At 67.0% G+C, this 56958-nt stretch carries 51 protein-coding genes and 2 pseudogenes (1 of these 53 only partly in view); 47 read left to right on the plus strand and 6 right to left on the minus strand.

Features of this window, described 5'->3' with window-relative positions:
* From P2T65_RS07770 to prs, 28 genes and pseudogenes are all read left to right on the plus strand, one after another.
* Nucleotides 1-128, plus strand: a pseudogene (locus tag P2T65_RS07770) (IS5/IS1182 family transposase); the annotation flags it as partial.
* A gap of 152 nt (nucleotides 129-280) precedes the next feature.
* Nucleotides 281-976: a hypothetical protein gene (locus P2T65_RS07775; RefSeq protein WP_063186271.1), complete on the plus strand. Its 696-nt coding sequence runs from the start codon at nucleotides 281-283 to the stop codon at nucleotides 974-976.
* Nucleotides 977-1351: 375 nt separating this feature from the next.
* Entirely contained in the window at nucleotides 1352-1468 is a 117-nt protein-coding gene (locus P2T65_RS07780; RefSeq protein WP_245282561.1) for a DUF1236 domain-containing protein, read from the plus strand.
* A 355-nt stretch (nucleotides 1469-1823) separates the two neighbouring features.
* A complete protein-coding gene (locus P2T65_RS07785; protein WP_055458354.1) occupies nucleotides 1824-2189 on the plus strand; it encodes an NADH-quinone oxidoreductase subunit A in 366 nt (121 codons plus the stop codon).
* Nucleotides 2180-2764 carry an NADH-quinone oxidoreductase subunit B gene (locus P2T65_RS07790; RefSeq protein ID WP_055458353.1) on the plus strand — a complete coding sequence of 195 codons (585 nt, stop codon included), beginning with the start codon at nucleotides 2180-2182 and terminating at the stop codon, nucleotides 2762-2764. The genes P2T65_RS07785 and P2T65_RS07790 overlap by 10 nt, the downstream gene beginning before the upstream one ends.
* A 12-nt stretch (nucleotides 2765-2776) precedes the next feature.
* Complete coding sequence (locus tag P2T65_RS07795) at nucleotides 2777-3382, plus strand: NADH-quinone oxidoreductase subunit C (RefSeq protein WP_055458352.1); 606 nt, start codon at nucleotides 2777-2779, stop codon at nucleotides 3380-3382.
* Nucleotides 3383-3397: 15 nt separating this feature from the next.
* Complete coding sequence (locus P2T65_RS07800; protein ID WP_063186273.1) at nucleotides 3398-4588, plus strand: NADH-quinone oxidoreductase subunit D; 1191 nt, start codon at nucleotides 3398-3400, stop codon at nucleotides 4586-4588.
* A complete protein-coding gene (locus P2T65_RS07805) occupies nucleotides 4588-5520 on the plus strand; it encodes a hypothetical protein (RefSeq protein ID WP_245280480.1) in 933 nt (310 codons plus the stop codon). The genes P2T65_RS07800 and P2T65_RS07805 overlap by 1 nt, the downstream gene beginning before the upstream one ends.
* Nucleotides 5520-6650: an NADH-quinone oxidoreductase subunit NuoE gene (nuoE, locus tag P2T65_RS07810; protein ID WP_276199537.1), complete on the plus strand. Its 1131-nt coding sequence runs from the start codon at nucleotides 5520-5522 to the stop codon at nucleotides 6648-6650. The genes P2T65_RS07805 and nuoE overlap by 1 nt, the downstream gene beginning before the upstream one ends.
* A gap of 6 nt (nucleotides 6651-6656) precedes the next feature.
* On the plus strand, nucleotides 6657-7958 hold the full coding sequence (gene nuoF / locus P2T65_RS07815; RefSeq protein WP_276199538.1) for an NADH-quinone oxidoreductase subunit NuoF: 1302 nt from the start codon (nucleotides 6657-6659) through the stop codon (nucleotides 7956-7958).
* 50 nt (nucleotides 7959-8008) lie between these two features.
* Nucleotides 8009-10087 carry an NADH-quinone oxidoreductase subunit NuoG gene (gene nuoG / locus P2T65_RS07820; protein WP_276199539.1) on the plus strand — a complete coding sequence of 693 codons (2079 nt, stop codon included), beginning with the start codon at nucleotides 8009-8011 and terminating at the stop codon, nucleotides 10085-10087.
* A 12-nt stretch (nucleotides 10088-10099) separates the two neighbouring features.
* A complete protein-coding gene (gene nuoH / locus P2T65_RS07825; protein ID WP_055458346.1) occupies nucleotides 10100-11143 on the plus strand; it encodes an NADH-quinone oxidoreductase subunit NuoH in 1044 nt (347 codons plus the stop codon).
* A 31-nt stretch (nucleotides 11144-11174) separates the two neighbouring features.
* The gene (gene nuoI / locus P2T65_RS07830) at nucleotides 11175-11663 is read left to right on the plus strand and encodes an NADH-quinone oxidoreductase subunit NuoI (protein ID WP_055458345.1); all 489 of its coding nucleotides are present in this window, start codon (nucleotides 11175-11177) and stop codon (nucleotides 11661-11663) included.
* A gap of 93 nt (nucleotides 11664-11756) precedes the next feature.
* Nucleotides 11757-12371 (plus strand): NADH-quinone oxidoreductase subunit J, encoded by a 615-nt coding sequence (locus P2T65_RS07835; RefSeq protein WP_055458344.1) that lies wholly within the window; start codon nucleotides 11757-11759, stop codon nucleotides 12369-12371.
* Nucleotides 12372-12391: 20 nt separating this feature from the next.
* The gene (nuoK, locus tag P2T65_RS07840) at nucleotides 12392-12700 is read left to right on the plus strand and encodes an NADH-quinone oxidoreductase subunit NuoK (protein WP_055458343.1); all 309 of its coding nucleotides are present in this window, start codon (nucleotides 12392-12394) and stop codon (nucleotides 12698-12700) included.
* Nucleotides 12701-12710: 10 nt separating this feature from the next.
* Complete coding sequence (gene nuoL, locus P2T65_RS07845; protein ID WP_055458342.1) at nucleotides 12711-14669, plus strand: NADH-quinone oxidoreductase subunit L; 1959 nt, start codon at nucleotides 12711-12713, stop codon at nucleotides 14667-14669.
* Complete coding sequence (locus P2T65_RS07850; RefSeq protein ID WP_276199540.1) at nucleotides 14669-16180, plus strand: NADH-quinone oxidoreductase subunit M; 1512 nt, start codon at nucleotides 14669-14671, stop codon at nucleotides 16178-16180. Before nuoL ends, P2T65_RS07850 begins: the two co-directional genes overlap by 1 nt.
* A gap of 10 nt (nucleotides 16181-16190) precedes the next feature.
* The gene (gene nuoN, locus P2T65_RS07855; protein ID WP_276199541.1) at nucleotides 16191-17636 is read left to right on the plus strand and encodes an NADH-quinone oxidoreductase subunit NuoN; all 1446 of its coding nucleotides are present in this window, start codon (nucleotides 16191-16193) and stop codon (nucleotides 17634-17636) included.
* A gap of 19 nt (nucleotides 17637-17655) precedes the next feature.
* Nucleotides 17656-18453, plus strand: a complete 798-nt coding sequence (locus P2T65_RS07860; RefSeq protein ID WP_245282562.1) for a biotin--[acetyl-CoA-carboxylase] ligase — start codon at nucleotides 17656-17658, stop codon at nucleotides 18451-18453.
* A gap of 17 nt (nucleotides 18454-18470) precedes the next feature.
* Complete coding sequence (locus tag P2T65_RS07865; RefSeq protein WP_063186284.1) at nucleotides 18471-20144, plus strand: ribonuclease J; 1674 nt, start codon at nucleotides 18471-18473, stop codon at nucleotides 20142-20144.
* A 30-nt stretch (nucleotides 20145-20174) separates the two neighbouring features.
* Nucleotides 20175-20579 carry a methylmalonyl-CoA epimerase gene (gene mce, locus P2T65_RS07870; RefSeq protein WP_063186286.1) on the plus strand — a complete coding sequence of 135 codons (405 nt, stop codon included), beginning with the start codon at nucleotides 20175-20177 and terminating at the stop codon, nucleotides 20577-20579.
* Between the two features lie 94 nt (nucleotides 20580-20673).
* Nucleotides 20674-20904: a DUF1467 family protein gene (locus tag P2T65_RS07875; RefSeq protein ID WP_276199542.1), complete on the plus strand. Its 231-nt coding sequence runs from the start codon at nucleotides 20674-20676 to the stop codon at nucleotides 20902-20904.
* A gap of 429 nt (nucleotides 20905-21333) precedes the next feature.
* Nucleotides 21334-22656 (plus strand): proline--tRNA ligase, encoded by a 1323-nt coding sequence (gene proS, locus P2T65_RS07880; protein WP_063186288.1) that lies wholly within the window; start codon nucleotides 21334-21336, stop codon nucleotides 22654-22656.
* 25 nt (nucleotides 22657-22681) lie between these two features.
* The gene (locus P2T65_RS07885) at nucleotides 22682-23962 is read left to right on the plus strand and encodes a lipoprotein-releasing ABC transporter permease subunit (protein ID WP_276199543.1); all 1281 of its coding nucleotides are present in this window, start codon (nucleotides 22682-22684) and stop codon (nucleotides 23960-23962) included.
* A gap of 6 nt (nucleotides 23963-23968) precedes the next feature.
* The gene (locus tag P2T65_RS07890) at nucleotides 23969-24661 is read left to right on the plus strand and encodes an ABC transporter ATP-binding protein (RefSeq protein ID WP_019403679.1); all 693 of its coding nucleotides are present in this window, start codon (nucleotides 23969-23971) and stop codon (nucleotides 24659-24661) included.
* Between the two features lie 112 nt (nucleotides 24662-24773).
* Nucleotides 24774-25193, plus strand: coding sequence for a DUF3775 domain-containing protein (locus P2T65_RS07895; protein WP_055458333.1), 420 nt, complete (start codon nucleotides 24774-24776; stop codon nucleotides 25191-25193).
* Between the two features lie 26 nt (nucleotides 25194-25219).
* Nucleotides 25220-25435 (plus strand): ChaB family protein, encoded by a 216-nt coding sequence (locus P2T65_RS07900; protein WP_276199544.1) that lies wholly within the window; start codon nucleotides 25220-25222, stop codon nucleotides 25433-25435.
* Nucleotides 25436-25445: 10 nt separating this feature from the next.
* Nucleotides 25446-26474, plus strand: a complete 1029-nt coding sequence (gene prs, locus P2T65_RS07905) for a ribose-phosphate diphosphokinase (protein WP_063186292.1) — start codon at nucleotides 25446-25448, stop codon at nucleotides 26472-26474.
* On the opposite strand, the gene P2T65_RS07910 is transcribed toward prs, so the two are convergent.
* Nucleotides 26410-27519 carry a hypothetical protein gene (locus tag P2T65_RS07910; RefSeq protein ID WP_276199545.1) on the minus strand — a complete coding sequence of 370 codons (1110 nt, stop codon included), beginning with the start codon at nucleotides 27517-27519 and terminating at the stop codon, nucleotides 26410-26412. The genes prs and P2T65_RS07910 overlap by 65 nt on opposite strands.
* 181 nt (nucleotides 27520-27700) lie before the next feature.
* On the opposite strand from P2T65_RS07910, the pseudogene P2T65_RS07915 reads away from it, so the two are divergent.
* Nucleotides 27701-29017 (plus strand): annotated as a pseudogene (locus tag P2T65_RS07915) (nicotinate phosphoribosyltransferase); the annotation flags it as partial.
* Nucleotides 29018-29086: 69 nt separating this feature from the next.
* Entirely contained in the window at nucleotides 29087-29275 is a 189-nt protein-coding gene (locus P2T65_RS07920; RefSeq protein WP_276199634.1) for a hypothetical protein, read from the plus strand.
* A gap of 69 nt (nucleotides 29276-29344) precedes the next feature.
* Here the strand turns inward: P2T65_RS07920 and P2T65_RS07925 are convergent, their stop codons facing one another.
* Nucleotides 29345-29791: a host attachment protein gene (locus P2T65_RS07925; protein ID WP_063186295.1), complete on the minus strand. Its 447-nt coding sequence runs from the start codon at nucleotides 29789-29791 to the stop codon at nucleotides 29345-29347.
* 253 nt (nucleotides 29792-30044) lie between these two features.
* Here P2T65_RS07925 and P2T65_RS07930 point away from each other — a divergent pair, with 253 nt between their 5' ends.
* The 16 genes from P2T65_RS07930 to lpxB all read left to right on the plus strand — a co-directional run bounded on the left by P2T65_RS07930 (nucleotide 30045) and on the right by lpxB (nucleotide 49810).
* Nucleotides 30045-30740, plus strand: a complete 696-nt coding sequence (locus P2T65_RS07930; RefSeq protein ID WP_055458328.1) for a CBS domain-containing protein — start codon at nucleotides 30045-30047, stop codon at nucleotides 30738-30740.
* Between the two features lie 523 nt (nucleotides 30741-31263).
* Nucleotides 31264-34734 carry a DNA polymerase III subunit alpha gene (gene dnaE, locus P2T65_RS07935; RefSeq protein WP_276199546.1) on the plus strand — a complete coding sequence of 1157 codons (3471 nt, stop codon included), beginning with the start codon at nucleotides 31264-31266 and terminating at the stop codon, nucleotides 34732-34734.
* 464 nt (nucleotides 34735-35198) lie between these two features.
* Entirely contained in the window at nucleotides 35199-36203 is a 1005-nt protein-coding gene (locus tag P2T65_RS07940; protein WP_055458326.1) for a 30S ribosomal protein S2, read from the plus strand.
* 107 nt (nucleotides 36204-36310) lie between these two features.
* On the plus strand, nucleotides 36311-37228 hold the full coding sequence (tsf, locus tag P2T65_RS07945) for a translation elongation factor Ts (RefSeq protein WP_055458325.1): 918 nt from the start codon (nucleotides 36311-36313) through the stop codon (nucleotides 37226-37228).
* A 181-nt stretch (nucleotides 37229-37409) separates the two neighbouring features.
* Nucleotides 37410-38123, plus strand: a complete 714-nt coding sequence (gene pyrH, locus P2T65_RS07950; protein WP_096335194.1) for a UMP kinase — start codon at nucleotides 37410-37412, stop codon at nucleotides 38121-38123.
* A 103-nt stretch (nucleotides 38124-38226) separates the two neighbouring features.
* Nucleotides 38227-38787, plus strand: a complete 561-nt coding sequence (gene frr / locus P2T65_RS07955) for a ribosome recycling factor (RefSeq protein WP_055458324.1) — start codon at nucleotides 38227-38229, stop codon at nucleotides 38785-38787.
* A 73-nt stretch (nucleotides 38788-38860) separates the two neighbouring features.
* Entirely contained in the window at nucleotides 38861-39622 is a 762-nt protein-coding gene (locus tag P2T65_RS07960) for an isoprenyl transferase (RefSeq protein ID WP_055458323.1), read from the plus strand.
* 5 nt (nucleotides 39623-39627) lie between these two features.
* Nucleotides 39628-40503: a phosphatidate cytidylyltransferase gene (locus tag P2T65_RS07965; protein ID WP_276199547.1), complete on the plus strand. Its 876-nt coding sequence runs from the start codon at nucleotides 39628-39630 to the stop codon at nucleotides 40501-40503.
* A 9-nt stretch (nucleotides 40504-40512) separates the two neighbouring features.
* A complete protein-coding gene (gene dxr / locus P2T65_RS07970; RefSeq protein WP_071923761.1) occupies nucleotides 40513-41673 on the plus strand; it encodes a 1-deoxy-D-xylulose-5-phosphate reductoisomerase in 1161 nt (386 codons plus the stop codon).
* 33 nt (nucleotides 41674-41706) lie between these two features.
* Complete coding sequence (gene rseP / locus P2T65_RS07975; RefSeq protein WP_276199548.1) at nucleotides 41707-42870, plus strand: RIP metalloprotease RseP; 1164 nt, start codon at nucleotides 41707-41709, stop codon at nucleotides 42868-42870.
* Between the two features lie 148 nt (nucleotides 42871-43018).
* Nucleotides 43019-45352, plus strand: coding sequence for an outer membrane protein assembly factor BamA (gene bamA / locus P2T65_RS07980; protein WP_276199549.1), 2334 nt, complete (start codon nucleotides 43019-43021; stop codon nucleotides 45350-45352).
* Nucleotides 45353-45413: 61 nt separating this feature from the next.
* Nucleotides 45414-46466: a UDP-3-O-(3-hydroxymyristoyl)glucosamine N-acyltransferase gene (gene lpxD / locus P2T65_RS07985; RefSeq protein WP_276199550.1), complete on the plus strand. Its 1053-nt coding sequence runs from the start codon at nucleotides 45414-45416 to the stop codon at nucleotides 46464-46466.
* A gap of 51 nt (nucleotides 46467-46517) precedes the next feature.
* A complete protein-coding gene (gene fabZ / locus P2T65_RS07990; RefSeq protein ID WP_055458317.1) occupies nucleotides 46518-46982 on the plus strand; it encodes a 3-hydroxyacyl-ACP dehydratase FabZ in 465 nt (154 codons plus the stop codon).
* 4 nt (nucleotides 46983-46986) lie between these two features.
* The gene (gene lpxA, locus P2T65_RS07995; RefSeq protein WP_055458316.1) at nucleotides 46987-47787 is read left to right on the plus strand and encodes an acyl-ACP--UDP-N-acetylglucosamine O-acyltransferase; all 801 of its coding nucleotides are present in this window, start codon (nucleotides 46987-46989) and stop codon (nucleotides 47785-47787) included.
* Nucleotides 47788-47789: 2 nt separating this feature from the next.
* A complete protein-coding gene (lpxI, locus tag P2T65_RS08000; protein WP_055458315.1) occupies nucleotides 47790-48647 on the plus strand; it encodes a UDP-2,3-diacylglucosamine diphosphatase LpxI in 858 nt (285 codons plus the stop codon).
* On the plus strand, nucleotides 48647-49810 hold the full coding sequence (gene lpxB / locus P2T65_RS08005; protein ID WP_071923765.1) for a lipid-A-disaccharide synthase: 1164 nt from the start codon (nucleotides 48647-48649) through the stop codon (nucleotides 49808-49810). Before lpxI ends, lpxB begins: the two co-directional genes overlap by 1 nt.
* A gap of 77 nt (nucleotides 49811-49887) precedes the next feature.
* Here lpxB and gltA read toward each other — a convergent pair whose 3' ends face one another.
* The gene (gene gltA / locus P2T65_RS08010) at nucleotides 49888-51180 is read right to left on the minus strand and encodes a citrate synthase (RefSeq protein WP_055458313.1); all 1293 of its coding nucleotides are present in this window, start codon (nucleotides 51178-51180) and stop codon (nucleotides 49888-49890) included.
* 260 nt (nucleotides 51181-51440) lie between these two features.
* On the minus strand, nucleotides 51441-52862 hold the full coding sequence (gltX, locus tag P2T65_RS08015) for a glutamate--tRNA ligase (protein ID WP_055458312.1): 1422 nt from the start codon (nucleotides 52860-52862) through the stop codon (nucleotides 51441-51443).
* A 202-nt stretch (nucleotides 52863-53064) separates the two neighbouring features.
* Between gltX and P2T65_RS08020 the strand changes: the two genes are divergently transcribed.
* A complete protein-coding gene (locus P2T65_RS08020; protein WP_276199551.1) occupies nucleotides 53065-55314 on the plus strand; it encodes a ComEC/Rec2 family competence protein in 2250 nt (749 codons plus the stop codon).
* On the opposite strand, the gene lexA is transcribed toward P2T65_RS08020, so the two are convergent.
* Both lexA and glp read right to left on the minus strand, forming a co-directional pair.
* On the minus strand, nucleotides 55292-55990 hold the full coding sequence (lexA, locus tag P2T65_RS08025; protein WP_019403650.1) for a transcriptional repressor LexA: 699 nt from the start codon (nucleotides 55988-55990) through the stop codon (nucleotides 55292-55294). The genes P2T65_RS08020 and lexA overlap by 23 nt on opposite strands.
* A 114-nt stretch (nucleotides 55991-56104) precedes the next feature.
* Nucleotides 56105-56958, minus strand: partial view of a gephyrin-like molybdotransferase Glp gene (gene glp, locus P2T65_RS08030; protein WP_276199552.1) — the 3' portion only. It continues 358 nt past the right edge of the window; 854 of the gene's 1212 nt are visible here — the last part of the coding sequence; its start codon lies off the right edge, out of view; the stop codon is at nucleotides 56105-56107.

Below are 56958 nucleotides of genomic sequence, written 5' to 3' on the forward strand. Positions count from 1 at the left end.
TCTTCAACAAGATCAAACACTTCCGCCGTATCGCCACCCGCTTCGACAAGACGGCGGAAAACTTCCTCGCCGCCGTGAAGCTCGCGTCCATCCGCATCTGGCTACGCGGTTATGAGTCTACGGCCTAACATGGGGCGTTGACATGAAGCATGCCAATTCGATGAAGCAGCGGCAGCTGCTGATCGCAGCGAGTATTGCGACCCTCATGGCTTTTGCTGTTCCGGCAAATGCGCAAGACTTGGGCGGTTTGGGAGGCGCTCTCGGTGGAGCGGTTGGTGGATTGGGTGACACCGTCAGTGGTGTTGGCGACGCGCTTGGCGGCTCCCTCGGCGGCGCCGTGAGTGGCGTCGGTGGTGCCGTCAGCGGTCTGGGCGATGCTCTGGGCGGCTCCTCGGGCGGCGCGTCCGGCGGCTCGCTCGGTGGGGCCGTCGGCGGTGTCGGCAATTCCGTCGGAGGCGCTCTTGGCGGGGTCGGCGGAGCTTTGGGCGGGGTGGAGGTCGGCCTCGGCGCCAACATCGGGAGCGTTGCTGGTGTCGGCGCTGGTGCGAGCCTCGATGACGACGGGCTCAATGCCGGTATCGGCATTGGCATTCTCGGGCTCGCCACGGCTGGCGTCGGCGCATCAGCGACGCCGGATGACGGGATCAATGCCGGCATCGGCGTTGGTATCGGCGGTACCAGCGGCATCAATGTCGGGCTCAATCTCGGCATCGGCGGCAACGGGGGCGGAGGCCCGGGCGGTCCGGGAGGTCCTGGTGGTCCTGGTGGTCCTGGCGGTCCTGGTGGTCCTGGCGGTCCGGGAGGTCCTGGTGGTCCCGGCGTCGGTGGTCCCGCCGGCAGTGTCCCGGCTGCCGTGTCCGGAATGAGCCAGCAGCAGGTCGCGGCGCTGAAGAAGCGCTGCTCCAGCATTCTCTCGTCCTATGCCGAGTTCGACGACGAACTCGTCAGCCTGTGCAAGATGCTTCAGCGCATCTGACGCTTGGTGAAAGGCATGCGCGGATCGCTTGTCCGCGCAACGGCCGGGGCCGGCTGCCGGGCCGGCCCCGGCGAACGACTTCTCCGCTGGGAGCCCCGGAGTTTCGACATCCGGCGCGCCCGTTCACCTTGTCCTTGCCGGTCTCGCTTCTGATACGGATTCGAGGCGCGTCCCGTGGCAGGCATCGTCTGCGAGCGCGGAACGGATACGCCTTACTAGCCGCCTCGGAGCAATGTCGCGCTCAGTGCCGAGCGCGGCGCGCCATCCGGGAATGCATCATCGGCGCGTTCTTCGAGACCATGCGGGACGTGAACTTCACGATCTGCTTCGGCCAATCGATTTGACAGACCGTCGAGTTGCATCCCGTGCCGCTACGTGGGGTGGAGATCGTTCCTGCAGTTCCACGAGCACTTGGATTTCATGCCAGCGGATGGTCGGATCGTCATCGTCGATCCCAAGTCCTATGAGATCGTCTCCATCGTGACCCTCTGACGCGGGGTGCCCTTCGGGCACGGCACCCGTCAGGTATGCCGGACGGGTGCCGTGCCGAAATGTCCCATGCGGATGTTTGGTCGAGCGAGGATGAGGCGGGTCGCGGGGTGGCGGTTGCGCGGGCCTTGCGCCGCGGTGCCGAAAGCCGGGAACATGGCAGCTATGCGGCACCGCAGCACTTGCGCCCGCGGATCGGCTGCGATAAGCCTCGCCCGCAAATGCGAAACGGTCCAAGGTAGCGGATTGCCGGCGTTTTCCGTCGCTTCGCCGCGCTCGGACCGGCTTCGTGCTGAGCGAGAAATCCGTCCAAGAGCCCGCCGTCTTCGGCGACGGGCCACGATACCGCGGGTGCCGGATGCAGAGCCTTCTTGCCGACTATCTGCCGCTCGTCATCTTCATCGGTGTGTCGCTGGTGATCGGGATGGCGCTGCTTGTCTCGCCCTTCATCGTGGCATATTCGCGGCCTGACGCCGAGAAGCTGTCGGCCTACGAATGCGGCTTCAACGCCTTCGACGATGCGCGCATGAAGTTCGACGTGCGCTTCTATCTCGTCGCCATCCTCTTCATCATTTTCGACCTCGAGGTCGCCTTTCTCTTCCCGTGGGCCGTGGCCTTCGGCGACCTCGGCTGGTTCGGCTTCTGGTCCATGATGCTGTTTCTCGGCGTCCTGACCGTCGGCTTTATCTACGAGTGGAGAAAGGGAGCCCTCGAATGGGATTGATCGGCGAAGCGAGCGGCCCGGCCGTCGCGCCGGCGGCCAGGGGCGTCATCGACCCGCGGACCGGCAAGCCCGTGGGCTCGGATGATTCCTTCTTCCTCGGCCTCAATGACGAACTGGCGGACAAGGGCTTCCTCGTCACCTCGACGGACGAGCTCATCCAGTGGGCCCGCACCGGCTCGCTGATGTGGATGACCTTCGGCCTTGCCTGCTGCGCCGTGGAGATGATGCAGCTGTCGATGCCGCGCTACGACGTCGAGCGCTTCGGCTTCGCTCCGCGCGCCAGCCCGCGCCAGTCGGACGTGATGATCGTCGCCGGGACGCTGACCAACAAGATGGCGCCAGCCCTGCGCAAGGTCTACGACCAGATGCCCGAGCCACGCTACGTCATCTCGATGGGCTCGTGCGCCAACGGTGGCGGCTACTACCATTATTCCTATTCGGTCGTGCGTGGCTGCGACCGGGTGGTGCCGGTCGACATCTATGTCCCGGGCTGCCCGCCGACCGCCGAGGCGCTGCTCTACGGCGTCCTTCTTCTGCAGAAGAAGATCCGCCGCACCGGCACCATCGAGCGCTGAGGAACGAGGCGAATGAGCGTCAATCTGACCGAGCTCGGAGAGCATATCCTCGCATCGCTGCCGGGTGCGGCGAAGGCGGCGGGCGTCGGCTTCGGCGAGCTCACGATCTATGCCGACGCGCACGAGATCGTGCGTGTCCTGACCTTCCTGCGCGACGACGCGCGCTGCCGCTTCGTTAACTTCACGGATCTGTGCGGCGTCGACTATCCGGTGCGCGAGAAGCGCTTCGACGTCGTCTATCACCTCCTGTCGCCGCAGCATAACACGCGCATCCGCGTGAAGGTGGAGACCGACGAGGTGACGCCCGTGCCCTCGGCCGTCGGCGTCTTCCCGGCTGCCAACTGGTTCGAGCGCGAGGCTTACGACCTCTACGGCATCCTGTTCTCCGGCCATCCGGACCTGCGCCGCATCCTCACCGACTACGGCTTCGAGGGCCATCCGCTGCGCAAGGACTTTCCGCTCACCGGCTTCGTCGAGGTGCGCTACGACGACGAGGAGAAGCGGGTGGTCTACGAGCCGGTGCGGCTCAACCAGGAATTCCGCAACTTCGACTTTCTCTCGCCGTGGGAGGGCACCGACTACGTGCTGCCCGGCGACGAGAAGGCCAAGGCCAACTGAGCGGGAGAGGGCGCCTTGGGCGAGCATCAGATCCGCAATTTCTCGATCAACTTCGGCCCGCAGCATCCGGCGGCGCACGGCGTGCTGCGCCTCGTGCTCGAGCTCGACGGCGAGGTGGTGGAGCGCGTCGACCCGCACATCGGCCTTCTGCACCGGGGCACGGAGAAGCTGATCGAGGCCAAGACCTACCTGCAGGCGGTGCCCTATTTCGACCGGCTCGACTATGTCGCGCCGATGAACCAGGAACACGCTTTTGCGCTTGCGGTCGAGCGGCTGCTGGGTATCACGGTGCCGAAGCGCGGCCAGCTCATCCGTGTGCTCTATTCGGAGATCGGGCGTCTCCTCTCGCACCTCCTCAATGTGACGACGCAGGCCATGGACGTCGGCGCGCTCACCCCGCCCCTCTGGGGCTTCGAGGAGCGCGAGAAGCTGATGATCTTCTATGAGCGGGCCTCGGGCGCGCGCATGCACGCGGCCTATGTGCGCCCCGGCGGCGTACACCAGGATCTGCCGAGCAAGCTCATCGACGACATCTGGGATTTCTGCGACCCCTTCCTCAACGTCTGCGACGACCTCGAGGGGCTCCTCACCGACAACCGCATCTTCAAGCAGCGCAACGTCGACATCGGCGTGGTCTCGCTCGAGGACTGCTGGGCCTGGGGCTTCTCCGGCGTCATGGTGCGCGGCTCGGGCGCGGCGTGGGACCTGCGCAAGGCGCAGCCCTACGAGTGCTACGAAGAGCTCGATTTCGACATCCCGGTCGGCAAGAACGGCGATTGCTACGACCGTTACTGCATCCGCATGGAGGAGATGCGGCAGTCCATCCGCATCATGAAGCAGTGCCTCGAGAAGCTGCGCTCGCCCGAAGGGCAGGGCCCGGTCTCGACGAGCGACCACAAGATCGTGCCGCCCAAGCGCGGCGAGATGAAGCGTTCGATGGAAGCGCTCATCCACCACTTCAAGCTCTATACGGAAGGCTACCACGTCCCCGCGGGTGAGGTTTACGCCGCCGTCGAGGCGCCCAAGGGCGAGTTCGGTGTCTACCTGGTGTCGGACGGCACCAACAAACCCTATCGCTGCAAGATCAAGGCGCCGGGCTTCGCCCATCTGCAGGCCATGGATTTCATGTGCCGCGGCCACATGCTGGCCGACGTCTCGGCCGTACTCGGCTCGCTCGACATCGTGTTCGGCGAGGTCGACCGCTGATGGCTTCGGCACCGGCCATAGAAGGGACGGGGCTCGTGGGCTGCGCATCCGGCTGGACGCCGTCGGAGCGGACGCGCCGTAAGGTGCTCGAGCCGCTGCGCCGGCGTGTCCTTGGGCCGCTCTTCACCCGTCTCGGCTACGACCTCCTGCCGGCCGTGCCGGAATGGGAACACCGGCCCCTGTCGCGCCGCGAGGTCGATCGGCTCGTGCGCGGAGCCGCCCACCATATCGCCGTCGATCTGGACGCGGCCGGCATCGCGGTGCCGGAGGACATGGAAGGCCTGGTGCGCGCCTTCTATGAAGACATCTGCCAGTGCCCGGTCCGCCAGAAGCACGGCGGCAACGGCTTCAACGGCGCGCTCGAGCTCTTCGTCATCGCGCGGGCGCTCGCTCCGGACGTCATCATCGAATCGGGTGTCTTCCGCGGCCTGACGACCTGGGTGCTGCGCAAGGCCTGCCCCGAGGCGCGGATCTTCTGCTTCGACGCGGTCTTCGCCAATCTGCAGCACCGCGATCCGGCGGCCACCTATCACGAGGCGGACTGGTCGGGCTACGATTTCGACGGGCTCGACCTGTCGCGCGCGCTCGCCTTCTTCGACGATCACATCGACCAAGCACGGCGCATCATCGAGGCCGGGGAGCGCGGGCTCAGCCAGCTCGTCTTCGATGACAACACCGCCGCACATCGTATCCACGCCCATGGCGGCCCGGCCTTTCCGACCGTCGACATGGTGCTCGCCGATGACCTGCCGACGGAGCCGGTACGCTGGCTGCGCAACGGGCGCGAATTCGTCTATGAGGCCGACGCCTCCGTCATCGAAGCCGTCCGCGAGCGGGTCGAGACGGTGCGCAATTTCGATGATCTCCATGGCGTGACCGGCTATTCGCCGGCGCGCCTGACCTATGTGAAGCTCAAGGACAGGCGGATCTGATGGCTGTTCGTCGTCTCGCCCCCAAGGAATTCCAGCCGGACAGCTTCGCCTTCACGGCGGAGAATGCGATCTGGGCAGGGCAGCAGATTGCGAAATATCCCGAAGGCCGACAGGCATCGGCGGTGATCGCGCTGTTGTGGAAGGCGCAGGAGCAGGCCGGCGGCTGGTTGCCCGAGCCGGCGATCCGCACCGTCGCCGACCTCCTCAAGATGCCCTACATCCGGGTGCTCGAGGTCGCGACCTTCTACACGATGTTCAACCTCGAGCCCGTCGGCCGCCATCTGGTGCAGCTGTGCGGAACGACGCCCTGCATGCTGCGCGGCGCCGAGCAGCTCAAGGACGTCTTGAAGCGCAGGGTCGGCGACGAGAAGCACGTCAGTGCCGACGGCAAGTTCTCGTGGATGGAGGTCGAGTGCCTCGGCGCCTGCTGCAACGCGCCGATGGTGCAGATCAACAATGACTATTACGAGGACCTGACACCCGAAAGCCTCGAGAAGCTGCTCGACGATCTCGCCGCCGGCAAGCCGGTTAAGCCCGGCCCGCAGAACGGCCGACGCGCCTCCGAGCCAGAGGGCGCCATCACCACCTTGAGCGATCCTTCGCTGTTCGACGGCTCGCAGATCGGCGCCTGGCGCCAGCGCTTCGAGGCCGAGGCAGCCGAGAAGGCGCGCGCAGAGGCGGAGGCTGCCGCCGCAGCGCCGGAGGCGGCGAAGACGCCCGAGCCCGCCAAGCCGAAGGAGACGCGAGCCGAGGAGAAGGCCGCCGACCGTCCCGAGGTGCGCGTCGCTGAAGGCAAGGCGCCGATCGCGCCGGCCGCCAAGGCGGATGCGGCCGAGGGCGTCGCGGACGAGCACAAGCCCGTCCTCCTCGCCAAGGCGCGTGGCGACGGCCCGGACGACCTCAAGCTCATCTACGGTGTCGGGCCGAAGCTCGCGACCATGCTGAACGAACTCGGCGTCTATCACTTCGATCAGATTGCCGCCTGGAACGAGATGAATCTCGCCTGGGTCGACCAGCATCTTGGCGCCTTCCGCGGGCGCGCGGTGCGCGACAAGTGGATCGAGCAGGCCAGGAAGCTCGCTACGGGCTGGCGCCCGGCGAGCGACGTCGGCGAGAAGCCGGAGGAGTGAACGGCCATGCTGTCTGACAAGGACCGCATTTTCACCAATCTCTACGGGCTTCACAGCCCTGGCCTCGAGGCCGCGAAGATGCGCGGCGCTTGGGACGGCACCAAGTTCCTGCTGCAGCAGGGGCGCGATTGGATCATCGAGGAGATGAAGAAGTCGGGCCTGCGCGGGCGTGGTGGCGCGGGCTTTCCCACCGGCCTCAAGTGGTCGTTCATGCCCAAGCAGTCCGACGGGCGCCCGCACTACCTCGTTGTCAATGCCGACGAGTCGGAGCCGGGCACCTGCAAGGACCGCGAGATCATGCGCCATGATCCGCACCTCCTGGTCGAGGGCTGCCTCATCGCCTCCTTCGCCATGGGGGCCCACGCGGCCTACATCTACATCCGCGGCGAGTACATCGCCGAACGCGAGGCGCTGCAGCGGGCGGTGGACGAGGCCTACGAGGCGCGCCTCATCGGCAAGGACAACGTCCACGGCTATCCCTTCGACCTCTACGTGCACCACGGCGCCGGCGCCTATATCTGCGGCGAGGAGACGGCGCTGCTCGAGAGCCTCGAGGGCAAGAAGGGCATGCCGCGGCTGAAGCCGCCGTTCCCGGCCAACATGGGTCTCTACGGTTGCCCGACGACGGTGAACAACGTCGAGTCGATCGCCGTCGCCGGCACCATCCTGCGCCGCGGCGCCTCCTGGTTCGCGAGCCTCGGCCGGCCGAACAACGTCGGCACGAAGCTCTTCTGCGTCTCCGGCCACGTCAACAAGCCGTGCAACGTGGAAGAGGAGATGGGCATCACCTTCCGTGAACTCATCGACCGGCATTGCGGCGGCATCCGCGGCGGCTGGGACAACCTTCTCGCCGTCATCCCCGGCGGCTCCTCGGTGCCCTGCGTGCCGGCCGAGCAGATCATCGACTGCCCGATGGACTTCGACTCCCTCAGGAATCTGAAGTCCGGCCTTGGCACGGCCGCCGTCATCGTCATGGACAGGTCCACCGACATCGTCCGGGCGATCGCGCGACTCAGCTACTTCTACAAGCACGAGAGCTGCGGCCAGTGCACGCCCTGCCGCGAGGGCACGGGCTGGATGTGGCGCGTGCTGACGCGCATGGCCGAGGGCCGGGCGCTGAAGCGCGAGATCGACATGCTCCTCGACGTGACCTACCAGGTCGAGGGCCACACGATCTGCGCGCTCGGCGATGCCGCGGCCTGGCCCGTGCAGGGCCTCATCCGCCATTTCCGCCACGAGATCGAGAAGCGCATCGACGATTATGCGGCCAACCCGCATTCGGATGCGGTTCTGCAGGCAGCTGAGTGATTGATCACGTCCGGGCGGCTCGCCGCCGGACGGGAAAGGACGAAGTAGCGATGGCCAAGCTCATCGTCGACGGCAATGAGATCGAGGTGCCTGCGGAGTTCACCATCCTGCAGGCCTGCGAGGAGGCGGGCGCCGAAGTGCCGCGCTTCTGCTTCCACGAGCGGCTGTCGATCGCCGGCAACTGCCGCATGTGCCTTGTCGAGGTGAAGGGCTCGCCGAAGCCCGTCGCCTCCTGCGCCATGTCGGTGCGCGACCTGCGGCCCGGCCCCAACGGCGAGCCGCCGGTCGTCAACACCCGCACGCCGCTCGTCAAGAAGGCGCGGGAGGGGGTGATGGAGTTTCTGCTCATCAACCACCCGCTGGACTGCCCGATCTGCGACCAGGGCGGGGAATGCGACCTGCAAGACCAGGCCATGGCCTACGGCGTCGATTCCTCGCGCTTCGCCGAGAACAAGCGCGCCGTGGAGGACAAGTACATCGGCCCGCTGGTCAAGACCTCGATGAACCGGTGCATTCACTGCACCCGCTGCATCCGATTCACCACCGAGGTCGCCGGCGTGCCGGATCTCGGTGCCATCGGCCGCGGCGAGGACATGGAGATCACGACCTATCTCGAACACGCCATGGGCTCGGAGCTGCAGGGCAACGTGATCGATTTGTGCCCGGTAGGCGCGCTGACCTCGAAGCCCTATGCCTTCAAGGCGCGGCCCTGGGAATTGTCGAAGACTGAATCCGTCGACGTGATGGATGCGGTCGGCTCGGCTATCCGTGTCGATGCCCGCGGGCGCGAGGTCATGCGTTTCCTGCCGCGCGTCAACGAGTTCATCAACGAGGAATGGATCTCGGACAAGACGCGCTTCGTCTGGGACGGCCTCAGGACCCAGCGCCTCGACCGCCCCTATGTGCGGGAGAACGGACGGCTGCGTCCGGCGAGCTGGAACGAGGCCTTCGCTCTCATCGCCGAAAAGGTCAATGCGGCGAAGAGCGAGCGCATCGGTGCCATCGTCGGCGACCTTGCCGCCGTCGAGGAAACTTACGCCCTCAAGCTCCTCATGGAGAAGCTCGGCGTCCCCAACATCGACTGCCGTCAGGATGGCGCGCAGCTCGACCCGGCGCTCGGGCGCGCGACCTATCTCTTCAATACCACCATCGCCGGCATCGAGGATGCCGATGCGGTGCTGCTCATCGGCACCAATCCGCGCAAGGAAGCGCCGGTGCTCAATGCCCGCATCCGCAAACGTTGGCGCCTGCTGCGTACACCCATCGGCGTGATCGGCGAGAATGTCGATCTCACCTACGACTATTCCTATCTCGGCACCGGCGCGCAGACGCTGGCCGATCTCGCGGCCGGCAACGGCGCATTTCTCGAGGTGCTGAGCAAGGCCGAGCGGCCGCTCATCATCGTGGGGCAGGGGGCCCTGGCGCGGGAGGACGGCATGGCCGTGCTCGCGGCGGCGGCGAAGCTCGCCAAGGCCGTCGGCGCCCTTGGCGAGGCGTGGAACGGCTTTTCGGTGCTGCACACCGCCGCGGCGCGGGCTGGCGCGCTCGACCTCGGCTTCGTGCCGAAGGCGGACGGTCTCGACGTTGCCGGCATGCTGGCTCCTGGCGCGCTCGACGTCCTCTTCCTTCTCGGTGCTGACGAGGTCGACGTGCCGGAAGGCGCCTTCGTCGTCTACCAGGGCACGCACGGTGACCGCGGTGCCCACCGGGCCGATGTCATCCTGCCGGGGGCGGCCTATACGGAGAAGACCGGCATCTATGTCAACACCGAGGGGCGCCCCCAGTTCGCCAACCGCGCTGTGTTCCCGCCGGGGGACGCCCGCGAGGATTGGGCGATCCTGCGCGCGCTGTCCGATGTGCTCGGCAAGCGCCTGCCGTTCGACTCGCTTGCGGCGCTGCGCGAGCAGCTTTTCGCCGCGCATCCGCATCTTGCCGCTATCGGCGAGATCGCGCCGGTGGACACGGCCGGCATCGAGACGCTCGCCGGCAAGGGCGGCGTGCTCGCCGATGCGCCGCTGATTTCGCCGATCGCCGACTTCTATCTCACCAACCCCATCGCGCGCGCTTCCGCCGTCATGGCCGAGTGCTCGGCTCTGGCCGGCGGGGCGCTGAAGCAGGCTGCAGAGTAAGGACCACGCCCGATGGAATGGCTGACCACGGTTGCGATCATTCTCGGCAAGAGCCTGCTCCTGCTGGTCGCGCTGCTCGTCTTCATCGCCTACATCCTCTATGCCGATCGCAAGGTCTGGGCGGCGGTGCAGCTGCGCCGCGGGCCCAACGTCGTGGGGCCGTGGGGGCTGCTGCAGTCCTTCGCCGACCTGCTGAAGTTCGTGCTCAAGGAGCCGGTGATCCCTGCAGGCGCCAACAAGGGGCTTTTCTTGCTGGCGCCGCTCGTCACCTGTGTGCTGGCGCTGGCCGCCTGGGCGGTCATCCCGGTGGCGGACGGATGGGCGATCGCCGACATCAACGTCGGCATCCTCTACATCTTCGCCATCTCCTCGCTCGGCGTCTACGGCATCCTGATGGGCGGCTGGGCGTCGAACTCGAAGTACCCTTTTCTCGGCGCGCTGCGTTCCGCCGCGCAGATGGTGTCCTACGAGGTCTCTATCGGCTTCGTCATCATCACCGTGCTGCTCTGCGTCGGCTCGCTCAATCTCACCGAGATCGTGCGCGCTCAGGAGGCGAGGGGGCTCGCGACGATGCTCGGCGTGCCGTGGCTGACAGTGCTCAACTGGTACTGGCTGCCGCTGTTCCCGATGTTCGTCATCTTCTTTATCTCGGCGCTCGCCGAGACGAACCGCCCGCCCTTCGACCTGCCCGAGGCAGAATCGGAACTGGTGGCCGGCTTCATGGTGGAATACGCCTCGACGCCGTACCTCCTGTTCATGCTCGGCGAGTACGTGGCCATCATGACCATGTGCTCGCTGACGACGATCCTCTTCCTCGGCGGCTGGACCGCGCCGGTGGCGTTGCCGCCGTTCACGTGGATCCCGGGCGTCGTATGGTTCGTGGTCAAGGTCTGCTTCGTCTTTTTCATGTTCGCCATGGTGAAGGCGATGGTGCCGCGCTATCGCTACGACCAGCTGATGCGGTTGGGCTGGAAGGTGTTCCTGCCCCTGTCGCTCGCTGCCGTCATCATCGTCGCGGCCGTGCTGCAGATCACGGGATGGGCGCCGGCCTCGTGAGGCCGGCAAGAGAAAGGGACGGAGCCGGATCATGAGGCTCGATCAGGCCGCAAAGTCGCTCTTCTTGAAGGAGTTCGTATCGGCGTTCTTCTTGTCGATGCGCTATTTCTTCAAGCCGAAGGCGACGCTCAACTATCCCTTCGAGAAGGGAGTCCTGAGCCCGCGCTTCCGCGGCGAGCACGCGTTACGCCGTTATCCCAACGGTGAGGAGCGCTGCATCGCCTGCAAGCTGTGCGAGGCCATCTGCCCGGCTCAGGCCATCACGATCGAGGCCGGGCCGCGCCGCAACGACGGCACGCGCCGCACGACGCGTTACGACATCGACATGGTGAAGTGCATCTACTGCGGATTCTGCCAGGAGGCCTGCCCGGTCGATGCCATCGTCGAGGGACCGAACTTCGAATTCGCGGTGGAGACCCGCGAGGAGCTCTACTACGACAAGGACAAGCTCCTCGACAACGGCGCCCGCTGGGAGCGGGAGATCGCCCGCAACATCGCGATGGACGCACCCTACAGGTGACGTCGCGGTGAGGTTGTTCGTGAGGGATTCGGTGTCTATAGACGCCATGCCCGGGGGCTTGGGGCCCGTGGGCGACAGGACGGGATACGGGGCATGACGGTCGCAGCGGCCTTCTTCTATCTCTTTTCGTGCGTGTGCGTGGCGTCGGCCTTCATGGTCATCGCCTCGCGCAACCCCGTGCATTCGGTGCTCTTCCTGATCCTGGCCTTCGTCAACGCGGCGGGCCTGTTCATCCTGATGGGCGCCGAGTTCCTGGCGATGATCCTCGTCGTCGTCTATGTCGGCGCGGTCGCGGTGCTCTTCCTCTTCGTCGTCATGATGCTCGACGTCGATTTCGCCGAGCTGCGCCAGGGCTTCCTGCAATATCTGCCGGTGGGCGCCCTCATCGGCGTGATCTTCCTCATCGAGCTCGTGCTCGTCGTCGGTTCGATGGCGATCGATCCCGAGCTCGTGAAGACGCCGGTCGCGGCCATCCCCCCCGTCAGCGAGATGACGAACACCGCGGCGCTCGGCCAGGTGCTCTACACGCGCTACCTCTACTTCTTCCAGGCGTCGGGCCTCGTGCTGCTCGTCGCCATGATCGGCGCCATCGTGCTCACGCTGCGCCACAAGCCGGGCGTCAAGCGCCAGGATGTTGCCCAGCAGGTGGCGCGCACGCGCGACACCGCCATCGAAGTGCGGAAGGTGCCCTTCCGCGAGGGCGTGTGAGTGAGGCCGGAGAGACAGACATGACCATCGGGCTCGCGCATTATCTCACCGTCGCCGCCGTGCTGTTCACGCTCGGCGTGCTCGGCATCTTCATCAACCGCAAGAACGTCATCGTCATTCTGATGTCGGTCGAGCTCATCCTGCTTGCGGTCAACATCAATCTCGTCGCCTTCTCGAGCTTCATGGGCGACATCGTCGGGCAGGTCTTCGCCCTGCTCGTGCTGACCGTGGCGGCCGCCGAGGCGGCCATCGGGCTTGCCATCCTCGTCGTCTACTTCCGCAACCGCGGCACCATCGCGGTTGAGGACATCAACATGATGAAGGGCTGAGGCCGCGATCATGTATCACGCGATCGTCTTCCTGCCGCTTGCCGGCTTCCTGATCGCTGGCCTTGCCGGCCGGTTCATCGGCGCGCGGGCAAGCGAGGTCGTCACGACCTCGGGCCTGTTCGTCTCCTGCCTCCTGTCGTGGATCGCCTTCTTCGACGTCGGCTTCGGCGAGGGGGCGACGCGCGTCGCGGTGGCGAGCTGGATGGTCTCCGGCGACCTCGTGGTCGACTGGGCCTTCCGCATCGATACGCTCACGGCCGTGATGCTGATCGTCGTGACGACGGTCTCCTCGCTCGTCCATCTCTATTCCATCGGCTACATGCACGAGGATCCGGCGAGGCCGCGCTTCTTCGCCTATCTCTCGCTGTTCACCTTCGCCATGCTGATGCTGGTGACGGCCGACAACCTCGTGCAGATGTTCTTCGGCTGGGAGGGCGTCGGCCTCGCGAGCTACCTGCTCATCGGCTTCTGGTACGAGAAGCCGTCGGCCAATGCCGCCGCGATCAAGGCCTTCGTCGTCAACCGCGTCGGCGACTTCGGCTTCCTGCTCGGCATCTTCCTCGTTTTCGTGCTGTTCGGCGCGGTCACCTTCGACGGCATCTTCCCCCGCGTGGCGGAATTCAACGAGGCGACCTTCCGCTTCCTCGGCTACGAGTGGCACGCGCTGACGCTGGCGAGCCTCCTGCTCTTCATGGGCGCCATGGGCAAGTCGGCGCAGTTCCTGCTGCACACCTGGCTGCCGGACGCCATGGAAGGCCCGACCCCGGTCTCCGCCCTCATCCATGCGGCGACGATGGTGACGGCCGGCGTGTTCATGGTCGCGCGCATGTCGCCGGTGTTCGAATATGCCCCGACGGCGCTGTCGGTCGTCACGGTGGTCGGCGGCATCACCGCCTTCTTCGCCGCGACCGTCGGCCTCGTGCAGAACGACATCAAGCGCGTCATCGCCTATTCGACCTGCTCGCAGCTCGGCTACATGTTCGTCGCTCTCGGCGTCGGCGCCTACGGGGCGGGCATCTTTCACCTCTTCACGCACGCCTTCTTCAAGGCGCTGCTGTTCCTCGGCGCCGGCTCGGTCATCCACGCGATGCACCACGAGCAGGACATGCGCCACATGGGCGGCCTTCGGAAGCACATTCCCTTCACGGCGGCCATGATGACGATCGGCACGCTGGCGCTGACGGGTTTCCCGTTCACGGCGGGCTACTTCTCGAAGGATGCCATCATCGAAGCGGCCTATGCCTCCCACACGCCGGGGGCCAACTTCGCCTTCCTCGCTACGGTCATCGCTGCGTTGTTCACGTCCTTCTATTCCTGGCGCCTGTACTTCATGACCTTCGAGGGCAAGGCGCGCTGGGCCGAACACGGCCATGACGACCATGGCCATGGCCACGGTGACCACACGCCGCACGAGAGCCCGCTTGTGATGCTCATCCCGCTCGCTGTCCTGGCGATCGGCGCGGTCGTTGCCGGCTTCGCCTTCAAGGAAGCCTTCATCGGCCACGACTACGACCACTTCTGGAAGGGCGCGCTCTTCACTGGTGCCGACAACCACATCCTGCACGAAATGCACGAGGTGCCGGGCTGGGTTGTCGCCTCGCCCTTCGTGATGATGATGCTCGGCTTCCTCATCGCGCTGTGGTTCTACATCATCAACCCGCGCATGCCGGCGATCGTCGCGGGGCAGCAGCCGCTCCTCTACCGGTTCCTGCTCAACAAGTGGTACTTCGACGAGATCTACGACGTCCTGTTCGTGCGTCCGGCGATGTGGCTCGGCCGCTTCCTCTGGAAGAAGGGTGACGGCTGGCTCATCGACGGTTTCGGGCCGGACGGCGTCTCCGCCCGTGTCGTCGACGTCACCAACCGCGTCGTGCGCCTGCAGACCGGCTACGTCTACCACTACGCCTTCGCGATGCTCGTCGGTGTCGCGGCTCTCGTCACCTGGTACCTCATCGGGGGCACGCACTGATGTTCGGCCTCGGTCTCCTTTCTGGTCTCCTCATCCTGCCGCTCGTCGGTGCCGCCTTCATCCTCATGGTGCGCGGCAGCGAGGAGGCGGTGCGCTCCAACGCCCGCTCCGCGGCGCTGGTGACGACGCTCGCGACCTTGGTCCTCTCGCTCGTCGCCTGGGGACGGTTCGACACGGCGAGCGCCGCCTTCCAGCTCACCGAGGACCATGCCTGGCTGACGGAGGCCATCCGCTTCCGCCTCGGCGTCGACGGCTTCTCGATGCCGTTCGTCCTGCTGACGACCTTCCTGATGCCCTTCTGCATCCTGGCGTCGTGGACCTCGATCGAGAAGCGGGTGAAGGAATACATGGTCGCCTTCCTCGTGCTCGAGACGACGATGATCGGCGTCTTCGTGGCGCAGGATCTTGTCCTGTTCTACCTGTTCTTCGAGGCCGGCCTTATCCCGATGTTCCTCATCATCGGCATCTGGGGTGGCAAGCGGCGCATCTACGCCAGCTTCAAGTTCTTCCTCTACACGCTGCTCGGCTCGGTGCTGATGCTCATCGCCATCATGGCGATGTATTGGGACGCCGGCACGACCGACATCGCGGCGCTGCTCAAGCACCCCTTCGCCCCGGCGATGCAGACGTGGCTGTGGCTCGCCTTCTTCGCCTCCTTCGCGGTGAAGATGCCCATGTGGCCGGTCCACACCTGGCTGCCGGACGCGCACGTCGAGGCGCCGACAGCAGGGTCCGTCATCCTCGCCGGCATCCTCCTCAAGATGGGCGGCTACGGTTTCATCCGCTTCTCCATCCCGATGTTTCCGGAGGCCTCGGCCGATTTCGCGCCGCTCGTCTTCGCCCTGTCCGTCATCGCGATCATCTACACCTCACTCGTCGCGCTGATGCAGGAGGACATCAAGAAGCTCATCGCCTATTCGTCGGTCGCCCACATGGGCTTCGTGACCATGGGCATCTTCACGATGACCACCCAGGGCATCCAGGGCGCCATGTTCCAGATGGTCAGCCATGGCCTCGTCTCGGGCGCGCTCTTCCTGTGCGTCGGCGTGATCTACGACCGCATGCATACACGCGAGATCGCGGCCTATGGCGGCCTCGTGCAGCGCATGCCGCGCTATGCGGTTGTGTTCATGGTCTTCACCATGGCCAATGTCGGCCTGCCGGGCACCTCGGGCTTCATCGGCGAGTTCCTGTCGCTCGCGGGCGCCTTCAAGGCCAATCCCTGGGTCGCAGTGCTCGCCACCTCGGGCGTCATCCTCTCGGCTGCCTATGCCCTGTGGCTCTACCGCCGCGTCGTCTTCGGCGTGATCGAGAAGGACAACCTGAAGACGATCACCGATCTCAACACCCGTGAGATGGTCGTTCTCGTGCCGCTGCTCGTGCTGGTCATCTGGTACGGCCTGCAGCCCGGCGCCATTCTCGATGTCTTCGCCGCTCCGACGGCGGAACTGCTCAAGTCCACCGAGGCCGCGCTGGCAACCGCCAAGTCCGTGGCCCTGACGCTTCACTGAGGTTCAGCCGATGGCCGCCGTCCCGATGTTCGCGCTCGCTCCGGCCCTGCCGGAGATCGTCCTGGCTGCCGCCGCGCTCCTTCTCGTGCTCATCGGCGCGCTGAGGGGCGAGCGTGCTGCCGGCCTGATCGAGGCGCTCACACTCGTCGCCATTCTCGCCGCCGGCTTCTTCGTGGTGACGCAGGGCGGCGAGCGGGTGGAGACCTTCGGCGGCTCCTTCGTCGTCGACGGCTTCGCGCGCTTCGCCAAGGTGCTGACGCTGGTCGGCTCGGCCGCGGCCTTGCTGATGTCGGGCGACTACCTGCGCCGGGCGGGCATCAACCGCTTCGAATATCCCATCCTCATCCTGCTGGCGACGACCGGCATGATGATGATGATCTCGGCCAACGACCTCATCGCACTCTATCTCGGCCTCGAGCTGCAGAGCCTCTCGCTCTACGTCGTCGCAGCCATCGACCGCGACAATGCCCGTTCGAGCGAGGCGGGCCTCAAGTATTTCGTGCTCGGCGCCCTGTCCTCGGGCATGCTGCTCTACGGCGCGTCGCTGATCTATGGCTTCACCGGCACGGTCTCCTTCACCGGCATCGCCCAGGCCCTGCAGGGCGAGGGGCACACCGGCGCGATCTTCGGCCTTGTCTTCATCGCTGCCGGCCTCGCCTTCAAGATCTCGGCCGTGCCCTTCCACATGTGGACGCCGGACGTCTACGAGGGCGCGCCGACGCCGGTCGCCGCCTTCTTCGCGGCGGCGCCCAAGATGGCGGCGATGGCGCTCCTGGTGCGCGTCTTCATTACGGCCTTCCCCGGCATCGTCGATCAGTGGCGGCAGATCATCGTCTTCGTCGCCATCGCCTCCATGGCGCTCGGCGCCTTCGCTGCCATCGGCCAGCGCAACATCAAGCGCCTCATGGCCTATTCGTCCATCGGCCACATGGGCTACGCGCTCGTCGGCCTTGCCGCCGGCACGGCGGAGGGCGTGCAGAGCGTGCTCGTCTACATGGCGATCTATCTCGTCATGACGCTCGGCACCTTCGCCTTCATCCTGTCCATGCGGCGGGAGGAGGGGCCCGTCGAGGGGATCTACGATCTCGCCGGCCTTGCCCGCACGCAGCCCTATGCTGCTTATGGCCTGACGATCCTGTTCTTCTCGCTCGCGGGCATTCCGCCGCTCGCCGGCTTCCTCGCCAAGTGGTATGTCTTCGCGGCCGCCGTCGAGGCGCAGCTCTATTCGCTTGCCGTCATCGGCGTGCTCGCCAGCGTCGTCGGCGCCTACTACTACATCCGCATCGTCAAGATTATGCACTTCGACGAGCCGGCGGGCGCGGCCTTCACCCCGATGGCGGCCGGCCAGAAGGTGATCTTCGCCCTCGCCAGCATCATTATCGTCGTCCTGATGCTGCCCGGCGCTCCGGGGCCGTTGAACAGCGTCGCGCTCGCCGCCGCTCGCTCGCTGTTCTGACGGGGCCGGCGACACGGACGTGGAACGCGGGAGCATCTCGCAGGAGGCGCGCGACGCCGGCTTCGATGCCGTGATGCTGGCGACGACCACCTCGACCAACGACGAGGCTCTTGAGCGGGCCTCGTCGCAAGGGGCGGACCGCCTCTGGGTCGTGGCGCGCGAGCAGACGAGCGGCCGCGGCCGCCATGGCCGGCAATGGGCCTCGCCGCCCGGAAATCTCTACGCCAGCCTTGTCCTGAGCGAACCGTGCGATCCGCCGAAGGCGCCGCAGCTCGGCTTCGTCGCGGGCCTCGCTTTGCACGATGCGGTCGCGGGCGTCACCGGGCTCGCGGCGCCACGGCTGGTGCTCAAATGGCCGAACGACCTGCTGATGGATGGCGGCAAGCTGTCCGGCCTCATTCTCGAGGGGCACAGGCTCGGGCCGGACAGGCATTTTGCCGTCATCATCGGCATGGGCCTCAACGTTGCCCACAAGCCGGCCGATACACCTTATCCGGCGCGCTGCCTCGCCGAGGCCGTCGGAACGGTGGACGTGAGCGACGTTTTCCGCGCATTGTCGGCGAGTTTCGCCTATAGGCTGAGGCAGTGGGACCGGGGGCTCGGCTTCGCCCTGACGCGCGAAGCCTGGCTCGCCCGCGCCGCCGGCATCGGCGGGCCGGCGCGGGTGCGCCTGCCGGGCGGCGAGCTCAGCGGCACCTTTGCCGGGCTCGACAGCGCCGGCCGGCTGCTGCTCGATACCCCGGACGGGCGCCGGACGATCGATGCGGGAGATCTTTATCTCGGTCTCGCCGACATGGCATCTCAAGGATGCGACTGAAGGAGGATTGAGAGGGCATGGCCTCACGCGATGACGACGGCCTCGTATTCGTAGCGCTCGGTGGTCTCGGCGAGATCGGCATGAACGCCGGTCTCTACGGCTTCGGGCCGGCGCGCCGGCGCAAATGGCTGCTCGTCGACTGCGGCATCGCCTTCGCTGGCGAGGATGTGCCGGGCGTCGATCTCATCTTCCCCGACATCCGCTTCCTCGAGGAGGAGAGGGACAACCTCGTCGGCATCGTCATAACCCATGCGCACGAGGACCATATCGGCGGCCTCGCCGAGCTGTGGCCGCGCCTTGGCGCGCCCGTGGTGTGCACGCCCTTCGCGGCGGGGCTCCTGGAGGTCCGCCGCCTCGGCGAGCCCGGCGCGCCCAAGATCCCGCTGAACGTGGTGGAGCAGGGCGGTCGCGTCACCCTCGGCCCCTTCGACATCGAATTCGTCGCCGTCGGTCATTCGATCCCTGAATCGAATGCGCTCGCCATCCGCACGCCGCTTGGTACCGTCGTCCACACCGGCGACTGGAAGCTCGACCCGCATCCGGGCGTCGGCCGGCCGACGGACGAGAAGCGGCTCACGGAAATTGGCGACGAGGGCGTGATCGCGCTCATCTGCGATTCGACCAACGTCTTGCGGGATGGCGTCAGTCCCAGCGAGGCGGACGTCGCCAAGACCCTGATGGAGGTCATCCGCGAGGCGCCGGAGCGCGTGGCCGTGACGACCTTCGCCTCCAACGTCGCGCGCCTGCGCGCCGTGGCCGAGGCGGCCGCGGCCTGCGACCGCGAGGTCGTCGTCTTCGGCCGGGCGATGGACCGCGTCATCGACGTCGCGACCGAGCGCGGCTATCTCGCCGGCCTGCCGCCGTTCCGCTCGGCTGAGACCTTCGGCTACCTGCCGCGCAACAAGGTGGTCGCATTGCTCACGGGTAGCCAGGGCGAGCCGCGGGCCGCGCTCGCCCGCGTCGCGAATGACGAGCATCCCGACATCGCACTCTCCGCCGGCGATCGCGTGATCTTCTCCTCTCGCACCATTCCGGGCAACGAGAAGGCGGTCGGCCGCATCATCAACAATCTCGTCACGCGCGGCATCGAGGTGATCACCGATCGGGACGCGCTCGTCCACGTCTCCGGCCACCCGCGCCGCGGCGAGCTCGCCGCCATGTATCGCTGGGTGCGGCCGAAGGTGCTCGTGCCGGCGCACGGCGAGGCCCTGCACCTCACCGAACAGGCAAAATTCGCCCGCGCCGAGGGCATCGGCAGCGTGGTGCGGGCCATGAACGGCGAGATGGTTCTGCTCGCGCCCGGCAAGCCGGCCGTCGTGGACGACGTGCCCGTCGGCCGCCTCTACAAGGACGGGATGATCGTCGTCAGCGCCGGCGAGGCCACCATCGGCGAGCGGCGCAAGCTCGCCTTCGCCGGCGTCGTCTCCGTCGCCATCGCCCTCGACGCCAAGGGCGAGATCGTCGGCGAGGCGCAGGTGGAGGTCAGCGGCCTGCCGCCCGCGACGCGCGAGGGCGAGCCGATGTTCGAGCTCGTCGCCGATGCTGTGGCCGACGTGCTGGACGGGCTACCCAAGGCGCGCCGGCGCGACCCCGATGCGGTCGCGAATGCCGTCGAGCGCGCGGTGCGGGCGGAAGTGCGCCATGCCTGGGGCAAAAAGCCAACGTGCCACGTGCACGTGATCGTCGTATGAGGTGAGGGTTCCGTCAGCCGGGAGAGCCTCATGATCGGCCGCCTCAACCACGTCGCCATCGCTGTCCGCAATCTCGAAAGCGCCTGCGCCGTCTACCGGGACACCCTCGGAGCACGCCTGTCGCCGGCCGTTCCGCAGCCGGAGCATGGCGTCACCACGGTATTCATCGAACTGCCGAACACCAAGATCGAGCTGCTGGAGCCTCTGGGCGCCGATTCCCCGATTGCCCGCTTCCTCGAGCGCAATGCCGATGGTGGCATCCACCACATCTGCTACGAGGTAGACGACATCATCGCCGCGCGCGACCGGCTGGTGGAGAAGGGCGCGCGCGTGCTCGGCAGCGGCGAACCGAAGATCGGCGCGCACGGCAAGCCTGTGCTCTTCCTCCACCCCAAGGACTTCTGCGGTACGCTCGTCGAGCTGGAACAGGCCTGAGCGACCGTCCTAGATCCGGACCCGTCGGGTTGCTTCAACCTGATCGGTGGATCCGTCTCCATTGCCGAGAACCCAAGCGGAGCGGGTAGACCCGATGACCATTGCGACCTGGCTGGCCCTCTATTTCATCATCTGGTGGACGGTTCTGTTCGCTGTCCTGCCCTTTGGCGTGCGCAGCCAGTTGGAATCGGGCGAGGTGACGAGCGGCACGGAGCCCGGCGCGCCGGCGAAGCCCCGACTCTTCAAGAAGGTGCTGGCGACCACCGTCGTCTCGGCCATCGTCCTCGCGCTCGTGAAGGTCGCGCTGGCGCTCATCGAACTGTGACATAAGGGGGTAGGAAACGCGGTTGGTTGCGCGTGAAACCGTGTCTTCCAACAAAAAAGCAAGGCTGACGCCTTGCTGTTGGAGTTTCTTCTCGAACCCGTAACGCCTGTTCATTCGGAACAACGGGGTGCTCTCGCACCTCTCGACGTCGCCTGGGCTTCCTCCCGAGACCTGGACCGCAGTTCCCCGCTCTGTGAATGGCGGCGGGGACTTTCGATCGGGTAACAATGCATAGTCGATCGTTCACCACTTGTCACCCATTTGTGCAGGGGCTGCCCGCATTTTTTGCATGGTGTTGTCACACATGGGTCGAATGGCGGTGCGTTGGTCGGCGAATCGCAAAGCCAGCCTTGTCTTTTGCCGTGCGGCGGTGTTGTCTCAGCAAACGACTCGCTTCCCCTTCCACACAAGCCCGGTTGCCGGTTTCTCATGCGTCTCAGCCGCTATTTTCTGCCCACGCTCCGCGAAGATCCCAAAGAGGCGGAGATCGTTTCCCATCGCCTGATGCTGCGGGCAGGACTCATCCGGCAGCAATCGGCGGGGATCTATTCCTGGCTGCCGATCGGCCTCAAGGTCCTGAACAAGATTGCGGCAATCGTACGGGAGGAACAGAACCGTTCCGGCGCCGTCGAACTCCTGATGCCGACCATCCAGTCGGCCGATCTGTGGCGTGAATCGGGGCGCTACGACGCCTACGGCAAGGAGATGCTGCGCATCACCGACCGGCACGAGCGCGAGATGCTCTACGGGCCGACGAACGAGGAGATGATCACGGACATCTTCCGGTCCTACGTGCGCTCCTACAAGGACCTGCCGCTCAATCTCTATCACATCCAGTGGAAGTTCCGGGACGAGATCCGGCCGCGCTTCGGCACCATGCGCTCGCGCGAATTCCTGATGAAGGATGCCTATTCCTTCGACATCGACCAGGCCGGCGCGCGCCATTCCTACAACAGGATGTTCGTCGCCTACCTGCGCACCTTCGCCCGCCTCGGCCTCAAGGCCATCCCCATGCAGGCGGATACGGGCCCGATCGGCGGTGACCTCAGCCACGAGTTCATCATCCTTGCCTCGACGGGCGAGAGCGAGGTGTTCTGCCACCGCGACTTCCTCGACTTTCCGATCCCGGCCGCGGACACGGATTTCGACGACGTCGCCGGCCTTCAGTCGATCGTCGACAAGTGGACGTCGCTCTACGCCGCGACCTCCGAGAAGCACGACGAGGCCGCCTTCGCTGCTATTCCGAATGACCGGAAGGTGTCGGCGCGTGGCATCGAGGTCGGCCACATCTTCTATTTCGGCACGAAATACTCCCTGCCGATGAAGGCGACGGTGACCGGGCCGGACGGCAAGGAGCATCCCGTGCACATGGGCTCCTACGGCATCGGCCCGTCGCGGCTCGTCGCCGCCATCATCGAGGCCAGCCACGACGAGGCCGGCATCGTCTGGCCGGATCCGATCGCGCCTTTCGACGTCTCGCTCATCAACATCAAGGTCGGTGACACAGCGACGGACGAGGCCTGCGCGCATCTCCATCGGGCGCTCGCCCTGCGCGGCCTCGACGTGCTGTACGACGACCGGGACGAGCGTCCCGGAGCCAAGTTCGCGACGGCCGACCTCGTCGGCATGCCGTGGCAGATCCTCGTCGGCCCCAAGGGGCTTGCCGACGGCAAGGTGGAGGTGAAGCGCCGCGCCACGGGCGAGCGCGAGCTTCTGTCGATCGAGGATGCCGTGACGCGGATCGCGGGCTGACGGCGAGGCAGGGGCGGGGAGCGGCATGAGCGGACGCGCGGCCGAGAGCGGTTCGACGAGACCCTTTGCGCTCTTCGAGTGGCTGCTGGCGGCCCGCTATCTGCGGGCGCGCCGGCGCGAGGGCTTCATCTCCGTCATCGCCGGCTTCTCCTTCCTCGGCATCATGCTCGGGGTTGCGACGCTGATCGTCGTGATGTCGGTGATGAACGGCTTCCGCAAGGAACTGCTGGACAAGATCGTCGGTGTGAACGGCCACATGTTCATCCAGCCGATCGATTCCCCGCTCACCGACTTCGACGCCGTGTCGAAGCGGCTCGCCGACCTCTCGGGGATGAAGCTCGTCGTGCCGATGGTGGAGGGCCAGGCGCTCGTCTCCTCCACCGCGGCCTCCGGCGGCGCGCTGGTGCGCGGGGTGCGCGAGGCCGACATCGCCAGCATTCCCTTCATCGCCGATACCATCCGGCAGGGCACCCTGCGCGATTTCGACGAGAAGGGCGGCGTCGCTATCGGCCGGCGCATGGCCGAATATCTCGGCCTTCGTGTCGGCGATTCACTCACCATCGTCTCGCCGCGCGGCGCCGCGACGGCCTTCGGCACCGCGCCGCGGATCAAGGCCTACCCCATCGTCGCGGTGTTCGAGATCGGCATGTCCGAGTTCGACAACACCTTCGTCTACATGCCGCTCGGCGAGGCGCAGGCCTATTTCAACCGGGACGGCGACGTCAGCGTCATCGAGGTCTTCCTGAACAATGCCGATGATGTCGGCGCCATGCGCCCGCGCATCGAAGAAGCCGCGGGCCGGCCGATCATGATCACCGACTGGCGCCAGCGGAACCGCACCTTCTTCGGTGCGCTCGAGGTCGAGCGCAACGTGATGTTCCTCATCCTGACGCTGATCGTGCTGGTGGCGGCCCTCAACATCGTTTCCGGCCTCATCATGCTGGTGAAGGACAAGAGCGAGGACATTGCCATCCTGCGCACGATGGGGGCGACGCGCGGCGCCGTGATGCGAGTCTTCCTCATCACAGGCGCCTCCATCGGCATTGTGGGAACGCTCGCCGGCTTCCTGCTCGGCCTCACCCTCGCATGGAACGTGGAGGCGATCCGCAGTTTCCTGTCGCAGCTGACGAGTTCCAACCTCTTCCCGGCAGAGCTCTATTTCCTCAGCCGCCTGCCGGCTGAGATCGACCCCGGTGAGGTGACGACCGTGGTGCTCATGGCGATCGTCCTGTCGCTCGTGGCAACGCTCTACCCGAGCTGGCGGGCGGCGCGCCTCGACCCCGTCGAAGCCCTTCGCTACGGGTGAGACGGCATGACGACGCCCCAGACGCCGGCCCTGTTCCTCTCCAAGATCGAACGCCGTTACCCCCAGGGCGAGACGATGCTCGACATCCTGCGCGGCGCGGACCTCGCCGTGTGGCCAGGCGAGATCGTCGCGCTGGTTGCGCCGTCCGGCACAGGCAAGTCGACGCTGTTGCACATCGCCGGCCTCCTGGAGCATCCCGATAGCGGCGAGGTCTACGTCGGCGGCGAGCCGACGACGGGGCTCGACGATGCCGGACGCACGCGCCTGAGGCGCCTCGATATCGGTTTCGTCTACCAGTTCCACCACCTGCTGCCGGAGTTCTCGGCGCTCGAGAATGTCGCCCTGCCACAGCTCATCCGCGGCTTGGCGCGCCGGGAGGCGGAGGCCCGCGCCGCCGAGGTGCTGAGCTTCCTCGGTCTCGGCGAGCGCCTCGTCCACCGGCCGGCGGAGCTCTCCGGTGGCGAGCAGCAGCGCGTCGCCATCGCCCGCGCCGTGGCCAATGCGCCGCGGGTGCTCCTCGCCGACGAGCCGACCGGCAATCTCGATCCGAAGACGTCGGACTACGTCTTTTCGATGCTGGTCGCGCTGGTGCGTGCCTCGCGCCTCGCGGCGGTCATCGCGACCCATAATCTCGACCTTGCCGCACGCATGGACCGTCGCGTCACCATCCGCGACGGCCTCGTGGTCAGCCTCGACTGAGGGGACGGCACACATTGCGCCATTGATTCTGCGCAATGGCTGGCTGCAAGATAGGACACATGCTGGTGGGGACCTGCAGGCACCGTCGTCTGCGGAATCGGGGAGCCACACCATGCCGAGGCCGCCGAATCTCTCCATTGCACTGGACAAGGTCTGCTTCATCATCATCAAGGCGCGCCAGTTCGACGTGAAGGACGACGTCACCGAGCCGCACCCTGCCTCGAACGCCAGTGATGACGGCATGCGCTCGGTGCTGGAGGACCATCGCGACGATCCCGTGGCGGCCGAGCTCGCCGCTGCCATTGCCGCGCTCAACGAGGATGAGCAGATCGATCTCGTGGCACTGGCCTGGCTGGGGCGCGGCGATGCCGGCCTCGACGGCTGGGTGGACCTGCGGGCCGAAGCCGAGCGCGCGCATAACACCCGCACGGCCCGCTACCTCATGGGAATCCCGCTGCTTGCCGACTATCTGGAGGAGGGGCTGTCGCAGTTCGGCCTGTCTTGCAGTGACATGGAGAGCGAGCACCTCTGATCCTTGCGGCATCGCGCGAGGTTGCCATGCCGTACCGCGACAACAGCGACCTGCCACCGGCCGTGCGCGCGCATCTGCCGGCGCATGCACAGGACATCTATCGGACGGCCTTCAACAGTGCCTTCGCCGATCATTCAGATGACCCCCGGCGGGAGGAAAGCGCCCATCGCATTGCATGGGCGGCCGTCAAGCGCTCCTATGTCAAGCGGGGTGAACTCTGGGTTGCCCGCGATGGTCGATAGGAGGCTCGCGATGCCGCCAGCCACGATTTGGTCACCCGCCGATGTACGGTCCATTGCAGCCGACCGGCTGAAGATCTTTGCGCTTGTCGGCTCGCAGGATCTCGGGCACGCGGTCGCGCGCCTTATCGGGCAGGAGCTGGCCCGGCACGAGGAGCGGGATTTCGAGGACGGCGAGCACAAGGCGCGGCCGCTCGAGCCCGTTGCCGGTGCCGATGTCTATGTTATCCACTCGCTGCATGGCGGCCCGGATGGAAGCGCCAACGACAAGCTGTGCAGGCTCCTCTTCTTCATCGGCGCCCTCAAGGATGCAGGCGCAGCGCGCGTCACGGCCGTCACGCCCTATCTCTGCTATGCGCGCAAGGACAGGCGCACCAAGGCGCTCGATCCCGTCATCACGCGCTATGTCGCCGGCCTTTTCGAGGCCATGGGGACCGATGCGGTCGTCGCGCTCGACGTGCACAACGAAACCGCCTTCGAGAACGCCTTCCGTCTGCCGACGGTGGCGCTTTCGGCGGCCCCGCTGCTCGTCCGCCACCTCGCCGCGGGCCTTGCAACGGAGCCGCTGTGCGTTGTCTCGCCCGATCTCGGCGGCGGCAAGCGGGCTGATCTGTTCCGCGAGGTGCTGGAAGCGGTGACGGGCCGCGCGGCGGGCAAGGCTTTCGCCGAGAAGCGGCGCAGCGGCGGCATCGTCTCTGGGGATCTTTTCGTCGGCGAGGTCGCGGGCGCGACCTGCATCATCGTGGACGACCTCGTCAGCACGGGCGGCACATTGGCGCGTGCCGCGAAGGCAGCCCGGGCGGGCGGCGCACGGAGCGTCATCGCCTGCGTGACGCACGGCCTGTTCATGCCGGGCGCCGAGACGGCGCTCGCGGATCCCGCCATCGATCGTGTCGTATCGAGCGACAGCGTGCCGCCGTTCCGGCTGCCGCAAGGGCCTGTACGCGACAAGCTCGACGTCGTGCCCGTTGCGCCGCTCATCGCCGAGGCGATCGCGCGGCTGCACACCGGCCAGGCACTCGCCGATCTGTTCGTCTATTGAGAATGCGCTCGAGCCGTCCTGCATCGGCAAGGGCAAGATCGATGTAGGTGCGCGCGAGGCGTGGCCATTTCTCCGGCGTGCGGGGCTCGGCATCGAGAAGGTGGGTGATGGCGAGGCGCGCCCGCAGCAGGGCCCGGTAGCTGCGATAGAACAGGAAGAGGCCGTTGCCACGGCGGTCGCCGAGCAGACGCGCGAGGCGGTGCCGCAGCGCTTCTCCTGCCCAGCCAACGCCAAGCCGCTCGCATTCGAGATGGAGGAAGGCGATTTCGTCGAGCGGGTCGAGCGCACGCAGCGGTTCCGAAAACTCGAGGCAGTCGATGACGATAACGGGATCGGTCAGCCAAATGTGCTCGGGTCTGAGATCCCCATGCGCCTCCACGACCCGGCGCGCCCGCCGGACAAGAATGCCCGGTCGTCGGGCAAGGAAGGCGCGCTGCGCGCGGCAGATGCGCGCGATCGTGCCTTCCGGGAGGTGAAAGCGCGGATCGCGCAGGAGCTGCTCGTTCTCGAGCAAGGCTCGCCGCCAGCGCGCCAGATGCACGGCGGGGGCGACGGGAAGGCGGCGAACCCGCCGGTAGAATGTCGCGAGCCGAGCGGCGAGGCGCTCTGCGTCCGCCCGCGTCAGGTGCTGCTCGCGGGCGTGGGTCTCGAGGGTATGGCGCTCGTCGAGACGGCGCATGAGGACGAGCCAGTCGACGATCGTTCCGACCGCGCCGAAGGACAGGCCGTCCGGCGTCCGCCTGAGCGGCATGACATCCAGATAGACGTCGGGCGCAAGGCGGCGGTTCAGCGCCAACTCGGTGCGGCAGGCCGCAGCCCGCCGGTCGGTAGTCGAAAAATCGAGACAGGCGGACCGCACGGGCTTCTTGAGCTTGTAGACGTGCCCCTCGGTCAGGAACAGCCAGGACATGTGCGTCTCGCGCGCCTCGACGGTGCTGGCGGGCAGGGCAAGACACTCCGGCTGACTGAGGAAACGCACCTTGTCCGCAAACGGAACATCCGGCGCGGTCTCGGCCGTGAGACGCGGTGTCGAAGGCGCGAACATGCGGTAAGGTTATAGACCGCCTCGCCGGCGGCGTTGACGTCGATCAAGGCGAGATGGCGTGCTCGGCGTCATCGTCGCCAGTCATGGGCACCTTCGGGGCCGGTGCGGCGGGCCGCCAGCGGGCATCGCACCGGTTGCCGCAAGGCGGGTCGTCCGTGAGAAGCCTGTCCGAGGTGTGCGGATGGACGCTGCGGGTGCCCTGCTCACAGACCTCTACCAGTTGAACATGATCCAGGCCTATCTGGAGCATGGCCGAACGCGGACGGCGGTGTTCGAGTTTTTCGTCCGCAAGCTGCCGCCGCGGCGCAATTTCCTTGTCGCAGCGGGGCTCGAGCAGGCGCTCGACTATCTCGAGAACCTGCGATTCACGGATGACGAGATCGCATGGCTCGGTGAAAGCGGGCGTTTCTCGCCGGCGTTTCTCAGGCAGTTGCGCGCGCTGCACTTCACCGGCGATGTCGATGCGGTGCCAGAAGGCACTGTCTTCTTCCCGAACGAGCCGATCCTGCGCGTGGTGGCTCCGTTGCCCGAGGCCCAACTCGTCGAAACCCGCCTCCTCAATCTCCTGCACTTTCAGAGCCTCATCGCATCGAAGGCGGCGCGCATGGTGCTCGCGGCGCCAGGCAAGCTCCTCGTCGATTTCGGCCTGCGGCGGGCGCACGGGATGGAGGCGGGGCTTCTTGCCGCACGGGCGAGCTATCTCGCCGGCTTTGCCGGCACCGCGACGCTCCTCGCCAGCCGTCTGTTCGGCATTCCCTCGTTCGGCACCATGGCCCATTCTTTCGTGCAGGCGCATGAGGACGAGGTGGCCGCCTTCGAGGCTTTCGCCTGGTCCCGGCCCGAGGGCCTCGTGCTGCTGATCGACACCTACGACACCGAGGCGGCCGCGCGGAAGGTCGTGGAGCTCGCGCCGCGGCTGCGGGCCAAGGGCATCGCCATCAAGGGTGTGCGCCTCGACAGCGGCAACCTCGTCGCCCTGTCGCGCGCCGTGCGGCAGATCCTCGACGACGGCGGCCTGCCGGACGTGACCATCTTCGCCAGCGGCGGCCTCGACGAGGAGGCGATCGCAGCCATGCTGGCGGCCGGCGCTCCCATCGACGGTTTTGGCATCGGCACCAGCCTGACGACCTCCGCCGATGCACCGGCGCTCGACTGCGCCTACAAGCTGCAGGAATACGCCGGCGTCGCCCGGCGCAAGCTGTCGGCCGGTAAGGCTACCTGGCCCGGCCGCAAGCAGGTCTGGCGCAGCCATGGCGCGGACGGGCGGCCTGCCGGCGACATCCTCTCCGTGCTGGACGATGACCAGCCCGGCACACCGCTGCTCGTGCCCGTCATGCGCCATGGCAGGCGCATCGCGCCGCAACCGTCCCTGGCCGCGATACGGGCTTATGCGGCCGAGGCCCTGTCCCACCTGCCGGACGATCTGCGCGGGCTCGATCCGGCGCCCGCCTATCCGGTGACGGTCGCGCCGAAGCTTGTTGCGCTCGCCGAGACTGTCGACCGGTGGCTCGCCGCTTCGCTTGGAGCGAACGGCGGGCGTGCAAATAACCAGCAAGAGGAGTTGTCGATGAAAGAATCATCGAATGCCGAGACACCGAAGGGAAGGCCGCCGGAGAAGCCGACCTCCCGCGAAGCCGAAAGGCGCCGGCGGCTCGAAGAACAGCTCGAAGAGGGGCTTAAGGAAACCTTCCCGGCCTCCGACCCGGTTTCCGTGACGGAGCCCGCGCCAACGCGGCCGGGCAATAACGGTCGCTAACGGACGGGGGCGAGCGTCGCAGCGACAGGGGCGGTCTTCGGCTGTCCCCGGGGCGGCCGGCACCATCGGTCATGCGTTCGTCAGGAGCCGCTCGATCTCGTAGACCGGATGCTTGGTCAGGTCCTTGCCGACCTCGGCCAGCAGCGTCGCGCGCATGTCATCGGCGAGACATTCGCGCAAGGCCGCCAGCATGCGCGGCGGCGCCACGAGCACAAGGCCGGGCGGCTGCATCGCCTTGTGAAGGGATTCAAGCGTCCGCATCGTCTCCTCTGCGAACTGCACCTTGGCCTCGCGGTGCCGGTCCGCACTCTCGACTGCACTCGCCGGACCAACGGCATTCTGCCGGCGGCCGGGCCGGTCCGTGCCGGCAGCCGCATCGACGCCGTTCTCGGGCGCCTCGGCATGCCGTTCGACCTGAAGATTGGGGAAGAGCTCGTCGCCCTCGTTCCGCAGGAAGAGGGCCCTGCGGGCATCGCACACGACGACGAGGGCATCGTGGGGGAGGGAAAGCTGCATGAGAATCTCCAAAGGCGAACGGTGATGGTGCCGATAGTCGCGCCTGCGCGGGGACGTTCATTGATCGACCGCAACCTGGCGTCGAAACCGCGCAGCCGTTCGGCCGTTGATGTAACGCAAGGCTTTTCGGGCCCGTCTGTGCCACAGCAAGGCCGCCGGACAGACGGCAAGCGAGCCGGGAGAAGGGCGGAGCGTCTCACGAACGCCCGCTTTTGGCGGAGCGTCGTGGCAGTGAGCATGAGGAGGCAGGACGATGAACGTTGGCGACATCATGACCATGGGCGCGGCGACGGTACATCCGGACACGTCCGTCCTCGAGGCGGCGCAACTGATGCTTCATCATGGCATCAGCGGCGTGCCCGTCGTCGACAAGGAGGGGCGGCTCGTCGGCATGGTGACCGAGCGCGACCTGCTGCGGCGCGCTGAGACCGGCACCGAGCACCGGCGTCCGCGCTGGCTCAGCTTTCTCATGGATCCGGCTGCGCGAGCCGAGGACTACGTGCGCAGCCACGGCCGCAAGGTGTCGGACGTCATGACGCAGGACCCCCAGAGCGTTGCCCCCGACGCGCCGCTCACCGATGCGGTGGATCTGATGGAGCGACGCGGCTTCAAGCGCCTGCCCGTGGTGCGTGACGGCAAGGTTGTCGGCATCGTGAGCCGGGCCAATTTCCTGCGCGTTCTTGCGCGCCGGCTGGAGGACGCGGCGCAGGCGACCGCCGAGGACATGGATATCCGCCGGCGCATCCTCGAAGAGGTCGATCGCGAGGGCTGGGTGTCGAACGCCTCCCTCGACGTCGTGGTCAACGCCGGCAAGGTCGAACTCGACGGCACGGTCGATGACGAGCGCGTGCGTGATGCCCTGCGCGTGCTGGCGGAGAACGAGCCAGGCGTCAGCGAGGTGGTGGACCGTCTGCGCGTCCAGCGCCCGATGACGCAATGGCCGATCTGACGGCGGTTCCCGCGACATCGCGCTATCGGTTCCAGGGGCCAGCGATCCGCCGGTCTTGAGAGTGGCCGAGGCGTCGGGTGCCTCGGTGACAGTCACCACGAACCGATTGCTACCGCGTGCGCAGGCGAGCGCCCGCGCTCCGGCTGCTTCGCGCCGCCATCCCTGAAGGCACGCCGCACGGAGCGCCGGCGACGGTAATGATTTATTGACTCAAACACGCGCCGGGACTTGAACAAAAAGTGAATAATTGTGAACATAAGACGAACAAGAGGAGCGAGACATGTTCAAGACCGTTGTCACCTCACTTGTCGAGATCGCATCGCTCGGCGTCTTCGTCACCATGATCGGCGTCTGGGCCACGGTTGCCAGCGCGCCTCCCGTCTGATCGAAAGACCGTCCACAGCCGGTGGGACGCCGACCCTCGACGGCGCCGACCGGTCAAGGCGATACTGCGGCGCTTCCGAGCGATCGGATGGATCAGCAGCGAGTCGCCGGGGCCGAAGGGACGAGGACGGAACGAACGATGGGTAGCATCCTGAGCAGCGTCGGCTTCGTGCATCTTCACGTGCACTCGTCCTATTCGCTGCTCGAGAGCGCCCTGACCGTCACGACCCTCGGCAAGCTCGCCGCCGCCGACAAGATGCCGGCGCTTGCCCTCACCGACACCAACAACCTCTTCGGCGGATTGGAGTTCTCGGAAAAGCTGAAGGGCCTTGGCATCCAGCCCATCGCCGGTGTGCAGCTGTCGGTTGCCTTCGAGGAACAGGATCCGGCCCAGCGCAGCGTCCACGCCCGCGACTATCCCCACCTCGTCCTGCTGGCCCAGGACGAGGTGGGATACGGCAACCTGATGCGGCTCACGAGCTGGGTCTATCTCGAAACCGATCCCAACGAGAAGCCGCATGTGCCGCTCGACCGTGTCCTCGCCAACAGCCGGGGCCTCATCGCGCTGACCGGCGGCTTCGGAGGGCCGCTCGACCAAGCTCTCCGCGAGGGGCGGTCCGAAAGTGCCGAGAAGCGGCTCAAGGCCTTGCGCGGCGCCTTCGACGGGCGGCTCTATGTGGAATTGCAGCGTCACGGCCTGCCCGAGCAGGCTGCCGCCGAGCCTGAGCTGCTGCGGCTCGCCTATGACCTCGGTCTGCCGATCGTCGCCACCAACGAGCCCTTCTTCGCCAAGCCGGACGATTACGAGGCCCATGACGCGCTGCTGGCAATCGCAGCAGGGCGGCTCCTGTCAGACGAGAACCGGCGGCGCGTCACGCCGCAACACGACTTCAAGACACGCGCGCAAATGGCTGATCTATTTTCGGATTTGCCGGAAGCACTGTCTTCGAGCGTCGAGATTGCCATGCGCTGTGCCTACCGCATCCGCACGCGCAAGCCGATCCTGCCGCGCTTCGACGCCGGCACCGAGGGCGCCGAGAGCGACGAGGGTGCGGAGCTGCGCCGGCAGGCGGCGGAGGGGCTGAAGCGCCGCCTCGATGCGCACGGCCCGGCGCCCGGCCTGACGGTGGCGGATTACGAGGAGCGGCTGGACTTCGAGCTATCGGTCATCGAGCGCATGAAGTATCCCGGCTACTTCCTCATCGTGTCGGACTTCATCAAATGGGCGAAGGCTCACGAAATCCCCGTCGGGCCGGGACGCGGCTCGGGCGCGGGCTCGCTCGTCGCCTATGCCCTTACCATTACCGACCTCGATCCGCTGCGCTTCGGCCTGCTGTTCGAGCGCTTCCTCAACCCCGAGCGCGTGTCGATGCCGGACTTCGACATCGACTTCTGCCAGGACCGGCGCGAGGAGGTGATCGGCTACGTCCAGAAGCGCTACGGCGAGGACAAGGTCGCGCAGATCATCACCTTCGGCACCTTGCTCGCCCGCGGCGTGATGCGCGACGTCGGCCGCGTGCTGGAGATGCCCTATGGCCAGGTCGACAAGCTCACCAAGCTCGTGCCGCAGAACCCGGCCAATCCGGTGACGCTCCAGAAGGCCATCGAGGACGAGCCGCGCCTGCAGGCTGCCGCCGAGGAGGAGCCTGTCGTCGGCCGCATGCTGGCCATCGCCGAGAAGCTGGAAGGCCTGCACCGTCACGCCTCGACCCATGCCGCAGGCATCGTCATCGGCGATCGGCCGCTCGAGGAACTGGTGCCACTCTATCGCGATCCGCGCTCGGGCATGCGCGTCACCCAGTTCAACATGAAGTGGGTAGAGCAGGCCGGGCTCGTGAAATTCGATTTCCTCGGCCTCAAGACGCTGACGGTGCTGACGACGGCGGTCAATTTCGTGCGCCAGCGCGGCATCGACCTCGACCTGTCGCGCATCCCGCTCGACGACCGCACCACCTTCGAACTCCTCGGCCGCGGCGAGACGGTCGGCGTGTTCCAGGTGGAAAGTGCGGGCATGCGCAAGGCGCTCGTCGACATGCGTGCCGACCGGCTGGAGGACCTCATCGCCCTCGTCGCGCTCTACCGGCCCGGCCCGATGGCCAACATCCCGGTCTATTGCGACCGCAAACACGGGCGCGGCGAAGCCTCCGAGAAATGGTACCTGCACCCGAAGCTGGAGCCGATCCTCAAGGAGACTTTCGGCATCATCATCTACCAGGAGCAGGTGATGCAGGTGGCCCAGGCGTTGTCCGGCTACTCGCTCGGCGAGGCCGATCTCTTGCGCCGAGCCATGGGCAAGAAGATCAAGGCCGAGATGGACGCCCAGCGCGTGCGCTTCGTCGAGGGGGCGCTGAAAAACGGCCTCACGAAAGACCTTGCCAACGAAATCTTCGACCTTCTCGCGAAGTTCGCCGACTACGGCTTCAACAAGAGCCACGCGGCGGCCTATGCGCTCGTCGCCTACCAGACGGGCTATCTCAAGGCCAACTACACCGTCGAGTTCCTGGCCGCCTCCATGGCGCTCGACATGGACAACACGGACAAGCTGTCGGAATTCCGCCGCGAGGCCGAGCGCCTCGGCATTCGCGTCGAGCCGCCGTCCATCAACCGCTCGGGCGTCTCCTTCGAGGTCGACCACGACGGCGTGGGCCCGGGAATCATCCGCTACGCACTTGCAGCGACAAAGGGCGTCGGACGTCAGGCGGTCGAAAGCATCATTGCAGCACGCGGCAACAAGCCTTTCACAAGTCTTTCTGATTTTGCGTCGCGCATCAATCCGCGTCTCGTCAACAAGCGCACCCTGGAAGCGCTGATCGCGGCGGGCGCTTTCGATGAGCTGGAGCCCGATCGGGCGCGCGCGACGGCGGCGATCGATGCCATGATGGCGCTCGCATCGCGCATGGCGGCGGCGGCCACCGACGGTCAGGCGGACATTTTCGGCGGCCTAGCCGCCTGCCCCGAGCCGCTGCGCATCCCACCCTACGAGCCGTGGGTTCCGGCCGTGCGGCTGCAGAAGGAATACGACGCTGTCGGCTTCTTCCTGTCCGGCCACCCGCTCGACGGCTACGAGGAGATGCTCGAGCGGCTGCGCGTTCAGCGCTGGGTGGATTTCGCCAAGGCGGTCAAGGCCGGTGCGACCATGGGCCGGATCGCGGCAACGGTGCTCGACCGGACTGAGCGGCGCACCAAGAGCGGCAGCAAGATGGGCATCGTCACGCTCTCGGACCAGACCGGGCATTTCGAGGCCATCGTCTTCTCCGAAGGGCTGCAGCGCTTCCGCGATCTCCTGGAGCCGGGGCGGGCGGTGGTGCTCGTGGTGCAGGCCGCCGTCGAGGGTGAGGACGTGCGCGCCCGCATCCAGTCCGTCGAGCCGCTCGATGAGGCGATCGCGCAGCATCAGAAAGGCATGCGCATCTATGTACGCGACGAAGCCCCGCTCGCCAGCGTCAGCGAGCGCCTGAAGCAGCGCGGCGAGGGTGAAGTGTCGATGGTGCTCATCCTCGACAATGCGCAGGAGGTGGAACTGCGCCTGCCCGGGCGCTATCTCGCCACCCCGCAGATCGCCGGCGCCCTGCGCGCCGTGCCGGGCGTGGTGCACGTCGAGCTGCAATAGCCGCTGCGCAGTGCGGCCGGACGTGCTGGGTCATGCCGCCATGCGATGATAACCTGATGGGTATCGGGCCATGCGCTGGTTCCCGGCGCTCGCCCGCGCTGCGCGCACGCGGGCCGGGAAACGAGGGCCTGACCGGGAGAACCGTGATCGCGGACGGATGCAGGGAAACGCGGCGAAACGGAATGCGAGCCGGGCCCGGCGCTTGATCCCGAGCCGCCTGCTCTCCCGATCCCCGCATTCCCACGCATCCGCCCTCGAGGGTGGAATGCTGATGCCTGCCGCCATCGCGCTGGTACGAGGTCCCGCGAAAATTGCCACGCGTGAAGCGCCCGGAGGCTTGCGTCGCGGCCGCGGCGCCCGTATAAGCGCCGCCATCCCACACGCGGAGAACGCTCGAAGAGCATCCGGTGGCCGACGCCAGCGTCGGTCGCAACTCCGCGGAGGCTTGAACCGGAGAAATCGTAATGGCGCTTCCTGAATTCTCGATGCGTCAGCTGCTTGAGGCTGGCGCGCATTTCGGACACCAGTCCCACCGTTGGAACCCGAAGATGGAATCCTACATCTTCGGCGCCCGCAACGGCATCCACATCATCGACCTCGCCCAGACGGTGCCGGCGCTCTACCGTGCGCTGCAGGCGATCTCCGACACGGTGGCGGCCGGCGGTCGCGTGCTGATGGTCGGCACCAAGCGCCAGGCGGCCGATGCCGTCGCCGATGCGGCCAAGCGCTCGGCCCAGTACTATGTCAACTCCCGCTGGCTCGGCGGCATGCTGACCAACTGGAAGACGATCTCGGCGTCCATCCAGCGCCTGCGCAAGGTCGAGGAGATGCTGGCCGGCGGCGCGCAGGGCCTGACCAAGAAGGAGCGTCTGATGTTGTCGCGCGAGCGCGACAAGCTCGAACGCGCCCTGGGCGGCATCAAGGACATGGGCGGCACGCCGAACCTGCTCTTCGTGATCGACACGAACAAGGAGCAACTCGCCATCAAGGAGGCGCAGCGCCTCGGCATCCCGGTGGCCGCGATCGTTGATACGAACTGCGATCCTGACGGGATCACCTATCCCGTGCCGGCCAACGATGACGCGGGTCGGGCCATCGCGCTCTACTGCGATCTCGTGGCCCGCGCGGCGATCGACGGCATTTCGCGCAGCCAGGGCGATTTTGGCATCGACATCGGCGCCTCCGAAGCTCCACTGGTCGAGGATTTGCCGGCGGAGATCGAGCAGGCGGGCGAGGCCTTCGAACTGCTCGATGCCCCGCGCGGTGCGCCCGACGATCTCACCAAGATCGCGGGCGTTGGTCCGCAGCTCGAGAAGACCCTGAACGAGGCCGGCATCTTCCACTACTGGCAGATCGCCGCCATGGGCGAGGCCGATGTCGCCAAGCTCGACGCGGAGCTCAAGCTCAACGGCCGCATCGAACGCGACGGCTGGGTGGCGCTTGCCCGCACCCTGAGCGAGTCTGTTTGACCGCTTCGCAATTCCGTGCCGCTTGAGCGGCACGATGATGTCCGGGGCATGGTGCGGCCTGGCGCTTCGGTGCCGGGCCGCGCCGCATCGACGATTATGAGGACGAAATGGCTAATATCACCGCAGCGATGGTCAAGGAGCTCCGCGACAAGACCGGCGCGGGCATGATGGACTGCAAGACGGCGCTCGCGGAGACCAACGGTGACGTCGAGGCGGCGGTCGACTGGCTGCGCAAGAAGGGTCTCGCCAAGGCCGCCAAGAAGTCGGGCCGCGTCGCGGCCGAGGGCCTTGTCGCGCTCGCCATCGACGGCGCCAAGGGTGTGGTCGTCGAGGTGAATGCCGAGACGGACTTCGTTGCGCGCAACGACCAGTTCCAGGCGCTCGCCGCCAATATCGCCCGTGTCGGCCTTACGGTCGGCGACGATGTCGAGGCCATCAAGGCCGCGGCCTATCCGGGCGGGGGCACGGTCGCCGACGCCATCGCCAACGCTATCGCCACCATCGGCGAGAACATGACGCTGCGCCGCGCCGCCTCCATCTCGGTGCCGCAGGGTGTCGTCGCCTCCTACATCCACAACGCCTCGGGCGAGGGCCTCGGCCGCATCGGTGTGCTCGTCGGCCTCAACTCGGCCGGCAAGACCGATGAGCTCGCGGCGCTCGGCCGCCAGATCGCCATGCATATCGCTGCGGCGAGCCCCTTGGCGCTCGACCCGGCGGGCCTCGATCCGGCGACGGTGGAGCGCGAGAAGGCAATCCTCGGCGAGAAGCATGCCGGCAAGCCGGCCAACGTGATCGAGAAGATCGTCGAGAGCGGCCTCAAGACGTATTACAAGGAGGTCTGCCTTCTCGACCAGGCCTTCATCCACGATCCATCCAAGACGGTCGCCCAGGCTCTCAAGGAGGCCGAAGGCAGGGTCGGCGCGCCCGTTTCGCTGACGGGTTTCGTGCGCTACAGCCTCGGCGAGGGCATCGAGAAAGAGGAAACCGACTTTGCCGCCGAGGTGGCGGCGGCGGTCGGCGGCTGAGACCGGAATGTCCAGAAGACGGCGGCGCCAAGCGCCGCCGTTTTTGTAGGATGAAGCGGTTGGAGGCATTTCTGCCGGCGGTATTGCGGATCGCGTCGGCGAAATGCCCTGTCATGACGGTTGCAACGCCTGTCGAGATCCAGTCGGATCGCTGCAGGCCCTGGCGGAGGCAGAAGGGACGATGGCTGGCAAACGGGCGCTGATCAAACTGTCGGGTGAGGCACTGGCGGGACCGGGCGGAGCCGGCATCCATGGCGAAACCCTGACTGCGCTCGCCAACGACATCGCCACGGCCGCCGGTGTCGGCCACGAGATCGCCGTCGTCGTCGGTGGCGGCAATTTCTTCCGTGGGGTGCAAGGCCTTGCCAAGGGTCTCGACCGGCCGACGGCCGATTCCATCGGCATGCTCGGCACGGTTATGAACGCCCTGGCATTGGAGCACGCCATCGAATCGGCTGGAGTACCCGCGCGCGCCATGTCGGCGGTGCCCATGCCGTCTCTGTGCGAGAGCTATGCGCGCAAGCGCGCCCTCGACCACATGGCCCATGGCAAGGTCGTGATCCTCGGCGGCGGCACCAGCAATCCCTATTTCACGACCGACACCGGCGCGGCGCTGCGTGCGGCCGAGCTGTCGTGCGCGCTGCTCATGAAGGCGACGAACGTCGACGGCGTCTATACGGCAGATCCGAAGAAGGACCCGACTGCCACCCGCTTCGAGCGCCTAACTCACGACGAAGCCATCGCCCGCAATCTCAAAGTGATGGACACGGCCGCGTTCGCTCTTGCGCGCGAGGCGGGGCTCACCATCGTCGTCTTCTCCCTTGCGGAGCCGGGCTCCATCGGGGCCGTGCTCGAGGGTGGGGGGCGGGCCACCATCGTTGCTCCCGCGACGTGAGGCGCACGCGCCCGTGTTCACCGATTCGAGACGAAGGTCTTGACCCGGAGGCTCGGGCGCGCTCAACGTCGCCGCGATATCTTGCAGGGAGCGAGCAAAAACAATGAGCCAGACATACGACCTCGCCGACATCAAGCGTCGCATGCAGGGCGCCGTTCAGGCCCTGAAGCACGACCTTGGCGGACTGCGCACCGGCCGCGCCTCGGCCAGCCTTGTCGAGCCCATCCAGGTTGACGCTTACGGCAGCCTGATGCCCATCAACCAGGTCGCGACCATCAGCGTGCCGGAGCCGCGCCTCCTCAGCGTGCAGGTGTGGGACCGCGGCATGGTCTCGGCCGTCGAGAAGGCCATTCGCGATTCCGATCTCGGCCTCAACCCGCAGACGGAGGGGCAGGTGATCCGCCTGCGCATTCCCGAGATGAATGAGCAGCGCCGCAAGGAGATGGTCAAGGTCGCGCACAAATATGCGGAGGAGTCGCGCATCGCGGTGCGCCACGTCCGCCGCGACGGCCTCGACACGCTGAAGAAGCTCGAGAAGGACGGCGACATGAGCCAGGACGACCACGCCCGCGAGGCCGATCTCGTCCAGAAGGCGACCGACCAGGCGATTGCCGAGATCGATCAGCTTCTCGCGGCCAAGGAAAAGGAGATCATGCAGGTCTGATCTGCATGACGGGGGCGGCGGCGCGGTGCGACGTCGGGGCCGATGGCGCCGTGAGGACGGGTCGATGACGGTAATGACCGAGCCGGCAACGGCAGCGGAAGATGTGCGGGCGGCGGCAGGCGAGGCCGGCGTGCCGGCGCATGTCGCCATCATCATGGATGGTAACGGCCGCTGGGCGCAGAAGCGCCACCTGCCGCGGGCCGAGGGCCACCGGCGGGGCGTCGAGGCGTTGCGCCGTGCCGTGCGTGCCGCCGCGGCGCGAGGCATCCGCTATCTCACCATCTACAGCTTCTCGTCAGAGAACTGGCGCAGGCCGGCAACCGAGATCGCCGACCTCATGAACCTCCTGAAGCTCTTCGTGCGCCGCGACCTTGCCGAGCTGCACCGGGCGAATGTCCGTGTCCGCATCCTCGGGGAGCGGGCCAATCTCAAGCCCGACATCACGGCCCTGCTCGAGGAGGCCGAAAGCGTCACGCGCGACAACACCGGCCTGACCCTCGTCGTCGCCTTCAACTACGGCTCGCGGCAGGAGATCGTTCGTGCCGCCCGGCGCCTCGCCGAGGAGGTTGCCGCCGGCCGCCTCGCTCCTGACACCATCGACGCCGATGCCGTCGCTGCCCGGCTCGACCTGGCCGGCGTTCCCGATCCAGACCTCATCATCCGCACCTCGGGCGAGCAGCGTCTGTCGAACTTCCTGCTCTGGCAGGCGGCCTATGCCGAACTCGTCTTCCTGCCGGTGCTGTGGCCCGATTTCGACGAGGCCGCCTTCGACGAGGCGCTTGCTGAATTCGCCCGGCGCGAGCGGCGTTATGGCGGCCTGACGGCGAGCGCCTGAGCGTCATGGCTTCTCCAGAGCCGCGACCGCCGGCCACGCCCCGCAGCACCGGTTCCTTCCTCTCATCCGAGCTCGGCCGGCGCATTTTGTCCGGCATCGCCCTCGTCGCCGTGGCGCTCGGCACAGCCTGGTGGGGCGGACTTGCCTTCGACATCCTCTGGGCCCTGGCGGGCGCGCTCGTCTGCCGCGAATGGGTGGCGCTATCGCCGGCGCGCGACCAGCCCGTCCTGGCTCTTGGCGGCGCCGCGGCCGTGGCCGTCGCCAGTGTGGTTCTGTCGGTGAGCGGCCACCTGCCGTCTGCCTTGACCGCGCTTGCGGTGGGGGCCGCCGGCCTTGCCGCCCTCGGGCGTGATCGCACCTCGCGCCTGTGGGCGCTGGCCGGTCTTCTCTATGCGGCGGTCATCGGGCTCGTTCCCGTTGCTGCCCGCGCCCTGCCGGAGGTCGGCCTCGTCGTCATCCTGTGGATGTTCGCTGTCGTCTGGATGACGGATATCGCCGCCTATTTCACCGGCCGCAGTCTCGGCGGGCCGAAGCTGTGGCCGAGCATCAGCCCGAAGAAGACATGGTCAGGCTTCTTTGGTGGACTTTTGGCGGGCAGCCTCGCCGGCATGGCTGTCGTCGCTGTCGCGCAGGATAACGGCGTCGCGCAGGCTGTCCCGCTGTGGCTGGTCGGCTGCTGTTCGGCCATCGCCTCGGCGCTCGGCCAGCTCGGCGATCTCGCCGAATCCGCGCTGAAACGCCGGGCCGGGGTGAAGGATTCCGGACACATCATTCCGGGCCACGGGGGCGTGATGGATCGGCTCGATGCCTTCTGGGCCGTGGCGGTTCTCGTCGGCTTGGGGCTCGTCGTCAGCTCCACCGTCCGGGCTCCGGCGCTGTGAGGGGCAGCGATGGCGACACGTCTCACCATCCTCGGTGCCAGCGGCTCCGTCGGCCGGGCAGTGGCCGATGTGGTCGCCGCCCATCCCGGGCGTTTCGAAGTCGAGGCCGTCGTCGCCGGCCGCGATGCGCGGGCTCTCGCCGACGTGGCGTTGCGGCTGCGCGCGCGCTGTGCCGTGCTGGCGGACGGCGAGGGCGGGGCGGCCCTGGCGGAGACCCTGTCCGGCAGTGGCATCGCGAACGGGGCGGGCGAGGCGGCGGTGCTCGAGGCCGTGGATCGGGACTGTGACCTCGTCGTCGCCGCGATCGCCGGCACGGCCGGGCTGCGCCCGACCCATCGTGCGCTTCGCCCCGGCCGCCGCATCGCGCTCGCCAACAAGGAATGTCTCGTCAGCGCGGGCGCCGCCTTCATGCGCGATGCCGCCGCGGCCGGTGCGACGATCCTGCCGCTCGATTCCGAACACAACGCGCTCTTCCAGGCTCTGGGCGAGGCTCCCATCGAGAGTGTCGAGGCGATGACCTTGACGGCCTCCGGCGGACCCTTTCGTGACTGGCCGGCGAAGGCCATTGCCGAGGCGACTCCGCAGGAGGCCTTGAAGCACCCCAACTGGTCGATGGGGGCGAAGATCACCGTCGATTCCGCCGGGCTCATGAACAAGGGCCTCGAGCTGATCGAGGCCCATCATCTCTTCGGCCTGCCTGCCGCGCGGCTGAGAGCGCTGGTGCATCCGCAGTCGATCGTCCATGGCATCGTGCATTTCCGGGACGGGTCGCTCTCGGCCGGTCTTGCGGTACCCGACATGCGGGTGCCGGTGGCGCATTGCCTCAGCTGGCCCGAGCGCGTTGAAACACAGATCCCGCGGCTCGATCTTGCCGCAATGGGCTGCCTTACTTTCGCCGAACCCGACACCGCACGCTTTCCCGCGCTGCGGCTGGCGCGTGAAGCCCTGGAGCAGGGTGGGGCCGCGCCGACGGTGCTCAACGCGGCCAACGAGGTCGCGGTGGAAGCGTTCCTTGCAGGACGCATCAGGTTCGGGGATATCGCCCGCTTGGTCGAGGCGGTATGCACGCGCGAGGGCGCGAGCGCCGCGCCGGCAGGGATCGAGGAAGCGCTCGCGGTGGACTTTGCCGCGCGGGAGCGAGCCCGCGCGCTTCTGCAGCAATCATGCTGAACGGGCGCAAGTGAGCCCGGCGAGGAGTGGACGATGGACATAGCGGGCACGGTGATCGGCGCGGGGTGGGGGCTCCTGAGCTATGTGGTTCCCTTCCTGTTCGTGCTGACGGTCGTGGTCTTCTTCCACGAACTCGGCCACTTCTGGGTCGCCCGCCGCTGTGGCGTCGCCGTCCAGGCCTTCTCCATCGGCTTCGGCCGGGAACTTGTCGGCTGGACGGATCGCCAGGGAACGCGCTGGCGCATCTCGGCGATCCCGCTCGGCGGCTATGTGAGATTCGCCGGCGATGCCAACAGCGCCAGCATGCCGGACCGCGACGCGCTCGACACCATGTCCGAGGCCGAACGGCGCGGTAGCTTCTACCACAAGGGTGTCGGCGCCCGCGCGGCGATTGTGGCCGCCGGTCCCATCGCCAACTTCCTGCTCGCCATCGCCATCTTCACCGCGAGTGTCTATTTGGGCGGCCGGGCCATTCTCCTGCCGCGGGTCGACGCCGTGGAGGCGGGCAGCGCCGCCGAGCGCGCCGGCATCCGTCCGGGCGATCTCGTGCTTTCCATCGACGGGCGCCCCGTGGAAAGCTTCGCCGACATGCAGCGCATCATCAGCGCCCGCCCGGGCGAGGCGCTGGCCGTCACCGTCGAACGGGACGGCAGCGAGGTGATGCTCAGGGCGACACCGGACCTGCGCGAGATGACGACACCATTCGGCAAGCAGCGCATCGGCCTGCTCGGCCTGCGCGCCTCCCGCGACCCCGGCGACTGGACCGTGAAGCAATACGGCATCGTCGATTCTCTGCGGATAGGGTTAACGGATACTTGGTACATCGTGGAGCGCACCGGCGACTATGTCGGAAAGCTCCTGACGGGCCGGGAATCGACCGATCAGCTCTCGGGCCCGATCCGCATCGCACAGGTTTCCGGGGAGGTCGCCTCGATGGGCGGGCTTGCCGGCCTCATCAATCTGGCGGCGATCCTATCTGTCTCTATTGGCTTGATAAATCTCGTTCCGGTGCCGATGCTCGATGGTGGCCATCTGCTATTCTACGCCATCGAGGCCGTGCGCGGACGCCCGCTCAGCGAGCAGGCGCAGGAAATCGGCTTCAGAATCGGGCTTGCCTTGGTGCTCATGCTCATGCTCTTCGTGACGTGGAACGATCTGCAGCATCTGGGCGCCGCTTTCGGTCTCGGAGCGACGTGACCGACGGGCAACGCTTGCTCGAAAAATGCGCGCATGGCGCCTTCGGCCCGTTTGCAGACCGGCGTAAACTCTGTAGAAGCGTCTTCGACCCATACTCCGGGCAATCGAGACGGTTCGTTCGGGAAAGAATAAAGAGGGTAGGCACCTGATGACGCGGAATGTGAACAACCGCCGGGCCAGAGTGGCGCGCCGCCTGACGGGCGTGCTCCTTGCCAGCGTGGCCATCGTTGCGAGCGCCCAGGTTGCCACCGCCCAGTCGGCACGTGGCGCGCGTGCGGGTGCGCAGACGGCGACTGTCGGCGCTCCGCTCATCAATCGCGTCGTGTTTCAGGGCAACAAGAAGCTGAAGTCCGAGCAGCTCGGCCCCGAGATGCAGACCCAGGCGCGCACGCCCCTCAGCCAGTCGGTGGTCGACGGTGATATTGAGCGCATCCGCGAGATCTATCGCCGCGGCGGCCGCAGCCTCGCCAAGGTCGATGCCCGCGTGGTGCCGCTGTCGAACGACCGGGTCGATGTCGTCTTCACCATCGACGAGGGCGACAAGACCGGCGTCAAGGAAATCAACTTCGTCGGCAACAATGCCTTCTCGTCGTCGAGGCTGCGCAACCTGATGACGACGACGGAAATGAATTTCCTGTCGTTCCTCAAAAATACCGACGTCTACGATCCTGATCGCATTTCTGCCGACCTCGAGCTGATCCGTCGCTATTACCTGAAGAACGGATATGCCGATTTCCGCGTTGTCTCGGCGGATGCGGTGTTCGACGCGGCTCGCGAGGGCTACATCGTCACCATCACTGTCGACGAGGGTCAGCAGTATCGCGTCAGCGGTGTCACGGTCGATTCAACCGTACCGGAAGTGCAGGCTGCGGAGCTGCAGCGGCTGACGCGCCTGTCCTCGGGCGACGTGTACAATGCTGAGGCCGTCGAGAAGACCCTCACCAACATGACGGCTGAGCTCGGTCGCCGGGGGTACCCTTTCCTGGTTGTGCGCCCGCGCGGCACGCGCGATTCGGCCTCCCACACGATCGCACTTGATTACGTGGTGGAAGAGGGGCCGCGCGTTTATATCGAGCGCATCAATGTGCGCGGCAACACGCGCTCACGCGATTATGTCATCCGCCGCGAGTTCGACATTGGCGAAGGTGACGCCTACAATCAGGTGCTGATCGACCGTGCCGTTCGGCGCCTCAACAATCTCGGCTATTTCAAGACTGTCCGCATCACCAACGAGCCCGGCTCGACGCCGGATCGCGTGGTGGTCAATGTGGATGTCGAGGATCAGTCCACCGGCCAGTTCTCGGTGTCGGGCGGTTATTCGACCTCCGACGGCTTCATCGGCGAGGTCGCGGTTTCCGAGTCGAACTTCCTCGGGCGTGGTCAGTATGTCCGCCTCGCCGGCACCTGGGGTCAGCGCACGCAGGGCGTGGAGTTCTCCTTCACGGAGCCTTACTTCCTCGGCCAGCGCATGGCCTTCGGCGTCGACCTGTTCTCGAAGTACACCGACAACACGAACTATTCGCGCTACGAGAACCGCGTGACCGGCGGGCAGCTGCGTCTCGGCCTGCCGATCACCGAAGAGGTCACGCTGACGCTGCGCTACTCCCTGTATCAGTCCGAGCTCAAGATCCCGAATACCTACTCGAAGCCGTATAACGACTGCTCCATTCCGCTGCCGGGGCTGACGCCGGTCAATCCCAACGGCACGGCGACCTACCCGAATTGCACGTGGAACGGCGAAGCGTCGATCGCGGTCAAGGAAGCGGTCGGGACAACCTGGACGTCACTGGTCGGCGCCACTTTGTCCTACAATACGCTCGACAACATCCGCGATCCGCGTTCCGGCTTCTATGCTGAGGTGAAGCCGGAGATCGCTGGCCTTGGTGGCGATTCGCGGTTCATTCGCGCCACGGCCGAGGCGCGCTACTATCACGAGCTGTTCGACGACGTTGTCGGCATGATCAAGGTGCAGGGCGGTCACATCCGTGCCTTCGGCGGCAATGACCTGCGCATTGTCGACAACTTCTTCCTCGGCCCCTCGCTGGTGCGCGGCTTCGCCCCGTCCGGCATCGGGCCACGCGACATGACCGGTGACTACCGCGCCAACGCGCTCGGCGGCACGACCTATTTCGGCGGCACGCTCGAGGTGCAGTTCCCGATCTTCGGCCTGCCGCGCGAGTTCGGTCTGCGGGGCGCTGTCTTCGCCGATGCAGGTTCGCTCTTCGGTTACGAGGGCAACAGGTTCTTCGATCTCAACGGCGACGGCTCGATCTATTGCCCGGCGGCAGGCACCAATCCGCTCAGCCAGGAGCCGGAATGCCTCAACGTCCGGGATGACAAGAAGATCCGCTCCTCGGTCGGCGTGAGCCTGCTCTGGCAGTCGCCGCTCGGCCCGTTGCGTTTCGATTACGCCTTCGTGCTGTCGAAGGCGACAGGGGATCAGACCCAGGCCTTCCGCTTCTCGGGCGGCACGAGTTTCTGATGCTCTCCTCGAAGCGGCCCGCAAGGGCCGCTTCCGTTTCAGGCGAAAGACATTTCTGGCGATGTCGGATCCGGTGTTCTTCGTTCAGGCCGTGCGCCCGACGCTCGCCGAGGTGGCGTCTCTTACCGGAGTGACGCTGCCTGCGGGCGCCGACCCGCAGATGGTGTTGAGCGGAGTTTCGCCGCTCGAAAGCGCGGCGCAGGGCGATCTCGCCTATATGGACAATCCGCGCTATGCGGCTGCGCTCGACGTCACGCAGGCAGGTGCCTGTTTCGTCTCGAAGCGTTTTGCCGCGCGGGTGCCCGCCGGCTGCGTCGCGCTCGTGGTCGCCGAGCCTTACCGTGCCTTCGCCAAGGTGCTCACGGCAATGTATCCGGCGGCAGTGCGGCCTGGCTCGCAGTTCGCTGCCGACGGCATCTCGCCCGGCGCCTATGTGCATCCCCAGGCGCGGCTGGAGGCGGGCGTCATCGTTGATCCGGGGGCAAGCGTGGGACCGGGAGCCGAGATCGGCTCCGGAACGGTCATCGCGTCGAATGCCGTGGTCGGTCCCGGCGTGCGCATCGGCCGCAACAGCTCCGTCGGGCCGGGTGTGGTACTGCAGCACGCGCTGATAGGCAACCGCGTCATTCTGCATGCGGGCGCCAAGATCGGGCAGGACGGATTCGGCTTCGCCATGAGCGCCGAAGGTCATCTCAAGGTGCCGCAGATCGGGCGCGTCATCATCCAGGACGATGTCGAGATCGGCGCCAACACCACGGTCGACAGGGGCGCCAGCCGCGACACGGTGATCGGCGAAGGGACCAAGATCGACAACCTGGTGCAGATTGGTCATAACGTCGTCATCGGCCGCCATTGCGTCATCGTCTCGCAGGTCGGTATCGCCGGCAGCGCCACCTTGGAGGATTTCGTCGTCCTCGGCGGTCAGGTCGGTGTCGTCGGCCACGTTCGCATCGGCATGGGCGCACAGATCGCGGCGACGAGCAATGTCGCGACCGACGTGCCTGCGGGCGTCAGGTGGGGCGGCTCGCCCGCCAAGCCCATGCGGGTCTGGCTGCGGGAACTGATGACCTTGAAGAACCTGGCAGCCCGGCGCGGCGACGCCGGTGAAGGATAAGGAACCACTGCGGGCGCCCGGCGTCTGCGTTGTGCGGGGAGACGACGATACATGAACGATGCGACCACGGGCCTCGAGGCTGCCGATATCGTGCAGATCCTGAGCTATCTGCCGCACCGTTATCCCTTCCTGCTCATCGATCGCATCATCGAGATGAAGGGCGACGAGAGCTGCATCGGCATCAAGAACGTCACCTACAACGAACCGCAGTTCATGGGGCACTTCCCCAGCCGTCCGCTGTTCCCCGGAGTGTTCATGATCGAGGGCATGGCCCAGACCGCCGGAGCCATGTGCGTGGCCTCCAAGCTCGCCCAGAAGGCGCGACCGAAGGAGGTCTATTTCATGACCATCGACAAGGCCAAGTTCCGCAAGCCGGTCGTGCCCGGCGACACGGTGGAGTATCACATGACCAAGCTCGCCAATCGCCGCAACATGTGGTGGTATCGTGGTGAGGCGAAGGTCAATGGCGTGCTCGTCTGCGAGGCTGAAGTCAGCGCCATGCTGGTCGTAGAGTGAGCTGATGTCGCAGATTCATCCGACGGCGATTGTCGAGGAGGGTGCGCGCCTCGGCGAGGGCGTGCGCATCGGGCCCTATTGCCATGTCGGCCCGCAGGTGTCGCTGGGAGACGGTTGCGAACTCGTCAGCCACGCGGTTGTCGCGGGCCGTACCCGCATCGGGCCCCGCACGCGGATCTTTCCCTTCGCCTCCATCGGCCATCAGCCGCAGGACCTGAAGTATCGCGGCGAACCCTCGACGCTCGAGATTGGCAGCGACTGCATCATCCGTGAGGGCGTCACGCTCAATCCCGGCACCGAAGGTGGGGGCATGAAGACGGTCATCGGCGACCGCTGCGCCTTCCTTGCCAATTCGCACGTTGGGCACGACTGCCACGTCGGCAGCAATGTCATCCTATCGAACAACGTCATGCTGGCGGGCCACGTAACCGTTGGCAACTACGTCATCATCGGCGGCGGGGCAGCGGTCATCCAGTTCGCGCGTGTTGGCGCGCATGCGTTCGTGGGCGGCATGTCGGGCCTGGAGAACGACCTCATCCCCTATGGCATGGCGATGGGCAACCGTGCCTATCTGTCGGGCCTCAACATCGTCGGGATGCAACGTCGCGGCTTCTCGCGCGATGATATCCACACTGTCCGGCGCGCCTACCGCCTGCTTTTCGCGGACGAGGGCAGCCTGCGCGAGCGCGTGGAGGACGTGGCGGCGGAGTTCCAGAACCACGCCGTCGTGCATGAGATCCTCGATTTCATCCGCGAGGGCGGCAAGCGCTCCATCTGCACTCCGCGGGCTTCCGACGAGAACTGACCATGGCCGCTGGCGCACCGGTCGCCCTGCTTGCCGGCGGCGGGGCCCTGCCGGGCCTGCTTCGCGCAGCCCTGTTGCGGCGCGATCGGAGCGTTCGGGTCCTTGCCCTGCGCGGCTTTGCCGAGCGCGGGCTTGTCCGCGAAGCGGACGTTGTCGTCGACATCCTTGATTACAAGCGTATCTTCGCACAGCTCGAGGCTTGGGCGCCGGCCGAGGTGGTGCTCGTCGGCACAGTGCATCGGCCGAAGCCCACGGCCTTCGCTGGAGCGCTTGCGGCATTCCGGAACCGCGACGAGATCGCCGCGATCCTCGGGGCTGGGGATGACGGCTTGCTCGCCGGCGTTATCCGTCTCCTCGAGGAACGCGGTCTTACCGTGGGCGGCATTGATCGGCTGGCGCCGGAGCTGCTTGCCGGCGCAGGCGTTCTCGGCGCGGTGATGCCCGACGAGCCGAGCCTTGCGGCCGCGGCGGCCGGGCAGGGGGTGCTCGAGGCACTGTCACCGTTCGACGTCGGACAGGCGGTGGTCGTTGCCGCGCGGCGTGTCGTTGCCATCGAGGGACCGGAGGGCACCGACGCGATGCTGGCGCGCGCGCGCCGCCTGCGGCGCAGCCCTCGCCTGCGCGCCGTCCACGGCGGGGTGATGGTCAAGATGGCGAAGGTCGGACAGGACCTGCGCGTCGACCTGCCGACCATCGGGCCGCGCACCGTCGCCTGCGCGGCGCGGGCCGGCCTTGCCGGCATCGCCATCGGCGCCGGTGCAACGCTGATCGTCGACGGGCCCGGCACGATCGCCGAGGCGGACCGGCGCGGCCTCTTCCTCCTCGGCATCGAGCGACGGCACGACAGGATCGAGAGCTGATGCAGCAGCAGGCGGGATTGCACGTTTTCATCGTCGCCGGGGAGGAATCGGGCGACCAGCTTGGCTTCAAGCTCATGCGCTCGCTGCGGGCCCGGCATCCGGACATCCGTTTTTCGGGCGTTGGAGGCCACGCCATGACCGGCGAAGGGCTGATGAGTCTCTTCCCGCTCGACGACATCGCCGTCATGGGTTTCACCGCCGTCATCGGCCGTCTCAGAACGATCATCGACCGGGTGCATCGCACGGTCGATGCCGCCGTGGCGGCCCGGCCGGATATCCTCGTCATCATCGACAGCCCCGATTTCACCCATGCGGTGGCGAAGAGGGTGCGCAAGCGCCTGCCCGACCTGCCGGTGGTCGACTATGTCAGCCCGAGCGTCTGGGCCTGGCGCCCCGGCCGCGCCCGCAAGATGCGCGCCTATGTCGACCACGTATTGGCGCTGCTGCCCTTCGAGCCGGCGGCCCACGCGCGTCTCGGCGGCCCTCAATGCAGCTATGTCGGCCATCCGCTCATCGAGAGGCTGGCCGAGTTGCGCCCGGCAAGCGGGGAGCGGCCGGCCCTTGCCGAAGGGGCGCCCGCGACGGTTCTGGTGCTGCCTGGCAGCCGCCGCTCCGAGGTGTCCCGGCTCATGCCGGTCTTCCGCGAGACCTTGCCGTTGGTCGAGGCCGAGAGCCGGCGGCCGCTGCATTGGCTGATGCCGGTCGTGCCGCACCTCGCCGATGAGATCGAGGCCGCTGTCGCCACCTGGCCAGTGAAGCCGCAGATCGTCCACGGCGCCGCGGCCAAGCTGGCGGCCTTCCGGCAGGCCCACGCGGCCCTCGCCGCCTCCGGCACGGTCACCCTGGAGCTTGCATTGTCCGGCGTGCCCATGGTGGTCGCCTACAAGGTGGGCTGGCTCGAATCCCAGGTGCGGCACCTCCTCACCGTGTCGACCATCACCCTCGCCAATCTCATCCTCGGCGAGAGCGCCATTCCCGAGCGCCTGCAATGGGACTGCACGCCCGAGAAGCTTGCCGGCACGCTCGCGCCGCTGATCGAGGAGGGGCCGGAAAGGCAGGCCCAGCTCGCCGCGCTCGCCCGCCTCGATGCGGCGATGCGCATCGGCGACGAGGCACCGAGCGAGAGGGCTGCGCGCATCGTGCTCGCCGTCGCCGGGCGCTGAGCAGCGAGGAAGCCGAGGCAGAACGACGAGAAAACAAAAAGGGCCCCGCGAGGGGCCCTTTCGTTGGTCCGAACCGCTCAGGAGCGCTGGGCGATCGGGGTGTAGTCGCGCTGCGGCGCGCCGGTGTAGAGCTGGCGCGGACGGCCGATCTTCTGGGACGGATCCTCGATCATCTCCTTCCACTGCGCGATCCAGCCGACGGTGCGGGCCAGCGCGAACAGCACGGTGAACATGGAGGTGGGGAAGCCCATCGCCTTCAGCGTGATGCCCGAGTAGAAGTCGATGTTCGGATAGAGCTTCTTCTCGATGAAATATTCGTCGTGCAGCGCGATGCGCTCGAGCTCCATGGCGACATCGAGCAGCGGGTCGTCCTTGATGCCGAGTTCGTTCAGCACTTCGTGCGTCGTGCGCTGCATGATCTTGGCCCGCGGGTCGTAGTTCTTGTAGACCCGGTGGCCGAAGCCCATGAGGCGGAACGGATCGTTCTTGTCCTTCGCGCGGGCGATGAACTCGGGGATCCGGTCGGGCGTGCCGATCTCTTCCAGCATCTTGAGCGCCGCCTCGTTGGCGCCCCCGTGAGCCGGGCCCCACAGGCAGGCAACGCCCGCCGCGATGCAGGCGAAGGGATTGGCGCCCGAGGAACCGGCGAGCCTCACCGTCGAGGTGGAGGCATTCTGCTCGTGGTCGGCATGCAGGATGAAGATGCGGTCCATCGCCCGGGCGAGCACCGGGTTCGGCACGTATTCCTCGCACGGCACCCCGAAGCACATGTGCAGGAAGTTCGACGTGTAGTCGAGGTTGTTCTTCGGATACATGAACGGCTGGCCGATGGAATATTTATAGGCCATGGCCGCAAGCGTCGGAACCTTCGCGATCATGCGCATGGAGGCGATCATGCGCTGCTGCGGATCGGAGATGTCGGTGGAGTCGTGATAGAAGGCCGAGAGGGCGCCGACCGAGGCGACGAGGATCGCCATCGGGTGGGCGTCGCGGCGGAAGCCCTGGAAGAACCGCGTCATCTGCTCGTGCACCATCGTATGGCGCGTCACGCGGTAGTCGAAATCGGCCTTCTGGCTCGCCGTGGGCAGCTCCCCGTAGAGGAGGAGATAGCAGGTTTCCAGGAAGTCGCCGTGCTCGGCGAGCTGCTCGATCGGGTAGCCGCGGTAGAGAAGCACGCCCTCGTCACCGTCGATATAGGTGATCTTGGACTCGCAGCTCGCGGTCGAGGTGAAACCCGGATCGTAAGTGAACATCCCGGCATTCTTGTAGAGCGGCGCGATGTCGACGACGCTCGGCCCAATCGTTCCCTCTCGCACGGCAAGGTCGATAGTCTTGCCGTCGATGGAGAACGTGCCCGTTCCTGCGCTCATGGATGCATCCCCTTTCTTCGGGTAAAGCGCACAGGACAACGGCTCATCGGCAGGGGTTGCCCCTTGGCTGTGATTGCCTTTCCGCTCCGCCGTCCCGCGGTTTTTCGATCCGATCGAGATAAGATCGAGGCCTGCGTATCGCATTCGCGGCATGCGTTCAAGCAGCGCCGGAAGCGGGACTTGACCGGCAACAATGCCGGCGCCGCAACCCTTGGGAGAAGTCGTTGCTGCGCCGCATCAACCCGCCCGGTGGAGGCCCGTCAGCGGGTCTGATCACGCAACCGCGCCAGGCTCTCCTCGCGGCCGAGCACCTCCATGACGTCGAACAGGCCGGGCGAGGTGGAGCGCCCCGTTAGCGCCGCGCGTAGCGGCTGTGCCATCAGGCCGAGCTTCACGCCCGCCTCCTCGGCGGCCGCGCGCACGGCAGCCTCCGTTCCCGCCGGCGTCCACGCATCGAGGCTCTCGAGGCGGCGGAGCACTTGGCCGAGTCGGGTCCGGGCGTCGTCGTCGAGAATGCCGCGCGCCTTCTCGTCGAGTTGCAGGGGACGAGATGCATAAAGATAGGACGCGCTGTCGAGGAGCTCGATCAGGGTCTTGGCGCGCTCCTTGAGGCCAGGCATCGCGGCGAGGAGCTTGGCCCGCAGCGCCGGCTCCAGCGAGGTGCCGAGGCCGCGGGCCGGACCGATCTCCGGCAGCAGCGCCTCGATGGCTCGAACAAGCTCCTCGTCCGGCGCAAGGCGCATGTAGTGGCCGTTGAGGTTCTCCAGCTTGGCGAAATCGAAACGGGCGGGAGAGCGGCCGATGCTGGCGAGATTGAAGGCCGCGATCATCTCTTCGGTAGAGAAGATCTCCTGGTCGCCGTGGCTCCAGCCAAGGCGCACGAGATAGTTCCGCAGCGCCGCCGGCAGATAGCCCATCGAGCGGTAGGCGTCGATGCCGAGCGCCCCATGCCGCTTGGACAGCTTGGCGCCGTCCGGTCCGTGGATGAGCGGGATATGCGCCATCACCGGCGCCGCCCAGCCGAGCGCCTCGTAGATCTGCGTCTGCCGCGCCGCGTTCGTCAGGTGGTCGTCGCCGCGGATGATGTGGGTGACGCCCATGTCGTGATCGTCGACCACGACGGCCAGCATGTAGGTCGGCGTCCCGTCCGAGCGCAGCAGCACGAGGTCGTCCAGGTCCTTGTTCTGCCACGTCACGCGGCCCTGGACCTGATCGTCCACCACCGTCTCGCCGGTCTGCGGCGCCTTGAGGCGGATCACCGGCTTGACGCCGGCCGGCGCCTCGGCGGGATCGCGGTCGCGCCAGCGGCCGTCGTAGCGCATCGGCCGCCCCTCCTTGCGGGCGAGGGCGCGCATTTCCTCGAGCTCCTCCGGCGTGGCGTAGCAGTAATAGGCCTTGCCCCGACGCAACAGCTCCTCTGCCACCTCGCGATGGCGCGCCGCGCGCGCGAACTGGTGCACGACCTCGCCCTCCCAATCGAGGCCGAGCCAGGTCATGCCGTCCAGGATCGCTTGGATCGCGGCCTCGGTAGAGCGTTCCCGGTCGGTATCCTCGATCCGCAGCAGCATCTTGCCGCCGTGGTGGCGAGCGAAGAGCCAGTTGAACAGGGCCGTGCGGGCACCGCCGATGTGGAGGAAGCCCGTGGGCGAAGGCGCGAAGCGGGTGACGACCGTGCCTGACATGGGTGTTCGGAACTCTCGGAAGGTGGCGGTGGCGAATCGATGCGAGCGTGCCGCATGCCTCGGTTCTGCTGCTCGCAAAATCCGGCGACTTGATGGTTCAATGCAGCGGGCGCTCGTGTAGCATGACCTGCCGTCCGACGTAAGGAATTCCTCGCTCCGCATGCCGCCGGAACGATCTCGCCAGGCCCGTGCCGTTGCCGCCGTGCTTGATCGCGCGACCGGCGGACGCGGCGCCGTTCGGGCTGGTGGCCTGTCCCTTGCCGATATCACCCCTTTCCTCGTCCACTGCCTTGACGAGGAGAGCACGCACCGGCGCCTGCTCCCTTGGGCGGCGGTGAGCTTCGGCATCGGGGTGCTGCTCTATTTCGCGGCCGACCGCGAGCCGAGCGTCTGGGCGCCTGTCGTCGCCCTCGCCATCGCCGTCGGATTGGCAGCCGTTTCGCGACATCATGTGACTTTCGTCGCGGCGGTTGCCGCCGCCTTTCTCTTCGCCGGCTTCCTCGCCGGTGCGGCACGGACGGCGCGCGTGGAGGCGCCGGTGCTCGCACGCGTGACCATCGCGCCGCTCACCGGCTTCGTCGAAAGCGTGGAGGAGCGGCCTCAGGGGCCGCGGGCCGTCGTGCGGGTCGAGACGCTCGGCAACCTCGGCGACGGCGAGCGCCCGGCGCGTGTGCGGGTGTCGATGCGCGAGCCGGCCCGGCTGCGCGCCGGCGATTTCATCGAGGCCACCGCTCGCCTGATGCCGCCGCCCGGGGCGGCCTGGCCGGGCGGCTACGATTTCACGCGCGACGCCTTCTTCCGCGGCATCGGCGCCGTCGGCTCGCTTGTGGGGCGTGTGGAAATCAGTGCCCCGCCGCGCGTGCCGGACTGGCGCCTGGCCCTTGCAACATGGCTTGACGAGGCGCGTAATGCGCTGACGACGCGCATCGCCCGTGCCGCCGGCGGGCAGGAGGGGGCGGTCTCGGCTGCGCTCGTCACCGGCAAGCGCGGCCTCATCACCGAGGATACCAACGAGGCCCTGCGCGCCGCCGGCCTCTATCACATCGTGTCGATCTCCGGTCTGCACATGGCGCTCGCCGCCGGCACGGTGTTCTGGGCCGTGCGCGCGCTCCTCGCGCTCTTTCCGGCCATCGCCCTCACGTGGCCGATCAAGAAGATCGCCGCCGCGACGGCCATGGCGGGGGCCGTGGGCTACTGCCTGTTCTCGGGTGCTGACGTCGCCACCCAGCGGGCGCTGATCATGACACTGACCATGCTCGGCGCCATTCTCGCCGACCGGCCGGCGCTCTCGATGCGCAATCTCGCGTTCGCCGCCATCTTGTGTCTCGCCCTCGAGCCGGAGGCAGTGCTCGGGCCGAGCTTCCAGATGTCGTTCTCGGCAGTGGCCTGTCTCGTGGCGCTCGCGGAATGGCAGGCGGCCCGTCCGGGCAGGGGCGAGGCGTCGCTCGGTCCGGTCGCGCGCGCCCTGTGCCATGCGTGGCGATGGACCGTCACCCTCGTCGTCACGACCCTGGTCGCCTCCCTGGCGACAGGGGCCTATGGCGCCTATCACTTCCAGACGGCGATGCCGCTGAGCGTGGTGGGCAACGGCATCGCGCTGCCCTTCGTCTCCTTCATCGTCATGCCGGCGGCTGTGCTCGGGGTTCTGCTCAACCCCTTCGGCCTCGACGCGCCCATCTGGTGGCTGATGGGGCAGGGCACGGCCATCGTGCTCGCGGTCTCCCACGCCATGCAGGACTGGCGCCTGTCCGTGATGGCGATACCGGCCTTTCCGGGCAGCGCGCTCATCCTCTTCTCGCTGGCGCTGCTTGTGCTGACCATCTGCATCTCGCCGCTGCGCTGGCTCGCCGCCGTGCCCGCGGCCGCCGCCCTCGCCATCGCCGCGGGAGCGGCGCGGCCGGACATCTTCGTCGACCGCAACGGTGCGAGCGCGGCCGTCCGGGGTGTCGAGGGGCGTCTCGCCGTGCTCGGCCGCGCCTCGTCCTTCGTCGTCGCCCAATGGCTGCGCGCAGACGGCGATGCGAGGCAGCCGGGCGACGAAAGCCTCAAAAGCGGAGTCTTCTGCGACCGCGACGGCTGCACCATGCAGGCGGTCGACGGCCGCATGGTCGCCCTGGTGCGCCGCCCCTCGGCCTTCGTCGAGGACTGCCGGCGGGCCGACATCCTCGTCACTGCGCTCACCGTCCCGCCCGGCTGTGCAGCGCCCGTGGTCATCGACCGCACGAAGCTGCGCGAGAACGGCGCAATGGCCGTCATCCTCGGGAATGGCGGCAGCGATCGGCTCATCGGCCAGTTGCCCTCCGACGAGCGCCGCGCCTGGATGCAGGCGCTTCCTTCACGACCGTTGTCCACGGCGGCCGGCGCCGCGACGGGCCGGCCATCGCCCGCGTCAGCCGATGAGACGGGCGGGGAGGATCAGGAGCCCGACGTCAGTAGCGACGCAGCAGATTGACGAGCTTGCCCTGGATGCGCACCCGGTCGGGGCCGAGCACGCGCGTCTCGTAGGCCGGGTTGGCCGCCTCGAGCGCGATGGAGGAGCCGCGGCGCCTCAGGCGCTTCAGCGTTGCCTCCTCGTCATCGATCAGGGCGACGACGATATCCCCTGTATTCGCCGTATCCTGCTTGCGGATGACGACCGTATCGCCATCCAGGATGCCGGCCTCGATCATCGAATCGCCGCGCACCTCGAGCGCGAAGTGCTCGCCGCTGCCCAGCATGTCCGGCGGCAGCGAGACGGTGTGGCTGCGGCTCTGGATGGCGGAAATGGGCGTGCCGGCAGCAATCCGGCCCATGACAGGAATCGCAACTGTCTGGACAGCGGGTTCGACCGCCTGAGGCGCCGGCGCGCGCACCTTGCCAAGCCCGCCCTCGACCACGCTCGGGTTGAAGCGCCCGCGCGGGGCTGCGGCGACGCCGTCGGGCAGGCGCAGCACCTCGAGCGCCCGGGCGCGGTTCGGAAGCCGGCGAATGAAGCCGCGCTCCTCCAGCGCCACGATGAGGCGATGGATACCGGATTTCGACTTAAGATCGAGGGCTTCCTTCATCTCGTCGAAGGACGGCGGCACGCCGGTCTCACGCAGGCGTTCGTGGATGAAACGCAGGAGTTCGTGCTGTTTGCGCGTCAGCATGGCCGGCGATCTCGCTCCCCCTCGTCGAATCGCATTGTCGATGCGAGTCGAAAACAAATCATGAACGAGATTAGACGTTCCCGGTGTGTTCCGCAAGTTCGACCGAGGCGAAGCTCAGAGCCGGATGATGCGGCAGGGTTCGCCCGCCCGGGCGGCGGGGGCATGGGGCGCACGCACGACGAGCGCCTCGGCCTCCGCCATGAGGCGCAGCATGGAGCTGTCCTGGCGCGGGAAGGGGCTGGCGACGAGGGTGCCGTCGTCGGCCGCCGCGAGGCGGGCGCGCAGATAGTCCTGCCGCTCGTCATTGGCCGGCAAATCGCTGCCGAGCCGGGCCGGCAGGGTCGCGATTTCGGCCGCATCCGGATCGCCGCTCAGCGCCCGCACGAGCGGCGCGAGGAAGATGAGCGCGCACACGATGCTGGAGACGGGATTGCCCGGCAGGCCGAGCACGGTCATGGCGCTGAGGCGCCCGTACATCAGGGGCTTGCCCGGGCGCATGGCGATGCGCCAGAAGCCGAGCTGCCATCCCTGCGCCGAAAGGGCGCGCTGCACGAGATCGTGATCGCCCACCGAGGCGCCGCCGAGTGTCACGAGCACGTCGGCCCGGGCCTCCTTGGCCGCATCGATCGCGGCAGAGAGCGCGGCGAGATCGTCACCGGCGATGCCGAGGTCGATGGCTTCGGCCCCGGCCCGTTCGGCGATGGCCGCAACGGCATAGGTGTTGGAGGCGACGATTTGATCGGGTCGGCTCGGTTCGCCGGGGCGGACGAGTTCGTCTCCGGTTGCCAGAATGGCAACGCGCGGCCGCCGCACCACTGGCAGCGCCGCATGGCCCATGGCCGCGGCGAGCGCAACTGCCGAGGGGGCGAGTTGCCGGCCGGCCTGCAGCAGGATCTCGCCTTCGCGAAAATCGAGCCCGGCCTCGCGCACGAAGCGCCCGGCCGCCACGGTCGACAGCGCTTCGATTT

This window comes from Chelatococcus sp. XZ-Ab1 (genome assembly GCF_029309855.1).
GTDB lineage: Bacteria > Pseudomonadota > Alphaproteobacteria > Rhizobiales > Beijerinckiaceae > Chelatococcus_A > Chelatococcus_A sambhunathii.

What these genes read in the sequence shown, in the direction of transcription:
- P2T65_RS07785 (WP_055458354.1), top strand. Translation starts at nt 1,824, where the DNA reads ATGCAGAGCCTTCTTGCCGACTATCTGCCGCTCGTCATCTTCATCGGT.
- P2T65_RS07790 (WP_055458353.1), top strand. Translation starts at nt 2,180, where the DNA reads ATGGGATTGATCGGCGAAGCGAGCGGCCCGGCCGTCGCGCCGGCGGCC.
- P2T65_RS07795 (WP_055458352.1), top strand. Translation starts at nt 2,777, where the DNA reads ATGAGCGTCAATCTGACCGAGCTCGGAGAGCATATCCTCGCATCGCTG.
- P2T65_RS07805 (WP_245280480.1), top strand. Translation starts at nt 4,588, where the DNA reads ATGGCTTCGGCACCGGCCATAGAAGGGACGGGGCTCGTGGGCTGCGCA.
- nuoE (WP_276199537.1), top strand. Translation starts at nt 5,520, where the DNA reads ATGGCTGTTCGTCGTCTCGCCCCCAAGGAATTCCAGCCGGACAGCTTC.
- nuoF (WP_276199538.1), top strand. Translation starts at nt 6,657, where the DNA reads ATGCTGTCTGACAAGGACCGCATTTTCACCAATCTCTACGGGCTTCAC.
- nuoG (WP_276199539.1), top strand. Translation starts at nt 8,009, where the DNA reads ATGGCCAAGCTCATCGTCGACGGCAATGAGATCGAGGTGCCTGCGGAG.
- nuoH (WP_055458346.1), top strand. Translation starts at nt 10,100, where the DNA reads ATGGAATGGCTGACCACGGTTGCGATCATTCTCGGCAAGAGCCTGCTC.
- nuoI (WP_055458345.1), top strand. Translation starts at nt 11,175, where the DNA reads ATGAGGCTCGATCAGGCCGCAAAGTCGCTCTTCTTGAAGGAGTTCGTA.
- P2T65_RS07835 (WP_055458344.1), top strand. Translation starts at nt 11,757, where the DNA reads ATGACGGTCGCAGCGGCCTTCTTCTATCTCTTTTCGTGCGTGTGCGTG.
- nuoK (WP_055458343.1), top strand. Translation starts at nt 12,392, where the DNA reads ATGACCATCGGGCTCGCGCATTATCTCACCGTCGCCGCCGTGCTGTTC.
- nuoL (WP_055458342.1), top strand. Translation starts at nt 12,711, where the DNA reads ATGTATCACGCGATCGTCTTCCTGCCGCTTGCCGGCTTCCTGATCGCT.
- P2T65_RS07850 (WP_276199540.1), top strand. Translation starts at nt 14,669, where the DNA reads ATGTTCGGCCTCGGTCTCCTTTCTGGTCTCCTCATCCTGCCGCTCGTC.
- nuoN (WP_276199541.1), top strand. Translation starts at nt 16,191, where the DNA reads ATGGCCGCCGTCCCGATGTTCGCGCTCGCTCCGGCCCTGCCGGAGATC.
- P2T65_RS07865 (WP_063186284.1), top strand. Translation starts at nt 18,471, where the DNA reads ATGGCCTCACGCGATGACGACGGCCTCGTATTCGTAGCGCTCGGTGGT.
- mce (WP_063186286.1), top strand. Translation starts at nt 20,175, where the DNA reads ATGATCGGCCGCCTCAACCACGTCGCCATCGCTGTCCGCAATCTCGAA.
- P2T65_RS07875 (WP_276199542.1), top strand. Translation starts at nt 20,674, where the DNA reads ATGACCATTGCGACCTGGCTGGCCCTCTATTTCATCATCTGGTGGACG.
- proS (WP_063186288.1), top strand. Translation starts at nt 21,334, where the DNA reads ATGCGTCTCAGCCGCTATTTTCTGCCCACGCTCCGCGAAGATCCCAAA.
- P2T65_RS07885 (WP_276199543.1), top strand. Translation starts at nt 22,682, where the DNA reads ATGAGCGGACGCGCGGCCGAGAGCGGTTCGACGAGACCCTTTGCGCTC.
- P2T65_RS07890 (WP_019403679.1), top strand. Translation starts at nt 23,969, where the DNA reads ATGACGACGCCCCAGACGCCGGCCCTGTTCCTCTCCAAGATCGAACGC.
- P2T65_RS07895 (WP_055458333.1), top strand. Translation starts at nt 24,774, where the DNA reads ATGCCGAGGCCGCCGAATCTCTCCATTGCACTGGACAAGGTCTGCTTC.
- P2T65_RS07900 (WP_276199544.1), top strand. Translation starts at nt 25,220, where the DNA reads ATGCCGTACCGCGACAACAGCGACCTGCCACCGGCCGTGCGCGCGCAT.
- prs (WP_063186292.1), top strand. Translation starts at nt 25,446, where the DNA reads ATGCCGCCAGCCACGATTTGGTCACCCGCCGATGTACGGTCCATTGCA.
- P2T65_RS07910 (WP_276199545.1), bottom strand. Translation starts at nt 27,519, where the DNA reads ATGTTCGCGCCTTCGACACCGCGTCTCACGGCCGAGACCGCGCCGGAT.
- P2T65_RS07920 (WP_276199634.1), top strand. Translation starts at nt 29,087, where the DNA reads ATGAAAGAATCATCGAATGCCGAGACACCGAAGGGAAGGCCGCCGGAG.
- P2T65_RS07925 (WP_063186295.1), bottom strand. Translation starts at nt 29,791, where the DNA reads ATGCAGCTTTCCCTCCCCCACGATGCCCTCGTCGTCGTGTGCGATGCC.
- P2T65_RS07930 (WP_055458328.1), top strand. Translation starts at nt 30,045, where the DNA reads ATGAACGTTGGCGACATCATGACCATGGGCGCGGCGACGGTACATCCG.
- dnaE (WP_276199546.1), top strand. Translation starts at nt 31,264, where the DNA reads ATGGGTAGCATCCTGAGCAGCGTCGGCTTCGTGCATCTTCACGTGCAC.
- P2T65_RS07940 (WP_055458326.1), top strand. Translation starts at nt 35,199, where the DNA reads ATGGCGCTTCCTGAATTCTCGATGCGTCAGCTGCTTGAGGCTGGCGCG.
- tsf (WP_055458325.1), top strand. Translation starts at nt 36,311, where the DNA reads ATGGCTAATATCACCGCAGCGATGGTCAAGGAGCTCCGCGACAAGACC.
- pyrH (WP_096335194.1), top strand. Translation starts at nt 37,410, where the DNA reads ATGGCTGGCAAACGGGCGCTGATCAAACTGTCGGGTGAGGCACTGGCG.
- frr (WP_055458324.1), top strand. Translation starts at nt 38,227, where the DNA reads ATGAGCCAGACATACGACCTCGCCGACATCAAGCGTCGCATGCAGGGC.
- P2T65_RS07960 (WP_055458323.1), top strand. Translation starts at nt 38,861, where the DNA reads ATGACCGAGCCGGCAACGGCAGCGGAAGATGTGCGGGCGGCGGCAGGC.
- P2T65_RS07965 (WP_276199547.1), top strand. Translation starts at nt 39,628, where the DNA reads ATGGCTTCTCCAGAGCCGCGACCGCCGGCCACGCCCCGCAGCACCGGT.
- dxr (WP_071923761.1), top strand. Translation starts at nt 40,513, where the DNA reads ATGGCGACACGTCTCACCATCCTCGGTGCCAGCGGCTCCGTCGGCCGG.
- rseP (WP_276199548.1), top strand. Translation starts at nt 41,707, where the DNA reads ATGGACATAGCGGGCACGGTGATCGGCGCGGGGTGGGGGCTCCTGAGC.
- bamA (WP_276199549.1), top strand. Translation starts at nt 43,019, where the DNA reads ATGACGCGGAATGTGAACAACCGCCGGGCCAGAGTGGCGCGCCGCCTG.
- lpxD (WP_276199550.1), top strand. Translation starts at nt 45,414, where the DNA reads ATGTCGGATCCGGTGTTCTTCGTTCAGGCCGTGCGCCCGACGCTCGCC.
- fabZ (WP_055458317.1), top strand. Translation starts at nt 46,518, where the DNA reads ATGAACGATGCGACCACGGGCCTCGAGGCTGCCGATATCGTGCAGATC.
- lpxA (WP_055458316.1), top strand. Translation starts at nt 46,987, where the DNA reads ATGTCGCAGATTCATCCGACGGCGATTGTCGAGGAGGGTGCGCGCCTC.
- lpxI (WP_055458315.1), top strand. Translation starts at nt 47,790, where the DNA reads ATGGCCGCTGGCGCACCGGTCGCCCTGCTTGCCGGCGGCGGGGCCCTG.
- lpxB (WP_071923765.1), top strand. Translation starts at nt 48,647, where the DNA reads ATGCAGCAGCAGGCGGGATTGCACGTTTTCATCGTCGCCGGGGAGGAA.
- gltA (WP_055458313.1), bottom strand. Translation starts at nt 51,180, where the DNA reads ATGAGCGCAGGAACGGGCACGTTCTCCATCGACGGCAAGACTATCGAC.
- gltX (WP_055458312.1), bottom strand. Translation starts at nt 52,862, where the DNA reads ATGTCAGGCACGGTCGTCACCCGCTTCGCGCCTTCGCCCACGGGCTTC.
- lexA (WP_019403650.1), bottom strand. Translation starts at nt 55,990, where the DNA reads ATGCTGACGCGCAAACAGCACGAACTCCTGCGTTTCATCCACGAACGC.